Origin of the sequence: Streptomyces sp. NPDC091289 (assembly GCF_044757365.1) — a bacterium.
Taxonomy (GTDB): Bacteria; Actinomycetota; Actinomycetes; order Streptomycetales; family Streptomycetaceae; genus Streptomyces.
The window spans coordinates 286,312-341,389 of sequence record NZ_JBIVUT010000005.1 but is presented as its reverse complement, the minus strand read 5'-3'; the positions used below and the strand labels follow the sequence as shown (position 1 = coordinate 341,389).

Annotated in this window: 52 protein-coding genes and 1 pseudogene (1 of these 53 cut by a window edge); 33 read left to right on the top strand and 20 right to left on the bottom strand. The window is 69.8% G+C overall.

What is annotated here, in order from left to right; all coding sequences use genetic code 11:
* Positions 1 to 518 precede the first annotated feature (518 nt).
* Positions 519 to 1,997 (top strand): MFS transporter, encoded by a 1,479-nt coding sequence (locus ACIQPT_RS08945; RefSeq protein WP_401154161.1) that lies wholly within the window; start codon positions 519 to 521, stop codon positions 1,995 to 1,997.
* Positions 1,998 to 2,265: 268 nt separating this feature from the next.
* Here ACIQPT_RS08945 and argS read toward each other — a convergent pair whose 3' ends face one another.
* A complete protein-coding gene (gene argS / locus ACIQPT_RS08940; RefSeq protein WP_401154205.1) occupies positions 2,266 to 4,038 on the bottom strand; it encodes an arginine--tRNA ligase in 1,773 nt (590 codons plus the stop codon).
* A gap of 157 nt (positions 4,039 to 4,195) precedes the next feature.
* On the opposite strand from argS, the gene lysS reads away from it, so the two are divergent.
* The gene (gene lysS / locus ACIQPT_RS08935) at positions 4,196 to 5,965 is read left to right on the top strand and encodes a lysine--tRNA ligase (protein ID WP_401154158.1); all 1,770 of its coding nucleotides are present in this window, start codon (positions 4,196 to 4,198) and stop codon (positions 5,963 to 5,965) included.
* Positions 5,966 to 6,077: 112 nt separating this feature from the next.
* Here lysS and ACIQPT_RS08930 read toward each other — a convergent pair whose 3' ends face one another.
* The 4 genes from ACIQPT_RS08930 to ACIQPT_RS08915 form a co-directional block, all read right to left on the bottom strand.
* Positions 6,078 to 7,547 (bottom strand): DUF2637 domain-containing protein, encoded by a 1,470-nt coding sequence (locus tag ACIQPT_RS08930; RefSeq protein ID WP_401154156.1) that lies wholly within the window; start codon positions 7,545 to 7,547, stop codon positions 6,078 to 6,080.
* A gap of 158 nt (positions 7,548 to 7,705) precedes the next feature.
* On the bottom strand, positions 7,706 to 8,404 hold the full coding sequence (locus tag ACIQPT_RS08925; protein WP_401154153.1) for a hypothetical protein: 699 nt from the start codon (positions 8,402 to 8,404) through the stop codon (positions 7,706 to 7,708).
* A 243-nt stretch (positions 8,405 to 8,647) separates the two neighbouring features.
* On the bottom strand, positions 8,648 to 9,517 hold the full coding sequence (locus ACIQPT_RS08920) for a DUF3558 domain-containing protein (protein WP_401154150.1): 870 nt from the start codon (positions 9,515 to 9,517) through the stop codon (positions 8,648 to 8,650).
* 191 nt (positions 9,518 to 9,708) lie between these two features.
* Positions 9,709 to 10,596, bottom strand: coding sequence for a DUF3558 domain-containing protein (locus tag ACIQPT_RS08915; RefSeq protein ID WP_401154147.1), 888 nt, complete (start codon positions 10,594 to 10,596; stop codon positions 9,709 to 9,711).
* A gap of 172 nt (positions 10,597 to 10,768) precedes the next feature.
* Here ACIQPT_RS08915 and ACIQPT_RS08910 point away from each other — a divergent pair, with 172 nt between their 5' ends.
* Entirely contained in the window at positions 10,769 to 11,962 is a 1,194-nt protein-coding gene (locus ACIQPT_RS08910) for an RtcB family protein (protein WP_401154144.1), read from the top strand.
* 53 nt (positions 11,963 to 12,015) lie between these two features.
* Here the strand turns inward: ACIQPT_RS08910 and ACIQPT_RS08905 are convergent, their stop codons facing one another.
* The 4 genes from ACIQPT_RS08905 to ACIQPT_RS08890 form a co-directional block, all read right to left on the bottom strand.
* Positions 12,016 to 12,909 (bottom strand): hypothetical protein, encoded by an 894-nt coding sequence (locus tag ACIQPT_RS08905; RefSeq protein ID WP_401154141.1) that lies wholly within the window; start codon positions 12,907 to 12,909, stop codon positions 12,016 to 12,018.
* Between the two features lie 184 nt (positions 12,910 to 13,093).
* Positions 13,094 to 13,711 (bottom strand): dihydrofolate reductase family protein, encoded by a 618-nt coding sequence (locus ACIQPT_RS08900; RefSeq protein ID WP_401154139.1) that lies wholly within the window; start codon positions 13,709 to 13,711, stop codon positions 13,094 to 13,096.
* An 86-nt stretch (positions 13,712 to 13,797) separates the two neighbouring features.
* Positions 13,798 to 14,445: an HAD family hydrolase gene (locus ACIQPT_RS08895; RefSeq protein WP_401154136.1), complete on the bottom strand. Its 648-nt coding sequence runs from the start codon at positions 14,443 to 14,445 to the stop codon at positions 13,798 to 13,800.
* A 101-nt stretch (positions 14,446 to 14,546) separates the two neighbouring features.
* Positions 14,547 to 15,287 (bottom strand): GntR family transcriptional regulator, encoded by a 741-nt coding sequence (locus ACIQPT_RS08890; protein ID WP_401154134.1) that lies wholly within the window; start codon positions 15,285 to 15,287, stop codon positions 14,547 to 14,549.
* Between the two features lie 310 nt (positions 15,288 to 15,597).
* Here ACIQPT_RS08890 and ACIQPT_RS08885 point away from each other — a divergent pair, with 310 nt between their 5' ends.
* Genes ACIQPT_RS08885 through ACIQPT_RS08865 form a run of 5 tightly spaced genes read left to right on the top strand, consistent with a single transcriptional unit; the run spans position 15,598 to position 20,635 of the window.
* Positions 15,598 to 16,746, top strand: coding sequence for an extracellular solute-binding protein (locus ACIQPT_RS08885; RefSeq protein WP_401154131.1), 1,149 nt, complete (start codon positions 15,598 to 15,600; stop codon positions 16,744 to 16,746).
* Between the two features lie 2 nt (positions 16,747 to 16,748).
* Entirely contained in the window at positions 16,749 to 17,723 is a 975-nt protein-coding gene (locus tag ACIQPT_RS08880; RefSeq protein WP_401154128.1) for an ABC transporter permease, read from the top strand.
* Positions 17,711 to 18,559: an ABC transporter permease gene (locus tag ACIQPT_RS08875; RefSeq protein WP_401154126.1), complete on the top strand. Its 849-nt coding sequence runs from the start codon at positions 17,711 to 17,713 to the stop codon at positions 18,557 to 18,559. Before ACIQPT_RS08880 ends, ACIQPT_RS08875 begins: the two co-directional genes overlap by 13 nt.
* The gene (locus ACIQPT_RS08870; RefSeq protein ID WP_401154124.1) at positions 18,556 to 19,626 is read left to right on the top strand and encodes an ABC transporter ATP-binding protein; all 1,071 of its coding nucleotides are present in this window, start codon (positions 18,556 to 18,558) and stop codon (positions 19,624 to 19,626) included. Before ACIQPT_RS08875 ends, ACIQPT_RS08870 begins: the two co-directional genes overlap by 4 nt.
* Before the next feature lie 19 nt (positions 19,627 to 19,645).
* Positions 19,646 to 20,635, top strand: coding sequence for an endonuclease/exonuclease/phosphatase family protein (locus ACIQPT_RS08865; protein WP_401154121.1), 990 nt, complete (start codon positions 19,646 to 19,648; stop codon positions 20,633 to 20,635).
* 54 nt (positions 20,636 to 20,689) lie between these two features.
* Here the strand turns inward: ACIQPT_RS08865 and ACIQPT_RS08860 are convergent, their stop codons facing one another.
* On the bottom strand, positions 20,690 to 21,448 hold the full coding sequence (locus ACIQPT_RS08860; protein WP_401154118.1) for an SDR family NAD(P)-dependent oxidoreductase: 759 nt from the start codon (positions 21,446 to 21,448) through the stop codon (positions 20,690 to 20,692).
* 156 nt (positions 21,449 to 21,604) lie between these two features.
* On the opposite strand from ACIQPT_RS08860, the gene ACIQPT_RS08855 reads away from it, so the two are divergent.
* Complete coding sequence (locus ACIQPT_RS08855) at positions 21,605 to 22,195, top strand: hypothetical protein (protein ID WP_401154116.1); 591 nt, start codon at positions 21,605 to 21,607, stop codon at positions 22,193 to 22,195.
* 66 nt (positions 22,196 to 22,261) lie between these two features.
* Here ACIQPT_RS08855 and ACIQPT_RS08850 read toward each other — a convergent pair whose 3' ends face one another.
* Complete coding sequence (locus ACIQPT_RS08850) at positions 22,262 to 22,996, bottom strand: Mut7-C RNAse domain-containing protein (protein WP_401154113.1); 735 nt, start codon at positions 22,994 to 22,996, stop codon at positions 22,262 to 22,264.
* 67 nt (positions 22,997 to 23,063) lie between these two features.
* Positions 23,064 to 23,888, bottom strand: a complete 825-nt coding sequence (locus ACIQPT_RS08845) for a DUF6597 domain-containing transcriptional factor (protein WP_401154110.1) — start codon at positions 23,886 to 23,888, stop codon at positions 23,064 to 23,066.
* Positions 23,889 to 23,972: 84 nt separating this feature from the next.
* Between ACIQPT_RS08845 and ACIQPT_RS08840 the strand changes: the two genes are divergently transcribed.
* Positions 23,973 to 24,584: a TIGR03086 family metal-binding protein gene (locus ACIQPT_RS08840; protein ID WP_401154107.1), complete on the top strand. Its 612-nt coding sequence runs from the start codon at positions 23,973 to 23,975 to the stop codon at positions 24,582 to 24,584.
* On the opposite strand, the gene ACIQPT_RS08835 is transcribed toward ACIQPT_RS08840, so the two are convergent.
* Positions 24,481 to 24,903, bottom strand: a complete 423-nt coding sequence (locus ACIQPT_RS08835) for a hypothetical protein (RefSeq protein ID WP_401154104.1) — start codon at positions 24,901 to 24,903, stop codon at positions 24,481 to 24,483. The genes ACIQPT_RS08840 and ACIQPT_RS08835 overlap by 104 nt on opposite strands.
* A 180-nt stretch (positions 24,904 to 25,083) precedes the next feature.
* The gene (locus ACIQPT_RS08830) at positions 25,084 to 25,644 is read right to left on the bottom strand and encodes a TetR/AcrR family transcriptional regulator (protein WP_401154101.1); all 561 of its coding nucleotides are present in this window, start codon (positions 25,642 to 25,644) and stop codon (positions 25,084 to 25,086) included.
* A 154-nt stretch (positions 25,645 to 25,798) separates the two neighbouring features.
* Here ACIQPT_RS08830 and ACIQPT_RS08825 point away from each other — a divergent pair, with 154 nt between their 5' ends.
* Entirely contained in the window at positions 25,799 to 27,403 is a 1,605-nt protein-coding gene (locus ACIQPT_RS08825; protein ID WP_401154098.1) for a carboxylesterase/lipase family protein, read from the top strand.
* A gap of 213 nt (positions 27,404 to 27,616) precedes the next feature.
* Here the strand turns inward: ACIQPT_RS08825 and ACIQPT_RS08820 are convergent, their stop codons facing one another.
* On the bottom strand, positions 27,617 to 28,012 hold the full coding sequence (locus ACIQPT_RS08820; protein ID WP_376253153.1) for a VOC family protein: 396 nt from the start codon (positions 28,010 to 28,012) through the stop codon (positions 27,617 to 27,619).
* Positions 28,013 to 28,197: 185 nt separating this feature from the next.
* Here ACIQPT_RS08820 and ACIQPT_RS08815 point away from each other — a divergent pair, with 185 nt between their 5' ends.
* Positions 28,198 to 29,022 carry a transposase family protein gene (locus ACIQPT_RS08815; RefSeq protein WP_401154095.1) on the top strand — a complete coding sequence of 275 codons (825 nt, stop codon included), beginning with the start codon at positions 28,198 to 28,200 and terminating at the stop codon, positions 29,020 to 29,022.
* 393 nt (positions 29,023 to 29,415) lie between these two features.
* On the opposite strand, the gene ACIQPT_RS08810 is transcribed toward ACIQPT_RS08815, so the two are convergent.
* Complete coding sequence (locus ACIQPT_RS08810) at positions 29,416 to 30,069, bottom strand: hypothetical protein (protein ID WP_401154093.1); 654 nt, start codon at positions 30,067 to 30,069, stop codon at positions 29,416 to 29,418.
* A 1,516-nt stretch (positions 30,070 to 31,585) separates the two neighbouring features.
* Here ACIQPT_RS08810 and ACIQPT_RS08805 point away from each other — a divergent pair.
* From ACIQPT_RS08805 to ACIQPT_RS08755, 11 genes are all read left to right on the top strand, one after another.
* Positions 31,586 to 31,819, top strand: a complete 234-nt coding sequence (locus ACIQPT_RS08805) for a hypothetical protein (RefSeq protein WP_401154090.1) — start codon at positions 31,586 to 31,588, stop codon at positions 31,817 to 31,819.
* Between the two features lie 359 nt (positions 31,820 to 32,178).
* Positions 32,179 to 32,841, top strand: a complete 663-nt coding sequence (locus ACIQPT_RS08800; RefSeq protein ID WP_401154085.1) for an HAD-IA family hydrolase — start codon at positions 32,179 to 32,181, stop codon at positions 32,839 to 32,841.
* Positions 32,842 to 32,983: 142 nt separating this feature from the next.
* Complete coding sequence (locus ACIQPT_RS08795) at positions 32,984 to 34,132, top strand: helix-turn-helix domain-containing protein (protein WP_401154082.1); 1,149 nt, start codon at positions 32,984 to 32,986, stop codon at positions 34,130 to 34,132.
* Between the two features lie 193 nt (positions 34,133 to 34,325).
* Positions 34,326 to 34,772 carry a hypothetical protein gene (locus ACIQPT_RS08790; RefSeq protein WP_401154080.1) on the top strand — a complete coding sequence of 149 codons (447 nt, stop codon included), beginning with the start codon at positions 34,326 to 34,328 and terminating at the stop codon, positions 34,770 to 34,772.
* Positions 34,769 to 34,963, top strand: coding sequence for a hypothetical protein (locus ACIQPT_RS08785; protein WP_401154077.1), 195 nt, complete (start codon positions 34,769 to 34,771; stop codon positions 34,961 to 34,963). The genes ACIQPT_RS08790 and ACIQPT_RS08785 overlap by 4 nt, the downstream gene beginning before the upstream one ends.
* Before the next feature lie 78 nt (positions 34,964 to 35,041).
* Positions 35,042 to 35,929, top strand: a complete 888-nt coding sequence (locus tag ACIQPT_RS08780) for a glycosyltransferase (RefSeq protein WP_401154074.1) — start codon at positions 35,042 to 35,044, stop codon at positions 35,927 to 35,929.
* Complete coding sequence (locus ACIQPT_RS08775; RefSeq protein ID WP_401154071.1) at positions 35,926 to 36,807, top strand: phosphotransferase; 882 nt, start codon at positions 35,926 to 35,928, stop codon at positions 36,805 to 36,807. The genes ACIQPT_RS08780 and ACIQPT_RS08775 overlap by 4 nt, the downstream gene beginning before the upstream one ends.
* Positions 36,804 to 37,535: a glycosyltransferase gene (locus ACIQPT_RS08770; RefSeq protein WP_401154068.1), complete on the top strand. Its 732-nt coding sequence runs from the start codon at positions 36,804 to 36,806 to the stop codon at positions 37,533 to 37,535. Before ACIQPT_RS08775 ends, ACIQPT_RS08770 begins: the two co-directional genes overlap by 4 nt.
* A gap of 14 nt (positions 37,536 to 37,549) precedes the next feature.
* Positions 37,550 to 38,431: a PIG-L deacetylase family protein gene (locus ACIQPT_RS08765; protein WP_401154065.1), complete on the top strand. Its 882-nt coding sequence runs from the start codon at positions 37,550 to 37,552 to the stop codon at positions 38,429 to 38,431.
* Positions 38,425 to 39,039, top strand: coding sequence for a dTMP kinase (locus tag ACIQPT_RS08760; protein WP_401154062.1), 615 nt, complete (start codon positions 38,425 to 38,427; stop codon positions 39,037 to 39,039). Before ACIQPT_RS08765 ends, ACIQPT_RS08760 begins: the two co-directional genes overlap by 7 nt.
* Before the next feature lie 6 nt (positions 39,040 to 39,045).
* The gene (locus ACIQPT_RS08755; protein WP_401154060.1) at positions 39,046 to 40,095 is read left to right on the top strand and encodes a glycosyltransferase; all 1,050 of its coding nucleotides are present in this window, start codon (positions 39,046 to 39,048) and stop codon (positions 40,093 to 40,095) included.
* Between the two features lie 112 nt (positions 40,096 to 40,207).
* Here the strand turns inward: ACIQPT_RS08755 and ACIQPT_RS08750 are convergent, their stop codons facing one another.
* The 3 genes and pseudogenes from ACIQPT_RS08750 to ACIQPT_RS08740 all read right to left on the bottom strand — a co-directional run bounded on the left by ACIQPT_RS08750 (position 40,208) and on the right by ACIQPT_RS08740 (position 42,387).
* A complete protein-coding gene (locus tag ACIQPT_RS08750; protein WP_401154059.1) occupies positions 40,208 to 41,266 on the bottom strand; it encodes a phosphotransferase in 1,059 nt (352 codons plus the stop codon).
* A pseudogene (locus tag ACIQPT_RS08745) lies at positions 41,220 to 41,522 on the bottom strand (hypothetical protein); the annotation flags it as partial. The gene ACIQPT_RS08750 and the pseudogene ACIQPT_RS08745, both read right to left, overlap by 47 nt.
* A 280-nt stretch (positions 41,523 to 41,802) precedes the next feature.
* Positions 41,803 to 42,387 carry a hypothetical protein gene (locus ACIQPT_RS08740; RefSeq protein WP_073780093.1) on the bottom strand — a complete coding sequence of 195 codons (585 nt, stop codon included), beginning with the start codon at positions 42,385 to 42,387 and terminating at the stop codon, positions 41,803 to 41,805.
* A gap of 331 nt (positions 42,388 to 42,718) precedes the next feature.
* Between ACIQPT_RS08740 and hemL the strand changes: the two genes are divergently transcribed.
* From hemL to ccsB, 8 genes are all read left to right on the top strand, one after another.
* The gene (hemL, locus tag ACIQPT_RS08735; protein WP_401154204.1) at positions 42,719 to 43,990 is read left to right on the top strand and encodes a glutamate-1-semialdehyde 2,1-aminomutase; all 1,272 of its coding nucleotides are present in this window, start codon (positions 42,719 to 42,721) and stop codon (positions 43,988 to 43,990) included.
* Positions 43,987 to 44,709 carry a histidine phosphatase family protein gene (locus ACIQPT_RS08730; RefSeq protein ID WP_401154056.1) on the top strand — a complete coding sequence of 241 codons (723 nt, stop codon included), beginning with the start codon at positions 43,987 to 43,989 and terminating at the stop codon, positions 44,707 to 44,709. The genes hemL and ACIQPT_RS08730 overlap by 4 nt, the downstream gene beginning before the upstream one ends.
* A 507-nt stretch (positions 44,710 to 45,216) precedes the next feature.
* Positions 45,217 to 46,539 carry an enterochelin esterase domain-containing protein gene (locus tag ACIQPT_RS08725; RefSeq protein ID WP_401154053.1) on the top strand — a complete coding sequence of 441 codons (1,323 nt, stop codon included), beginning with the start codon at positions 45,217 to 45,219 and terminating at the stop codon, positions 46,537 to 46,539.
* Between the two features lie 369 nt (positions 46,540 to 46,908).
* Positions 46,909 to 48,165 carry a hypothetical protein gene (locus ACIQPT_RS08720; RefSeq protein WP_401154050.1) on the top strand — a complete coding sequence of 419 codons (1,257 nt, stop codon included), beginning with the start codon at positions 46,909 to 46,911 and terminating at the stop codon, positions 48,163 to 48,165.
* A 67-nt stretch (positions 48,166 to 48,232) separates the two neighbouring features.
* Complete coding sequence (locus ACIQPT_RS08715) at positions 48,233 to 48,835, top strand: TlpA family protein disulfide reductase (protein ID WP_401154048.1); 603 nt, start codon at positions 48,233 to 48,235, stop codon at positions 48,833 to 48,835.
* Positions 48,836 to 48,899: 64 nt separating this feature from the next.
* Positions 48,900 to 49,622: a cytochrome c biogenesis CcdA family protein gene (locus tag ACIQPT_RS08710; RefSeq protein WP_401154202.1), complete on the top strand. Its 723-nt coding sequence runs from the start codon at positions 48,900 to 48,902 to the stop codon at positions 49,620 to 49,622.
* Positions 49,623 to 49,627: 5 nt separating this feature from the next.
* The gene (locus ACIQPT_RS08705; protein ID WP_401154046.1) at positions 49,628 to 51,418 is read left to right on the top strand and encodes a cytochrome c biogenesis protein ResB; all 1,791 of its coding nucleotides are present in this window, start codon (positions 49,628 to 49,630) and stop codon (positions 51,416 to 51,418) included.
* Positions 51,415 to 52,497, top strand: a complete 1,083-nt coding sequence (ccsB, locus tag ACIQPT_RS08700; RefSeq protein WP_401154043.1) for a c-type cytochrome biogenesis protein CcsB — start codon at positions 51,415 to 51,417, stop codon at positions 52,495 to 52,497. Before ACIQPT_RS08705 ends, ccsB begins: the two co-directional genes overlap by 4 nt.
* An 80-nt stretch (positions 52,498 to 52,577) precedes the next feature.
* On the opposite strand, the gene ACIQPT_RS08695 is transcribed toward ccsB, so the two are convergent.
* The gene (locus tag ACIQPT_RS08695) at positions 52,578 to 53,057 is read right to left on the bottom strand and encodes a PLD nuclease N-terminal domain-containing protein (RefSeq protein WP_401154040.1); all 480 of its coding nucleotides are present in this window, start codon (positions 53,055 to 53,057) and stop codon (positions 52,578 to 52,580) included.
* A gap of 144 nt (positions 53,058 to 53,201) precedes the next feature.
* Between ACIQPT_RS08695 and ACIQPT_RS08690 the strand changes: the two genes are divergently transcribed.
* Both ACIQPT_RS08690 and mqnP read left to right on the top strand, forming a co-directional pair.
* Positions 53,202 to 54,659, top strand: a complete 1,458-nt coding sequence (locus tag ACIQPT_RS08690) for a menaquinone biosynthesis decarboxylase (protein ID WP_401154037.1) — start codon at positions 53,202 to 53,204, stop codon at positions 54,657 to 54,659.
* On the top strand, positions 54,656 to 55,078 hold the beginning of the coding sequence (gene mqnP / locus ACIQPT_RS08685; RefSeq protein ID WP_401154034.1) for a menaquinone biosynthesis prenyltransferase MqnP. Its footprint extends 510 nt past the window's final position; the window shows 423 of its 933 coding nt (coding positions 1–423); the start codon lies at positions 54,656 to 54,658; its stop codon lies off the right edge, out of view. The genes ACIQPT_RS08690 and mqnP overlap by 4 nt, the downstream gene beginning before the upstream one ends.

Here is a 55,078-nt window from a genome sequence, read left to right as displayed (position 1 = left end):
GCCCAGTGAACGTTTCCACCCACAACACCTCAGCCCGCAACACCCCGCCCATACAGGAGAAATACCCACCTCGCAGCCTTCTGCAACACGCTTTAAAGCGTGTTGCAGAACGCCTGAGTTCAGCCGCAGCCTTCTCGGCCGGGCACGGCGCGATCGTTGCTTGTCGAAGCGTGAGAGCCCGTACCGCGCTGGGTAAATCCGTTTGCGTCCCCGGCTGGCTGACCTACTCTGTCGGAGGTCATGTGCGGCGGGGCCCCGCCGCACCATTCGGCGCGTTCGGCGTCGATGCGTACCGCGTGCCCGGCCGGGAGGAGGTGGGAAACATGGACTGGAACTGCACAACGAGTGTTGCGGCCATAGTTGCCCCCGGCCGTGTGCCTCCGTTCGGCGCGCGGTAGGACTCTCCCCCTTGCGGCACCTCATGGTGGTGTCCGCTGCTCTCGCGATCCCTTGTGTCGCTTCCCGGGGTGTAGGACCGCGCGTCTGCTCCTACACCTCCGACACAGAATGTGATCGCCTTGACCAAGAAGTCCTCCCCCGGGGGCACCGTGTCCACGCCGGTCCCCCACACCACCGCGAACGCGGCCGAGTTGCCCGATCCGAAGCGGTGGTGGGCCCTCGCCGTCATCGCATGCGCCCAGCTCATGGTGATTCTCGACGGCACGATCGTGAACATCGCCCTGCCTTCCGTCCAGAACGGACTGGGCATGTCGGATGCGAACCGGCAGTGGGTGATCACCGCATACTCCCTGGCCTTCGGCGGCCTGCTCCTCCTCGGCGGCCGGATCGCCGATCTGGTCGGCCGCAAACGCACCTTCATGATCGGCCTGGTCGGATTTGCCGCCGCCTCCGCGCTCGGCGGTGCGGCCGACGGCCCCGGGACGCTGTTCGCGGCGCGGGCCCTGCAAGGGGCCTGCGCGGCCGTCCTGGCCCCCTCCGCACTGTCACTGCTGACGACGACGTTCACCGACCCCGCCGAGCGCGGCAGAGCGTTCGGCATCTACGGCGCGCTCGCCGGGGGCGGCAGCGCCATCGGGCTGCTGGTGGGCGGCCTGCTCACCGAGTACGCGACCTGGCGCTGGTGCCTGTACGTCAACGTCCCCATCGCGCTGGCCGCCCTCGGCGGCGCGCTGGCCCTCCTCAAGGACAGCCCCGGCCAGCGCGGGGTGCGCCTCGACGTCCTCGGCGCGCTGCTCGCCTCCGGCGGGCTCGTGGCGATTGTGTACGGCTCCAGCGACGCCGAATCCGCCGGCTGGGCCGACCCGTTGGTCCTGACCCTGTTCGCGGCCGGTGTGGTCCTGCTCGCCGCCTTCGTGTGGTGGCAGTCCCACGCCGAGCATCCGATGCTGCCGCTGCACATCGTCAGGGACAGAACCCGTGCGGCGGCGCTTGCGACGATGGGCCTGGCCACCGTCGCCATGTTCGGCGCCTTCCTGTTCCTGACCTACTACCTCCAGGCCATCCTCGACTACTCACCCGTACGGACCGGACTGGCGTTCCTGCCGATGTCCGTCACGATCGTCATCGGCGCGACGCAGATCGCCGCCCGGCTCCTGCCCCACACCGCCCCCCGCAACCTGATGGCCCCCGGCATGCTCCTCGCGGCTGTCGGCATGCTGCTCCTGACCCGCCTGAGCATGAACTCCGCCTACACCACCGGGGTGCTGCCCGCGCTGGTGCTGCTCGGCCTGGGCATGGGACTGACGTTCATGCCGGTCTACGCGACGGCGACCGCCGGGGTCGCCCCGAAGGACGCCGGAGTGACGTCCGCGACCGTCTCCACCTTCCAGCAGATCGGCGGCTCCCTGGGCACCGTTCTGTTGAACACGATCGCGTCGTCCGCCGCGACCCGCTACATCGACGCCCGCCCGTCCCGGAGCCGGGGCCTGGGGGAGGGCATGGTGCACGGCTTTACCGTCGCGGCCTGGTGGTCGGCGGGCGTCCTGCTCCTTGCAGCGCTGGTCGCGGCCATGGCCAAGACGCCTGAGAAACCCTAACGAAGTGATCTCCGAGGTTGTTGGACCACTCCGGATCGGATGGTGGTCCAGGGCATCCCGTTCGCGCTCCACTCCGGGATCGTCCGGGAGCACCTGCCGCAGGAACTCGGTGTCGGCTCCGGCATGACCTGCTGACGTTCTGCAACAACCTTTAGCGCCTGTCGTACGCGCGTCGGCCCCGGCACCTGTTGACGGTGCCGGGGCCGACGTACGTACAGCCGGGTACGGGATCAGACGTACAGCCGGGTGCGGGTACGGGTGCGGGGAATCAGAGCCGCTCGGGCGTCCGGATGCCCAGCAGTGCCATCCCCCGGTGCAGGGTCCGGGCGGTCAGCTCGACCAGGAAGAGCCGGTTCTCGACGACCTCCGGGGCGTTGTCCGGGCTGAGCACCTGGCACTGGTCGTAGAACGTGGTCAGGTGCGACGCCAGCTGGTAGAGATACGCGGCCAGCTTGTGCGGCTCGTAGCCCGCGGCGACCTCGGTGAGCACCTCGCCGAACTGGTCCAGGTGCAGACCGAGCGCCCGCTCGGCCGGGGCCAGCTCCAGCTCCGGGTGGGCGGCCGGGACCGCGTCCCCGGCCTTGCGCAGGATCGACCGGATCCGGGCGTACGCGTACTGGAGGTAGACCGACGTGTCGCCGTGCAGCGCCACCATCTGGTCCAGGTCGAACTTGTAGTCCCGTACGGCGGAGGTCGACAGGTCCGCGTACTTCACGGCGCCGATGCCGACGTACCGGCCGTTCTCGACGATCTCCTCCTCGGACAGGCCCACCTTCTCGGCCTTGTCCCGGACGACCGCGGTGGCCCGGTCGACGGCCTCGTCGAGGAGGTCCTCCAGCCGGACCGTCACGCCCTCACGGGTCTTGAACGGCTTGCCGTCCTTGCCGAGGACCGTTCCGAAGGCGAGCTGAACGGCCTTGACGTCGTCGTTCAGCCAGCCGGCCCGCCGGGCCGTCTCGAAGACCATCCTGAAGTGCAGCGACTGCCGGACGTCCACCACGTAGACCAGGGTGTCGGCCTTGAGGTCCCGTACCCGGTTCCGGATCGCGGAGAGGTCGGTGGCGGCGTAGCCGTAGCCGCCGTTCGTCTTCTTCACGATGAGCGGGACCTTGTTGCCGTCCGGGCCCTTCACATCGTCGAAGAACACGCACAGCGCACCCTCGGAGCGGACGGCGACACCCGTCTCCTCCAGGATCCGGCAGGTCTCCTCCAGCATGTCGTTGTAGCCGGACTCACCGACGATGTCCGGGTCGCTGATCTCCATGTCGAGCTTGTCGAACACCGAGTGGAAGTAGATCTTCGACTCGTCGACGAAGCCCTGCCACAGCTCCAGCGTCTCCGGGTCCCCAGCCTGGAGGGCCACCACCCGGTCCCGGGACCGCGCCTTGAACTCCTCGTCGGAGTCGAACAGGACCCGCGACTCCTTGTAGACCCGGTTCAGCGTCGACATCGCCGCCTCGCCGTCGCTCTCGCCGCCCTCGTGCTTCAGGGCGCCCGGGTGCTCGATCAGATACTGGATGAGCATGCCGAACTGGGTGCCCCAGTCGCCGATGTGGTGCCGCCGGACGACGTTCTCGCCGGTGAACTCCATGATCTTGACCATCGCGTCGCCGATGACCGCCGACCGCAGATGGCCGACGTGCATCTCCTTGGCCACGTTCGGCTGGGCGTAGTCGATGACGGTGGTCCCGGCGTCGTCCTTGAGCGGCACGCCGAGCCGGCCCTCGGTGTCGGCGGCCCGGGCGGCGAGCGTCTCGACGATCGCCTTGTCGCTCAGCGTGATGTTGAGGAAGCCGGGGCCGGAGACCTCGATGTCCTTGATCAGCTCACCCGCTGGGAGGGCGGCCGTGACCTGGCCCGCGAGCTCGCGCGGGTTGCCCTTGAGCTTCTTGGCGAGCGCCAGGATGCCGTTGGCCTGGAAGTCGGCCCGGTCGCTTCGGCGCAGCAGCGGGTCCGCGGTGCCGGCATCCGGCAGAGCTGCCGTCAGGGCGTCCGCCAGCTGCTGCTGGAGCGTGGAAGCGAGGGAAGGGACCGAGGCCATGGTCTGGCTGCCGTTTCCGTAGGGAGACAAGGGATCCCTGGATATATCCAAGGGTTCTCCCGAGTATCCCACGGGGCGTAAAGCCGTTTTCGCGCTGCGGGTGGTAGCTGGGAGAATGGTCCGCACCCCACCGGGAAACGACAGACGAGAGAAGGACGTGCCGACCGTGGCCGAGAGTCAGACCAGCACCGAGACCGACTGGGTCTCCCGCTTCGCGGACGATGTCATCGCCGAATCGGAGCGTCGTGCGCCTGGCAAACCGGTCGTCGTCGCCTCCGGTCTGTCCCCGTCGGGCCCGATCCACCTCGGCAACCTCCGCGAGGTCATGACCCCGCACCTGGTCGCCGACGAGGTCCGCCGGCGCGGACACACCGTGCGCCACCTGATCTCCTGGGACGACTACGACCGCTACCGCAAGGTCCCGAACGGGGTCCCGGGCGTGGACGCGTCCTGGGCCGAGCACATCGGCAAGCCGCTGACCTCGGTGCCCGCCCCGGCCGGTTCCTCCTACCCGAACTGGGCCGAGCATTTCAAGGCCGCCATGACGGCGGCCCTGGACGAGCTGGGCGTCGAGTACGACGGAATCAGCCAGACGGAGCAGTACACCGCCGGGACCTACCGCGAGCAGATCCTGCACGCGATGAAGCACCGCGCCGACATCGACGCCGTCCTGGACCGCTACCGCACCAAGAAGGACCCGGCCGGCGGCCCGCAGAACAAGGGCGGCAAGAAGCCGCAGCAGCAGAAGAAGGTCGACGAGGCCGAGCTGGAGGCCGCTGAGGGTTCCGGCGCCGCCGACGAGGACGACGGCAGCGGCAACACCGCCGGCTACTTCCCGTACAAGCCCTACTGCGGCAACTGCGAGAAGGACCTCACCGTCGTCACCTCCTACGACGACGACACGACCGAGCTGAACTACACCTGCTCGGCCTGCGGCTTCGCCGAGACGGTCCGCCTCAGCGAGTTCAACCGCGGCAAGCTGGTGTGGAAGGTCGACTGGCCGATGCGCTGGGCCTACGAGGGCGTGATCTTCGAGCCCAGCGGCGTCGACCACTCCTCGCCCGGCTCCTCCTTCGTCGTCGGCGGCCAGATCGTCCGCGAGGTCTTCGACGGTGTGCAGCCCATCGGGCCCATGTACGCCTTCGTCGGCATCTCCGGCATGGCCAAGATGTCCTCCAGCAAGGGCGGGGTGCCCACCCCGGCCGACGCGCTGAAGATCATGGAAGCGCCGCTGCTGCGCTGGCTCTACGCCCGCCGCAAGCCCAACCAGTCGTTCAAGATCGCCTTCGACCAGGAGATCCAGCGGCTGTACGACGAGTGGGACTCGCTCGGCCGCAAGGTCGCCGACGGCACGGTGCTGCCCGCCGACGCCGCCGCGTACTCCCGCGCCATCCGCACGGCGGCCGGGGAGCTCCCGAGCACCCCGCGCCCGCTGCCGTACCGGACGCTCGCCTCGGTCGCCGACATCACCGCCGGCGCCGAGGACCAGACGCTCCGCATCCTCACCGAGCTCGACCCGGAGAACCCGCTGACCTCGCTGGACGAGGCGCGCCCGCGCCTCGACCGCGCCGAGAACTGGATCACCACCCAGGTCCCGGCCGAGGCCCGCACCATCGTCCGGGACGAGGCCGACAAGGAGCTCCTGGGCTCGCTCGACGAACAGGGCCGCGAGTCGCTGCGCCTCCTCCTGGAGGGGCTGGACTCGCACTGGTCGCTGGACGGACTCACCACGCTCGTCTACGGCGTGCCGAAGACGCTGGCGGGCCTGGAGCCGGACGCCAAGCCGACGCCCGAGCTGAAGGCCGCCCAGCGGTCCTTCTTCGTCCTGCTGTACCGGCTGCTCGTCAGCCGCGACACGGGGCCCCGCCTGCCCACGCTGCTGCTCGCGGTGGGGGCGGACCGGGTGCGCAGGCTGCTGGGCGCGTAACGGCGTAACGGCGTCGCGGAACGTACGGCGGAGGGCCGCCACCCGGATCCCCGGGTGGCGGCCCTCCGTCATGCTGTGTCCTGCTGTGCCCTGCTCGTGGCCCGCTGTGGTCTCAGGCGCTCTGGTCGGCCGTCGCGCGCCGCATGTAGAGGTCCCTGAACCGCGGCATCAGGTCCTGGAGCAGCTCGGTCGAGCGCGGGTGGTGCACGTCGTGCCGGTCGGCCAGGTGGATGTCGAGGGTCTCGACGTTCGGGTACTGGCCCTCCTGGTCCGTGTACGCGCTGAACTCCTCGTACGCGCGGTCGGCGAAGTCGTTGTCCTCCTGGGACCACTCCTCCAGCTGCGGCGCGTCCTCGGGGCCGGGGGCGGGCACGGCGGGCGGCTCCTCGTCGGCGGCCTGCGGCACGGGCGGCTGCGCCTGCTGTACGGGCTGCGCCTGCTGTACGGGCCCCGGGCCCGGCTCCGGCTCCTCGTGGAGGTCGTCGCGGCGGGGGTGCGGGACCGCGCCGATCGTGCCGACGTTGCCGAGGGGCCGGGTGCGGCCGGGGCCCAGGGGGACGGCGGCCGGGGTGGGCTCCAGGCCCTCCACGTACTGCGGGTCGTACGCGCCGGCGTGCGGGGCGTCAGGAAGCTTCTGGGCGGCGAACCAGGGGCTGTCGTGGGTGGGCGGGACCTGCGGGGTGGTCTCCAGCGCCTGCTGCTGGGCGTGCTGGAGTTGCTGCTGTTGTTGCTGTTGGGGGTGCTGTTGCTGTTGTTGGGGGTGTTGCTGCGCCTGCTCCTGAAGCTGCGTCTGCTCCTCGCGCCCCTGCTCGTGCTCCTGGCTCTGCTCCCGGTGTTGCTCCTGCCGGGGCTCGTACGGCAGTTCGGCTTTCGGGGCGGGTGGCAGCAGGGCCGGTTCGATTCCGGCGGCGGCGAGCCCGGCCGGGGCGGTCTCGGCGAGCGGGACGCCGAACTTCGCCAGCCGCAGCGGCATCATCGACTCGACCGGGGCCTTGCGCCGCCAGTTGCGGCCGAAGCGGGCCTGGAGCCGGGCCTGGTAGATCAGCCGGTCCTGTTCGAGCTTGATGACCTGCTCGTAACTGCGCAGCTCCCACAGCTTCATCCGCCGCCACAGCTTGAACGTCGGGATGGGGGAGAGCAGCCAGCGGGTGAGGCGGACGCCCTCCATGTGCTTGTCGGCCGTGATGTCCGCGATCCGGCCCACCGCGTGCCGGGCGGCCTCGACGGAGACGACGAACAGCACCGGGATCACCGCGTGCATCGCGGTGCCCAGCGGGTCGGGCCAGGAGGCCGCGCCGTTGAACGCGATCGTCGCGGCGGTCAGCAGCCACGCCGTCTGGCGCAGCAGCGGGAACGGGATCCGCATCCAGGTCAGCAGGAGGTCCAGGGCCAGCAGGACACAGATACCCGCGTCGATGCCGATGGGGAAGACCAGCGAGAACTCGCCGAAACCCTTGTCCTCCGCGAGCTCGCGCACGGCGGCGTAGGAGCCCGCGAAACCGATCGCGGCGATGAGCACCGCACCGGCGACGACAACCCCGATGAGTATCCGGTGTGTGCGTGTCAGCTGCATCGCGGCCACGCGCGATCCCTCCCCGACCTCTGTACCCGAACCCGACTTCTGCGCCCGGTCTTGTTCCACGGCCGGGCATCAGACGTCCCGGCGATGGCACAGCCTGGCACATGTGTGCGAGTTTTGTTGCGCGGGGAGGGCTCAGGGAGGGCGCGGGTGCGCCGGTGTCACTCGCAGCCGCGCTGCCAGTTCCATCCGATGAAGGTGTTCTTGAGGTCGACCTCGAACGCGCAGGACGCGGTCCCGTCGGCCTTGAGGGCCACGGTGGAACGGTGCGTGTTGGCGTACACGTTGCCCGTCGGGTCGAAGATCCCCTGGTAGGAGAACGAGGCGTCGGCCACGTTGGTGGAGACCGCGCAGTTCGCGACGCAGTCGGCGGACGTGCCCGAGGACTCCAGCGACCAGCCCGCGTTCCACGGTTCGCGGTTCCCCTGCTGGGTCGCGTCGGTGGACGAGGCGGTGACCACCGTGCCGTCGGAGCTCCAGTCGGACGTCGTGTAGAGGCCCGTCATCCGGATGTTGCAGCAGTCGTACATCTCGGACCAGCTCCGGACCTGGCGGTCGCCCCGGGCGGCGGCCCGAGCCGTCTGCGCGTTCGCGGCGGGGCCGGCCTTCGCCACCAGCCGTACGGGGCCGAGCACCGGCTCGCAGTCGGGGCCGATGGAGACGTCCTGCCGCACGGCCATGCCCTCGGGCGGTACGGGCAGGGCGCCGGACAGCTTCACGTCCGCGCACGCACGGGCGTCGCCGGATGCCGCCGTCCGCGGCTCGGCCGGAGTGGCGGTGGTGGCGGCCGTGGCGGCGGTGGCGGTGAGCGCGAACAGGCCGGTCGTGAGTGCTGCGACGAACGCGATGCGATGGCGCAATTCCCTTGCCTTTCCTCGGGGTTCGCCGTGGAGCGTAACGACGTCCGTGGTGATCGGAACGGAACGGGGAGAGGGTTGGCAGGAAGGTGACAGGCACATGCCGTATGGGCTTGCCCCAACGTGCGAAACCCGGCCCTCGGGGAGGGCCGGGTCGCGGAAAGCGGTGCTGGGAGGGGGCGTTCGCGTCCTGCCGGCCGCGCGGGCCTCAGGTCACGTCGTGTGTGCGGACGCCCGGGTGGGCCGTCAGCTCGACTTCGGCTTGGAGGAGGCGTCGTCCTTGCCGCTGCCCTTGGCCGCGTCCTTCTTGCCGTCCTTCTCGCTGTCGTTCTTGTCGTCCTTGGCGTCGTCCCCGGCGCCGTCCTTCTTGGCGTCCTTGTCGTCCTTGTCGTCCTTCTTGGCGTCGACGGTGTCGCCGACCGCCGCGACCGCTTCCTTCGCCGCCTTCTGGGCGCCCTTGACGATGTCCGCGGACGAGGGCGTCTTCGCGCCCGCGTAGCCCGCGCCGTTGTACGTCAGGGTGACGACGACATTGCCCGTGCGCGCCACGACGGTGGCGTACGCGAAGTCCTCGTCCGTCTTGCTGAGGGCGTAGGTGACGAGGGTGGCCTCCTCGCCGATGCCGGCGGTGGGCTCCGCGGCGAGCTTCTCGGCGCCCTCGGTGGCCTTCGCCTTGGTGACCTGCTTCGCGAAGTCGTCGGTGGCGCGCTTGGCGCCGCTGCCCAGCGACTGGTCCGAGTCGAACCGGGTGAAGCCGACGTCCAGCCAGCGGTACTGCGAGCCCTTGACGCCCTGGTCGTCCAGGCCGTTCCAGGAGCAGTTGCTGCGGGCCGCCAGGTCGTTGGACCGGCCGGCCGTGCCGTTCTTCTTCTTGGCCGAGGGCACCAGGTCCCCGATCGTCTTCTTCGTGACCGAGCCGCACGGGTCGGGCAGATCGGTGAACTTCGCCGGCTCGACGGTGGGCGACGGCTTGGCGCTGGGAGTGCCGGACGAGGAGGAGCCCGCGTTCTTCTTGCCGTCGGAGCCGGAGTCCGACGAGCAGCCGACGGCTACGAGCATCACCGGAACGGCGGCGCAGGCGAGGATGCGGGACAGGCGCGGGGCAGATCGGTGCATGGTTCCTTCACTCGGATGGCACGGAGCTCTCGGTGCTGGAGGTCTCGGTTCGTGCGGTGTACGGGCGGGCTCGGTCGCGGGTCGGTACGTCTTCCGGACAGCCACGGTACGACGGGCGGCGGCCGGCCGGTTCCGCCGCCGAGGGCCCCCGGCGACCGGAATCCGGCCGGTGGGGGCCCGTCGGGCGGTGTCTATTCGCTGATCGTCTCGGCCAGCTTCCGGGCCAGTGCCTGGGCCTTCTCCTGGAGTTCCCTGCTGTCGGACACCTGGGTGACGAGGGCCGGCTGCTCGGCGTACCGGACGGTCACGACCACGTTCGATGTGCGGAATACCACGCTCACCGTGCGGTGCTGTGCGGTGGAACCTGCCCGATTGGGCTGATCCTGCAGAAATGCGGCATCTCCGAGGTTGTCGAGGATGCGCGAGGGCAGGGTGTCCTCCGGACTGCCGCTGCCGCTACTGCCGGTGCCGCCTGCGCCGGGGTCCTTGGAGGGCGAGGCGGTGGACGAGGGATCCGCCGAGGCCGAGGCGTCACCCGCCGCGTCCTCCGACTCCCCGTCGCCGGAGCCCTTGCTCTTGTCCGCGCCGCCCTTGCTCTTCTCGCCCGGGGTCCCGGCGTTCTTCTCCGCGTCCGGTCCGGTGGTCGCCGAGGACGACAGGCCGGCGGCCTTCTCCTTCTTCGCGTACACCGTGTCGGCGCGGTCGTCGTCGCTGACCGTGGGGTCGTACGAGACGACGCGCTCGAAGTCGATGGAGAGGCTGCGGGTGGCGTCCGGCGCGTCGGCCTTCCAGCTGCAGCCGACCTTGCGGTCCGTGTCGTACGTGACGGCCGCGGTGCCCCGGAAGACCTTCTCCTGCTGGTCCCCGGGCAGTTCCGCGGCGCCGGGCAGCAGGTCCTTCAGGGTGGAGCGCGGCACGGCGCGGCAGGGTGCGGGCAGGGTCAGGTACTTGCCCGGAGGTGCGGGGGTGACCGTCGGGCTGCCCGCCTTGCTGTCGACGCCGTTCACGTTGCTGTCGGCGCCGGCGCTGCAGCCGACGACGAGCGCTGCGAGAAGCGCGACGCCGGGTACGTACGCCATGTGTCGCACCGTCCCAGGCTCCCTTCGGTACGGAAAACGAGTTGCCGCTCCAAGGCGGCCGATGGACACAATGTGTATCGCACGCGCCGCTGTGAATGCCGGTCGGCCGACAGGTTTGCCGACCTTGGCACCGGTTTTGCGCTTTCAGTCTTTTCGGGGGAATCGAGGAGTTATGTCGTACGTAGAGGTACCGGGAGCGAAGGTTCCCATCCGGATGTGGGCGGACCCCGCGTCGGTCGAGGACGTCGCGATGCAGCAGCTGCGCAACGTCTCCACGCTGCCGTGGATCAAGGGTCTGGCCGTCATGCCGGACGTCCACTTCGGCAAGGGGGCGACGGTCGGTTCGGTGATCGCGATGCAGGGCGCGGTGTGCCCGGCCGCGGTCGGGGTGGACATCGGCTGCGGGATGTCCGCCGTCAAGACGTCCCTCACCGCGAACGATCTTCCCGGCGACCTGTCACGGCTGCGCTCCAAGATCGAGCAGGCGATTCCGGTCGGCCGGGGCATGCACGGCGACGTGGTGGACCCGGGGAAGCTGCACGGGTTCCCGACGGCGGGGTGGGACGACTTCTGGGGGCGGTTCGGGGGGATCGCCGACGCGGTCAAATTCCGTCAGGAACGCGCCACGAAGCAGATGGGAACGCTCGGATCGGGAAATCACATGATCGAGTTCTGTCTCGACAGTGATGGTGCGGTGTGGCTGATGCTGCACTCGGGCTCCCGCAACATCGGCAAGGAGCTCGCCGAGCACCACATCGGCATCGCCCAGAAGCTTCCGCACAACCAGGGCCTCGTCGACCGGGACCTGGCCGTCTTCATCTCGGACACCCCGCAGATGGCCGGTTACCGGAACGATCTGTACTGGGCGCAGGAGTACGCCAAGTACAACCGCGCGATCATGATGGCGCTCTTCAAGGACGTGGTCCGCAAGGAGTTCAAGAAGGCGAAGCCGGTCTTCGAGCAGGAGATCTCCTGCCACCACAACTACGTGGCGGAGGAGCGGTACGACGGAGCGGACCTGCTGGTCACCCGCAAGGGAGCCATCCGCGCCGGCTCCGGCGAGTACGGCATCATCCCCGGCTCGATGGGTACCAGTTCGTACATCGTGAAGGGTCTCGGCAACGAGAAGGCGTTCAACTCGGCCTCGCACGGAGCCGGTCGCCGGATGAGCCGGAACGCGGCCAAGCGCCGTTTCACGGTGCGGGACCTGGAGGAGCAGACGCGCGGTGTGGAGTGCCGCAAGGACTCCGGCGTCCTGGACGAGATCCCGGCCGCGTACAAGCCGATCGAGCAGGTCATGGAGCAGCAGCGGGACCTGGTCGAGGTCGTCGCGAAGCTCAAGCAGGTCATCTGCATCAAGGGCTGAGTGAGGGGCGTCACCGCCGATGGCGGCGCGCCCCTCACCGGCTTTCCGGGATGCTACGCGCCGGGCGGACCGTCTTCGGGGTGCCGCACCTTCCCGGTCTTCAACCGCCACAGGCGTACGGAGCAGGAGGCTTCGCTGCGGCCCAGTTCGGCGGCCGCCGCTCCGGCGTCGTCGTGAGCCAGCAGAACACCGTCCTCCCAGGCCTTCCAGCGTCGTCCCGGAGGGCGGACGGGCATGTCCGCCGGGCGCTCCCAGGAAGCCAGAGAGGCGGCCGCCGTCTGCTTGCGCGCCAGGGACAGGCAGCCCGGGTAGTACAGATGCCCGGCCAGCTGAACCGCCGCTTCCTTCGTGTAGACCACGTTGTAGATCCCGTCACGCGCATTGCGTCCGATCTGCCGGGCGGCCCCCGTCACCGCCTTGGCGTACCGGCAGAGATACGCGCCGACAGCGGCACTCGCCGTGGTCAGCGAGACGAAGGGAAGGCCTTGCCCCGTGTGTCCGACCGAGCCGTCGGCGTCGATGACGCCTCGGAGATAGTCGCGACGGGAGAACTCCACCCGGGGCGGGGTGATCTTCCTCGATTTCCGGCCGTAGGGAAGGCCGAGCCCGTTGAGCCTGGCCCTGGCTTCCTGATCGCAGAGGGTCCAGGTGGCCGAGTGATGCTCCTCGGAGAAATTCGTGGCCCGCACGCGCTCGGTGATGCTGGTGTTGTACGGGGTCAGGCGCTGGAACTCGCGCAGTACGGCGATGTCCCGGACGCTGATCTCCACCGTCAGGCGGCCCTTGCGTCCAGCGCCCTGCGCGAGGTGGCCGTCGGCCTGAAGGAAGCCGAACATGTAGGCGTAGTCGGGGTGTTGCAGATCCATGAAGGCGGGACCGGCGGGTGGGCCGGGCAGGAGATCGCCGATCTCGAAGAGCGGAGGCGCGTTAGTGTCGTGCTCAGCCACGGGAAGCCCTACTTCCTGATGGTGAGGCCCTCGGCCGGGACGGCAATCCTGACCGGGGGCCGCGCTGTGTTCTGGCGCGACCGAGCTTAGGCAGCGGGTTCGAGGGCCGGGCGGGTGATCCGGTCCGATCACCCGCACGAGTGATCGAGGGCGGTGGTGTGGAGCGCAGGTCCGCAGGACCCTGCTACTCCCCGCCCCCGTACGTCGCGTAGTCCGGCGTTCCCGTCGCCGCGAAGACGTGGACGGAGACGCCGGCCGGGGTCGTCCGGTGGCTCGTCAGCCGCAGGCCGGCCGGGGCGCCGCCGTCCGGGAACAGGCGGCGGCCCTCGCCCACCACGACCGGGGCGATGGCCAGGCGCAGTTCGTCGACCAGGCCTGCGGCCAGGAGCGACTGGGCCAGGCGGGCGCTGCCGTGGATCTGGAGGTCCCGGCCGGGCTGCCGCTTCAGCTCGGCCACCCGGGCGGGGACGTCGCCGGAGAGGAGCGTGGTCGGGTTCCAGGTGGCCCCGGACTCGGTCAGGGTGGTGGAGGCCACGTACTTCGGCAGGCCGTTCAGGATGGCGGCGAAGGGGTGGTCGGTCATCCGGGGCCAGTCCCGGGCGAAGTTCTCGTAGGTGCGGCGGCCGAAGAGGAAGGCGTCCGCCTCGGCCAGCCATTCACCGGCCACCCGCTCGAACGCCTCGTCCAGGTGCGGTACGAACCAGCCGCCCCGGGTGAACCCGTCGCTGGGGTCCTCGTCCGGCGCCCCCGGGCCCTGGGAGACGCCGTCGAGCGTCAGGAACTCCTGCACCACCAGCTTCATCGCGGCACTCCTCTGCGTGGGGGCTTTCCGGCCGGTTCGACGCGTTTTCCCGTCTTTCCTAGCACGCGCGGCCCCGCCCGTCCTCCTTACGCCGCCTCCGCCAGGTCCGCCTCCGTCAGCGAGGCGACCAGGACCGTGCGCGGGCCCGCCTCGATGCCGGGCACCGACGGGACGGCGAGCAGGCGGCACCCCGCGGCCAGGGCGGCGGCCGCGCCCGTGGGGGTGTCCTCGACGGCCAGGCAGTCCTGCGGGGCCACCCCGAGCGCGGCCGCTGCGGCCAGGTACGGGTCGGGGTGCGGCTTCCCGCGTGCCGTCTCGCCCGAGGCGACCGACGTGTCGAACCGGTGCCGGCCCAGCGTTTCGAGCACCAGGTCGGCCACATGCCGTTCGGACGCGGTCACCAGGGCCGTCGGTACGCCGAGTGCGCGCGCCCGGTCCAGGAGGCGGAGCGCGCCCGGCTGGACGGTCACGCCCGCCGCCACCCGTGCGGTGAACTCCCGGTCGAGCCGGGCGGCCGTCTCCGCATCGGACAGGGTGCTGAGGCCGCCGCGTACGAGAAGGCCGGCCGCGTCGGCCACCGCGGCGCCCGCGAACGGGGCGAGGGTTTCCGTACCGGCCGGGGAGCCCTGCGTCCGCAGGAACCCGGCGACGGTGTCCAGCCAGGCGTGCTCGGTGTCGACGAGGGTGCCGTCCATGTCGCACAGCAGGGCGGCGGGGCGGGGGAGCGGGGGCATACGGGGCTCGCTGTTCCTGGGGGTGGCCTACCGAGGGGGGTCCCCTGCGGTCAGGGGGGTGTGTCAGAGGTGAGTCGGGGTGAGGTGCTGTTGCCGGCGGGTCAGTCGGCTGCGGTGCGGACCAGCGGATTGGCCTGCACCGAGTTGCGTACGGTGAAGACGACCGAACCGGGCCGGTAGCGGTCGTCCGAGGTCTCGACGGGGCGGCCCTCGGCCGTCGTCGTGGTGCGGCGCACCCGCAGCAGCGGGGAGCCGCGCCGGACGCCCAGCTCGCGGGCGTCCGTGGTGCCGGCGGCGACCGCGTCCAGGTGGTGCTCGCCGTTACTCATGACGATGCCGGCCTCGTCGTACAGGCTCCAGGTGACCGACTCGCAGTCGTCCGGCAGCCGTTCGACGGCCGCCGCCGCCCACCCGGCGTACACCGTGCGTTCCAGGAGCGCCGGTTCGCCGTCCAGGGTGCGCACCCGCAGGATGTGCAGGACCGGGTCGCCGGGCGCGAGGTGGAGCAGGGCGGCCTGGGCCTCGGTCGCCTTCGCGTGGCGCTTGCGGAGCACCAGGCCGCCGGGGGTGCGGTCGCCGGCCCTGGCCCACTCGGCGAAGCTGCGCAGTTCGGTGAAGCTCTGGCTGGGCGTGGTGGACAGGACGGTCCGGCGGGCGCCCTGCCGGGAGCCGATCAGGCCCTCCGACTGGAGCGTGCCGAAGGCCTGGCGGAGGGTGCCCCGGGAAACGCCGTGGGCCAGGGCCAGTTCGGACTCGGACGGCAGCTCGGAGCCCACGGGGTGGGTGCCTTCGGCGATGGCGCGGCGCAGCTCATCGGCGATCTGCTGGTGCCGTCGGGTCACGTCTCTCCTTGGAGCTTTCGGGCTGCCGGGCTTGTTGCGGATGGCGCGTCGTACGCAGGGACGATCATGTCATCCGTACGCTGCGCGGTGCATCCCTGGGCTGCGCGCAATCGGCGGGGCCTCTCAAGTGCGAACCCTGCGTCTAACCGCTTTGGGGGCAGGTAAACCTACGTCTTTATAACGCTTCTGACCTGCACTTTTTACCTTCACAAAGCTTTACCGGCTGGTCACCTGGCTGCTAGCTTCGGCTGGCTTACTGACGATGGCTTGTCCATACAGGTGGCTCGCCGCAGACCCAGGAGTACGCATCGTGAAGGCACACCATCCCCGCCGCGTCCTGACCGCCGCGGCCCTCGCCGGCCTCACCGCTCTGGTGGCCACCGGCTGTGGCTCCGCACCCGACGACGAAGGTGCGAAGAACAGCAAGGCCGCGAAGGCGGAGTCGGCCGCGGCTCTCGGCGGTATGGAGAAGCTCGTCGCGGCGGCGGAGAAGGAGGGCAAGCTCAACGTCTACGCCCTCGCGCCGGACTGGGCCAACTACGGCGAGATGATCGCGGCCTTCGAGAAGAAGTACGCCATCAAGGTCAACAACGAGGATCCGGGCGGCAGCAGCCAGGGCGCGCTGAACGCCGCGGCCAAGCGCAAGAACCAGGCCCGGGCCGTCGACGCGCTGGACCTCGGCACCTCGTACATGCAGGACGCCAAGAAGCAGGGCCTGCTCGCGCCGTACAAGGTCGCGGGCTGGAAGGGCATTCCGGACGCGCAGAAGCAGCCGGACGCCTCCTTCATGAACAACTACGGCGGCTTCATCTCCATCGGCTGTGACGCCAAGGCCGTGAAGAACTGCCCCGAGACGTTCGAGGACCTGCTCAAGCCCGAGTACCGGAACAAGGTCGCGCTCAACGGCGACCCGACCGAGTCCAGCTCGGCGCTGGCCGCGGTCGTCGCGGCGTCGCTGTCCAACGGCGGTTCCCTGGACGACGCGCAGCCCGGTCTCGACTTCTTCCAGCAGCTGAAGAAGAAGGGCAACTTCGTTCCCGCGAAGTCGACGCTCGCCACCATCCAGCAGGGCGAGACGCCGATCTCGATCGACTGGGACTACCTCAACCTGGGCTACGGCCAGAAGCTCGAGGCGAAGGGCGTCGACTGGCAGGTCGCGGTGCCCTCCGACGGCCTGTACTCGCGCTACTACAACCAGGGCGTCAACAAGTACGCCCCGCACCCGGCCGCTGCCCGCCTGTGGCTGGAGTTCATCTACAGCCCCGAGGGCCAGAACATCTGGCTCAAGGGCTTCTCCCGCCCGGCGCTCCTGGACACGATGAAGAAGGACGGCACCGCCGACAACGCCGCCCTGGCCAAGATCCCCGAGGTCCACGGAACTCCCAAGGAGCCGACCGTGGAGCAGGAGGCCAAGGCCAAGGAGACGGTCGTCCAGGGCTGGGGCAAGGCGGTCAGCTGAGCATGCCCGACCAGACCGCACCTTCTCCCGCGGGCAGCGGAGCCGCCGTTCTGGCGGACTCCGCGCCCGCGGCGGGCCCGGCCGCCCCCGCCCGTCCCGCGCCTCCGGTACGGGACGGCGGCGCCCGGCGTCGCGGCGCGCGGCGCCACCGGTGGCCCGTCGTCGTTCCCTTCTTCGCGTTTCTCGCGGTGTGCTTCGGGCTGCCCGCCGGGACCATGGTGTACGGGGCGTTCACCGTCGTCGACTCGGCGACCGGCGAGGGCCGGTTCTCCACGGAGAACGTCAGCGGGTCGCTGTCCGGGGCGTACGCGACCGGGCTCACCGGCAGCGTCCAGCTCTCGCTCATGACCGCTCTGCTGGCGACCGTCATCGGCACCCTGATCGCGCAGGCCGTCGTCAGTTCCCCCCGGCCCGCGCTGCGGGGCATCGTCGTCTCGGCCAGCGGGGTGCTCGCCAACTTCTCCGGCGCGCCCCTCGCCTTCGCCTTCATCGCGACGCTCGGCACCACCGGCACCGTCACCCAGCTCTTCCACCTGGACCGGACCGGCTTCAGTCTCTACAGCTTCACCGGCCTGGTGCTGGCCTACCTCTACTTCATGGTCCCGCTGATGGTGGTGACCGTCCTGCCCGCGCTTGACGGCCTGCGCTCCCAGTGGCAGGAGGCCGCCGCGTCCTGCGGGGCGACCCGCGGGCAGTACTGGCGGCACGTCGGCATCCCGGTGCTGACGCCCTCGCTGCTCGGCGGGGCGGTGCTGATGTTCGGCACCGCGTTCGCCTCGCACGCCACCGCCGCCGTGATGGTCGGCTCCTCGCAGCCGCTGATCACCATCCAGATCGCCAACGCCCTCAACGGCAACGTCCTGGTGGGCCAGGAGAACCTCGCTCTCGCGATGAGCCTCAACATGGTCGTGATCGCGCTGCTCGTGATGGCCGTACAGATACCGCTGCAGCGCAGGAGTACCCGATGGCTCGGATGAAGTTCACCTCGCGGGGCGTCGTCCTGCCGCTCGCCGCGCTGTATTTCCTGGTCCCCATCGGCGCCTCGATCTGGTTCAGCATCAACGAGGTCGAGGGCATCAGCTTCGACGCGTACACCAAGGGGCTCGGCACCGAGGGGCTGACCACCAGCCTGATGCTGTCGGTCCGCCTCGGCCTGGCCACCATCGTGTGCGGGCTGCTCCTGATGGTGCCGACCCTGGTCGCGGTCTCGCTCTATCTGCCGAGGCTGCGCCGGATCGTCGAGGTCCTGTGCATGATGCCGCTGGTCGTCCCGCCGATCGCGCTGGTCGCGGGCGTCACCACGGTGCTGTCCTGGGAACAGGACCTGGCCGACACGCCCCTGTACATGACGTTCCAGATCCTGCGGGACGAGGACTTCCCGCTGATCCTCGTGCTCGTCTACACGGTCATGTCGCTGCCGTTCCTGTACCGCTCGCTGGACGCCGGACTGCGCGCCGTCGACCTGCGCACCCTCGTCGAGGCCGCCCGCAGCCTGGGCGCCTCGCGCCTGCAGACCCTGTGGCAGGTGATCGTGCCGAACCTGCGGACCGCCGTGGTGGGCGGCGCCGTGCTCAGCCTGGCCATGGTGCTCGGCGAGTACACCGTCGCCTCCGTGCTCTCCTACCGCCCGTTCTCCGTGTGGATGGTGGAGATCAAGGACTCCGAGGCTCAGCTCTCGGTCGCCGCCGCGATGCTCAGCCTGCTGATCACCTGGGGGCTGCTGCTCCTGCTCACCACCCTGGCCGGTGGCCGAAGCCGCCGTCGTACGCGCCTGGACTCCGGCCGCGAGAACCGAAAGAAGACCGTGTCATGACCGTCCCCGTGCAACTCAAGCAACTGCGCAGGCAGTTCGGCTCCACGGTCGCTCTCGACGGACTCGACCTGGACATCGCCCCCGGCGAGATGGTCGCCCTGCTGGGCCCGTCCGGCTGCGGCAAGACCACCGCGCTGCGCATCATCGCCGGGTTCGAGAGCGCCGACGGCGGCGAACTGCTCATGGACGGCCAGGACGTCACCTCCGTACCGGCCCACCGCCGCGACATCGGCATGGTCTTCCAGTCGTACAGCCTGTTCCCGAACATGACGGCCGCCGAGAACATCGCGTACGGCCTGCGGGTACGGGGCCGGGCGAACGCGGAGCGCAAGCAGCGGGCCCGGGAACTCCTGGAGCTGGTCGGCCTGCCCGGCCGCGAGGGCACCTACCCGCACCAGCTGTCCGGCGGCCAGCAGCAGCGCGTGGCGCTCGCCCGTGCGCTGGCGATCCGGCCCAAGGTGCTGCTCCTCGACGAGCCGCTGTCCGCTCTGGACGCCAAGGTGCGGCTCAATCTGCGCGAGGAGATCCGGCGCATCCAGCTGGATCTCGGCATCACCACCGTCTTCGTCACCCATGACCAGGAGGAGGCGCTGTCCATGGCGGACCGCGTCGCCGTGATGAAGGACGGCCGGCTCGAACAGTGCGCCGCGCCCGGCGAGTTGTACGACCGCCCGGCCACGCCGTTCGTCGCCGAGTTCGTCGGCACCATGAACCGGCTGCCGGGCACCGTCCGGGACGGCGGGGTCGTCGAGCTGCTCGGCCGGCGGCTGCCCATCCACGGCGCGACCCCCGCCGCCGGCGTCGAGGTCGACGTACTGCTGCGCCCCGAGGGGCTGGCGGTCGGAGCCGCCGACGGGGCGGGCACCCCCGCGACCGTACGGGTGGCGACCTTCCTCGGCCCCACCACGCGGCTGCACCTCACCACGGACTCCGGAGCCGTGTGCAAGGCCGACCTGCCCAGCTGGGAGGCGACCGCGCTGGCCCCGGGAGCCCGCTGCACGATCACCCCGCACGACAACCCCGTGCTCGTCGCCGAGCGAGCCGGCGCCCCGTCCCCGAAGGTGTAAGTGAAGGAGTGAGCAACCAGTGAGTGCCCAGCGCCGTATTCTGCTGGCCGGCACCGGAGCGGCCGTCGCCCTGGTGGCGACCGCCGCCGTCGCGATCGCCGGCCCGGTGACCGAGCCCGACGAGGGCGGGAAGCCCGGGAAGCCGGCCGCCGCGAGCGAGCTGCGCGTCATGACCATGAACATGTGGCACGGCGGCAGCAAGGTCGACGACGGTCTGGCCAAGCAGGTCGCCGTCATCGAGAAGCACCGGCCCGACGTGGTCGGGATGCAGGAGACCTCGGGCCACTCCGCCAAGGACCTCGCCGAGGAACTCGGCTGGGAGCACTGGCAGTCCGACGCCGACCTGGGCATCATCAGCCGCTTCCCGATCACCTCGGAGGCGGAGCACAGCCAGGCCGCGACCGGGGTCCGCATCCGGATCGACGAGACCACGGGCCAGGAGGTCGAGCTCTGGACGGCGCACCTCGGCTACGACCCGTACGGCCCGTACGACGCCTGCTTCGACGGGATGCCGGTCGAGAAGATCTTCGAGCGGGAGGCGCAGTCCGGCCGCACCCCGCAGGCCGAGGCCATCGCCAAGGACCTCGCGCCGAAGATCGCCGCCGCGGACGAGACGCCGGTGCTGCTCGTCGGCGACTTCAACACCCCCTCGCACCTGGACTGGACCGAGGCGACCAAGGACAGCCACTGCGGTTACGGCCAGGTCGACTGGCCCGTCACCAAGATCTTCGAGGGCGCCGGTCTGAAGGACTCCTTCCGGGAGGCCAACCCGGACCCGGCGGCGCTGCCCGGCACCACCTGGTCGCCGGTCTACCCGAAGCACGACGGCTCCACGGGGGCCGACGAGCCGCAGGACCGGATCGACTTCATCGACTACGCGGGCAGCAAGCTGACGGTGAAGGACTCGGTGTCCTTCGTCGACGGCGACCCGAAGCCGGTCCCGGACCAGGCGGGCAACGCCTGGCCCACGGACCACGCGGCGGTCCTGACGACGTTCACGGTGGGCTGACGGCGTTCGCGGTGGGGTGACGGCGCCGGGCACCCGGCAGGGGCCCGCGCCCGCTCACAGCGTGCGGTGGACCTTCGTGTTGGAGGCCTGGGCGCGGGGGCGGACCACCAGGAGGTCGATGTTGACGTGGCTGGGCCGGGTGACGGCCCAGCCGATCGTGTCGGCCACGTCCTCGGCGGTCAGCGGGGCGTCGACGCCCGCGTAGACCTTGGCGGCCTTCTCGGTGTCGCCGCGGAAGCGGGTGGTGGCGAACTCCTCGGTCCTGACCATGCCGGGGGCCACCTCGATGACGCGGACCGGGGTGCCGACGATCTCCAGGCGCAGCGTCTCGGCCAGGACGTGTTCGCCGTGCTTGGCCGCCACGTAACCGCCGCCGCCCTCGTACGCGGACAGCGCCGCGGTCGAGGAGAGGATCACGATCGTGCCGTCGCCGCTCGCGGTGAGGGCGGGCAGCAGGGCCTGGGTGACGTTGAGGGTGCCGATGACGTTGGTCTCGTACATCTGGCGCCAGTCGGCGGGGTCGCCGGTGGCGACCGGGTCGGCCCCGAGCGCCCCGCCCGCGTTGTTGACGAGGACGGCGAGGGAGCGGAACGCGGTGGCGAACTCGTCGACCGCCGCCCGGTCGGTGACGTCCAGCGCGTAGGCCGTCGCCTGGTGACCGGCCTCGGTGAGCTCGGCGGCGAGCGCCTCGATGCGGTCCTTGCGGCGGGCGGTCAGCACGACCCGGAAGCCGGCGGCGGCCAGCGTACGGGCGGTCGCGGCGCCGATGCCGCTGCTCGCGCCGGTGATGACGGCGATGGGGGTGGCGGCCATGGCGATCTCCTCGGACAGCTGATCGGGTACGGGGAAAGGATAGGCAGGCGTCGCGGCCGCCCACCGGGTGGGCGGCCGTGGGCTGTGCGGGTGGGGGAGAGCGCGTCAGGGCGGTACGTTCATCGGATAAATCGGTGGGATCGGTATGTTCCGGCCATGCTGATGCTGAGCAGAAGACTGTTGATGCCGCTGTCCGTCGCCGTCGCCGTGGCCGCGGCGACGACTGTGCCGGCCGCGACCGCCGTGCCGGTGGCGGTGCCGGTGGCGAGGTCGGCGGCGGTGACGGATACCGACCCCGTCTCCTTCGCGGCAGCCCCCGCCGCCCCGGCCGCGCCGGCCGCGCCCGGGAAGGAGGCGGCCGTCCCGGAGGCGGACGTCTCCCATCACGGGCACGTCGCCCTCTGGAACGACCTGCTGGAGATCCGGCTCCGGACCGCGAACCGGGGGCCCACCGACGTACCCGCCTCGACGGTGCGGGTGCGGTTCTCCGAGCCCCTGGCCGTACGGCAGCAGCTGCCGCAGGGCTGCCTGTGGGGCGGCAGGGCGGCGGTGCTGTGCGAAACGGGCTCGCTGGCCACCGGCGGGCAGTCCCGGCGGACCGCGTTGGACCTGCGGCTGGCCGGCCGCCCGGCCGAGGTGGTCGTCCGGGTCGACACGGTGTGGAACGGCGGGGTGCGCGACGCGGACTCCAAGAACGACGCGCACACGGTACTGGCGCCCTCGACCGGGGACCCGTACGCGTTCTGACGCGCATGCCTTCTGACGCGTACGCCTTCTGAACTGCGGGGGCTTTTACCGTTACGCCGTACGCCGTTACGCCGCCGCGCCCCCGAACTCGCGGACCGCCTCGGACACGATCGTCTCCAGGTGGCCGTGGTGGGCGCCGCGCCAGTACACCCGGGAGCACTCCGTGCACTGGGCGAACACGTCGTACGCCTGCTGCGTGCCGTGCTCCAGCAGTTCGCTCACGGAGTCCTTCGCGGCCCCGGTCAGGGTGCCGTTGCACGCGGTGCAGCGGGTCCACGGGGTCAGGGCCGGGGCGAACCGGCCGAGGACGTCGCGGAGTTGCTCCTTGGGGCGGTCGCTGTAGACGTACGCCCCCGCCCAGATCTCGCGGCGGCGCAGCAGCCCGCGGTCCCGGGAGAGCAGGACGCGCCGCTCCCGTGCCGAGAGGGTGGCCAGGGCGGGGTCGCCGATGTCCTCGCTCTCGTACGCCGCGTCGACGCCCAGGAGCCGCAACCGGCGCGCCAGCGTGCCGAGATGGACGTCGAGGAGGAAGCGCAGAGGCGCACCGGGCACCCGCTGCGGGCGCTCCACGGCACGCACCTCGACGCGCTCGCCGGGCCCGGGCGCATGCGAGCGGGCCACCGGGTCGCCGTTCACCAGCAGCGTTCCGGCCTCGGTGAGCGGGACGCCGAGGGACTCGATGACATGGCCGAGGGTCGAGGAGCCGTCAGTGACGAGGGGCGTGGGCCCGCCGCGGCGGTCATGCGGGACGAAGAGCCGCAGCTCAGGGGCTACTTCGAGGGTGATCTCGGGTCCGTTCACCCGGTCAGGATGCCACCGGGGCGGGACGGGGAGCCAGGGATTAGGCAGCGCGTGCACCCGTGCGCCGTCAGGGCTGCGGGGCGAACGCCGTCGGGGGCACGCCCACCGTGGCGGTGAAGTCCCGCACCAGATGGGCCTGGTCGCTGTAGCCGAGGTCCGCCGCGAGCCGCGCCCAGTCGACGGCCGGGTCGGATCCGGCGCGCTCCAGCGCCTCGTGGATGCGGTAGCGGAGGATGACCCACTTGGGGCCGACGCCGACGTACGCGGAGAAGAGCCGTTGCAGGGAGCGGGCGGAGAGCCCCGTGTCCTGGGCGAGCCGGTCGACCCGGAGCACCGTGCGGTCCGTGCGCACCAGCTCGACGGCGGCCATCGCCAGCGTCGCCCGGGGGTCGGGGCGGGGCTCCAGGGCCAGCAGGAAGGCGTCCAGCGCGGCGACCCGCGCGTCCTCGTCGTCCGGGCCCAGGACCGCGTCGACGGGCGGCGGCAGCCGCAGCAGCTCGGCGGCGTCGACCCGGTGTCCCGTCAGGTCGCCGACGTCGTGCTCCGGCGCGAATGGGCGGAAGCCGCCGGGCCGGAACTGCACCCCGCAGACCCGCCCGCGCCCGGCCAGCTTCCGGCTGAAGAGCCCCGGATCGACGCCCGCGACCTCGGCGTACCCGGACCGTTCCGTGGGGGTCTCCCCGGCCCCGTACCGCTGGAGGACCAGGTTCACCGACGGGTGCGGGACGACATGGGCGGCGTACGGCTCGGTGAGGTCCCAGTCGATGAGCCAGTAGTGCTCCAGATACGGGCGCAGCGCGGCGGCGGGCTCGCGGCGGCGGAAGCGGACGTGCGCGAAGAGGTCCGGGGCGTCGACGATGCCCCGGGTGTCGCGGCGGGGTCCGGCGGCCATGCCCCGATCCTAGGCGGCGCTTCCTCCGCCTGCCTGTCGCGTTTCTTCAAGACGCGGGCGGACCGGTGGGGGAGCGTGGGAGGCATGACGCAGAAGATCAGTGACCTGCTGGAAACCGCCGCGGCCCGGGCCCTGCCCGTGGTCCGGGGCATCGACGACGGGCAGCTGGGCGACCGTACGCCGTGCGCCGAGTACGACGTACGGGCGCTGCTGAACCACCTGTTCCTGGTGGTGGTGAACTTCCAGGCGCTCGCGGCGCGCGAGGAGGTGGATTTCGGCCGGGAGCCGGAGTTCGTGACGGGCGACTGGCGGGCCGGGTTCGGCGAGGAGACCGCCCGGCTGGTGAAGGCGTGGGACGCACCGGGCGCCGAGGAGGGCACGACCGGGCGGATGGGGCTGCCGGCCCGGACGGTCGGGCTCATGGTGCTCGGCGACCTGACCGTGCATGCCTGGGACCTGGCGCGGGCGACCGGCGCGGACTTCGCGCCGGAGCGGAGCGTGCTCGACGAGGTGGGCCCGGGGCTCGCGGCGATGGCCCCGCAGGCCCGCGCGATGAAGGTGTTCGGCGAGCCGTTCCCGGTGGGGGAGGGCGCTAACGCCTTCGAGCGGCTGCTGGCCGTGACGGGGCGCGATCCGGGGTGGCGTCCGGCCGGGACGAGCGGGACGACCGGGACGAGCGGGACGAACGGGGGCTGAACCCGGCAGGCGGTCCGCTGAGCCCGGTGGGCGGTCCGGAAGTCGGTCCGGCGGGGCACGGGGTGGTGGCCGGGACGTCGTAGAGGGGGCCGAGCGCGGCGTACGCGTCGTCGATGACCTCCTCGGCCAGGAGCAGCATGTCCTGCTCCGCCAGCCGGGCCGCCCGGTGGGTGTACGGGGACGGTGGCGCCGGGTGCCTGCGGCGCCACCAGCAGTCGCAGGCCGCGTAGATGCCGCCGCCGAAGACGAGTACGGGGATGGACAGGGCCAGCAGAACGTCGCCCACGGCGGACTCCTCGATGGTCGGTGTCCTGTGCATCGGCGCGTGGGGTGGTGGCGCTGAAGACCGCCTTCGGCCAAATGTGCCGTAATGCATGGCTCGATCTGACCGAATACGTGCACGTGGGAGCGCCTGTCTGAACGCTTCGACCGGCTGTGCGGCCGGATCTCGGGCGCTCCGACGCCTTCGGGGGATGGGGAGGGCTTCGGGCCCCGGGCCTCACTCCTCCTCGGGCAGGGCGGCGGCCAGCGCTCGCAGGCCGACCAGTACCTCGTCGGTGGTGGGAGCGGACTCCGGGTCGGTGAGATGCTGCATCATCAGACCGCTGACAAGGGCGAGTTGCACCGATCCGACGGTGCGGATCGTCTCTTCGGAGAGCTCCGCCTCTGCAGTGCCGGTGACCTCGCGTGCCATCCCGCTGCGGCCCTGCCGCAGTCCGGCGGCCACCTGCTCCCGCAGTTCCGGGTCGCGTTGAGCCCGCAGGACGGTTTCCAGGTTGGCGATCCAGAAAGTCTTGTTGGCCGAGAAGGCCTCGATCAGACGACTCCACAGGGCGTCGAGGCCGGTGTCGCCGGATGACGGCCCGAAGGCCTGGTCCCCCGAGTCGAGCGCCTCGAAGAGCGCCTGGTTGAGCAGCGCCTCCTTCGAGCCGAAGTGATAGCCGATCGCGGCCATGCTGACGCCCGCCGCCGAAGCCAGGTCGCGGACGGTCGTGCGCTCGTAGCCCTTGGCGAAGAGGCACTGCCTGGCGGCCTCCAGCAGCTTCTCCCGGTTTCCCATGACGCGGACTTTAGCAACGCTCTGCACGTCCGTGCCAGGCAAACGCATCAGGCGATCGTCTTGGGCGATCGAATGATGCAAACGTATTGCGCAGATGCCCAAATCCTGAATACCGTTCCGAGCATCAAAGCCCGCACCGATCCCGGGAGCTCGAATGAGCATCAGAAAGTCCCGCGTCGCCGCCCTTGCCGCGGCCACCGTCTCCGCGGCGCTCGCCGTGACGCTGGTCGCGGCCGGCCCCGCCCCGGCGCGATCCGGTGACCGAGGAGGAGCCGTCCCCACACGGGTGGCGACTGCGGAAGGCCAGGTCCAGGGCTTGGCCGCCGGCTCGGTGCGCACGTTTCAGGGCATCCCCTACGCGGCTCCGCCGACCGGGGAGCGCAGGTGGGAGGAGCCGCAGCCGGTGCGTCCGTGGTCGTCGCCGCTGGACACCCGGGCACCGAAGAGCGCCTGTGCGCAGCCGACGGACCAGCCCATCGCGATCGAGGGCGGCGGCGACGAGGACTGCCTCCACCTGAACGTCACGACTCCGGCCGGGCGGGCGGCGGGACGGCTGCCGGTCATCGTCTGGATCCACGGCGGCAGCTTCACCTATGGCGACGGAGCCACCTACCGTGCGGCCGAGCTGGCCGCCGCGCAGCAGGGCGCCATGGTCGTGACGATCAACTACCGGCTCGGCGCGTTCGGCTTCCTCATCGCGCCCGGCCTGCGCGCACCGGCCAACCTCGGTCTCCTGGACCAGCAGGCCGCGCTGAAGTGGATCAAGCGCAACGCCACCGCCTTCGGCGGAGACCCCCGCAACGTCACGATCATGGGGCAGTCGGGTGGCGGCTACAGCGTCTGTGCCCAACTGGTCTCGCCCGGAGCGCGCGGGCTCTTCAGCAAGGCGATCGTGCAGAGTGCGGGCTGCGTCGGACCGGACGGCTCGTTCACCCGCGCCCAGGCGGAGGCCAACGGCCGCGCCTTCGCCGAAGCCGCGCACTGCGAGGATCCGCGCACCGTCGACTCCTGCCTGCGGCGCAGGCCCACGCCCGAGCTCATCGAGGCGTCGGCCTCCGGTCACGACGGCTACCGGCCCGTGGTGGACGGCATGGTGCTGCCCGAGGCCCCGTCACGGGCGATCGCCGCCGGCCGGTTCGCCCGGGTGCCGGTGCTGCACGGCTCCACCCATGACGAGATGAGCGGACTGGCCGGGCTCGACGAGGTCATGACGGGTACGCCGCTGACACCGGAGGCGTACGCAGAGAAGGTCACCGAGCAGTTCGGGAAGGACTCTCCCGCAGTCCTGGCGGAGTATCCCGTCGCCGACTACGCGGCCCCCGGGGCGGCGCTGTCGGCGGTGCTGACCGACTCGGAGTGGTCGACCGCGGCGCTCGACACCCAGCGCGCACTGGCCCGCCACACCCGCGTCCACGCCTACGACTTCGCCGAGGCCCGTGCCCCGTACTTCAAGAACGTGCCACGACCGGCGAGCTTCCCGCTCGGCACCGGCCACATGGTCGACCTGGCCTACCTGTTCGACAACGACCTCTTCGAGCCGCTCGATGCCGCGCAGGCCGGACTTTCGGAAACGGTGACCGCCTACTGGAGCCGGTTCGCCGCCACCGGCCGGATGGACGGTGGCGGTCTGCCCACGTGGAAGCCGTTCACGGACCGCAGCCCGTACGTGCAGCGACTCGCGTCCGGCCACATCGGGCGCACCGACTTCGCGGCCGACCACCACTACGCCTTCTGGAAGGCGCTCGCCCTCTCGCGTTGAGAGGCTCGGCTTCGGAGGAGCATGTCCTGCTCTGTCGGCCGGGAACCAACAGGGCTCCCGCATTGCTGAGTTGAGGCGTCGAACACCTCCTTCAACGGTGCGGGCGCCCTGTCCGTTGCGTACTCCGATCCCACACCGCCCTTCACCCGATCAGTGAGGTCTTCTCGGCAACGTAGCGGTTGCGGTGTGTGACGGGGTACGGGTGCCCGCGGCCTAGGTCTGCGGTGCCAGGGTGCGTAGGACGTCGAACTCGTTGCCCTCGGGGTCTGCCATGACTACCCAGTTTCGGTCTGGGCCCTGGCCCACGTCCGTCTTGGTGGCGCCGAGGCCGAGCAATCTGGTCACCTCTACCTCGGTGCTGCCGTCGATCGGGCTGACGTCGAGGTGAAGCCGGTTTTTCACAGTCTTGTCCTCGGGCACCTGGATGAACACCAAGGTGGGCGGCATCTGGCGGGCTCGAACATCCTCGATGGTCGGTATCCAGGAGCCGATCTCGACCTTGCCCTCGCTCCGGTCGATCACCTTGAAGTCCAGAACCTCGCACCAGAAGGCCGCTAGCCTCTCCGGATCGTGGCAGTCAACGACCAACTCGGTGAACCTACTTGTCATGACTCTCCCAGATAGTGCGGACGGGACTCAGAGTATTGGCCCGTGTCGCCCGTCCGACAGATCCGCGATCTTCCCCTGGCCGGTCAGGCCATCAGACGGGCTTGATCCGGCATCAGATACGCGAGAAGCCCCTGGTAGGAACAGGTCCGCGAAGATCACGTTCCGGAACCCAGGGGCTTCACGCGTTGACCAGTATCACCTACACCGCAACACTCGATGTCGGCAGGGAGACCGCCGAGACTCTCGCCCAACTCTTGCGCGAGCACCGCGAACGGCTCGGCACCCGCAGGGGAACCCGCGCTCTGGGCGTCTTCAAGCAGGGTGTCCTGGTGCTGCGATGGTTCGTCGACGGGACCTGGCTGGCTCAACTCGCCCAGGACAATGGGGTCTCGGTGCCCACCGCGTACCGCTACTTGCACGAAGGGCTGACCGTGCTCGCCGACCACGCCCCGGATCTGTCCACCGCGCTGGAACGGGCGCCGGCCGCCGGCTACACCCATCTCAACCTGGACGGCACTGTCATCCGTACTGACCGCGTCGCCGCCCCCGGCCCCAAAGGCGCCGACCTCTGGTGGTCCGGGAAGCGCAAGCACCACGGCGGCAACGTCCAGGTCATCTCCGCCCCCGACGGCTGGCCGATCTGGGTCTCCCCGGTCCGCCCCGGCCGCGAGCATGACACCACCTGCGCCCGCACCCACGGCCTGGTCGACGCCCTCAACCGGCTCGCATCCACCCTGGATATTCCCACCCTGACCGACCTCGGCTACGAGAGCGCCGGCGACGGCTTCCGTCACCCGGTCAAGAAGCCCAAGGGCAGCGAACTCGACGACGAGCAGCAGGCGTTCAACTCGGTCATCCGAGGCGTCCATGCGGTCGCCGAGCGGGCCAACGCCCTACTCAAGGTCACCTTAAAGGCCCTGCGCCGGGTCAGCCTCGACCCCAGCGGCATCACCCGGATCGCCCGAGCCGCCCTCGTCCTGCTCCAGCTGGAACACGGCCGCACCGCCTGACCGAAGATCACGAACCGTCACGAACCTTTACCGAGAAAGATTCAGTGACCTCGCTGAAAACGCTCACCGATCCGCGACGAGGTTACCCGCACTCTCAAGGAGAAGAGGGCCCTTGCTCCTGCCCTCCTTCCTCCGTAACGACTCGACTCTCGCGCCTCCACCTATTTAAGGCAGCACGCTTGCGGCGGTGTTCCCAATAGGCAACCCACCACATGTAGAGGTCGCGCGACTCTTTTGGAAGTACGGCGCGGACGAGGCGCAGCACAACAAAAGGAAGAATCAAGAAGAATGTAGCCCACCATGGCATTTCAGCAAGAGCGCTCTGAGGAATTTCAAACACGACGATAACTCTCTACGCGAAGGAAACCTGTGGACCGGTTCTCAAAGTTGTCGCTAGGCGTAGATTTTGAGAACCGAATCGCCGAGAGTCACGTCATACGTTCTCTTGCTCCTTCCAAGCGTCGCTCCAGAAATGCCGACCCTAGGATCCGTCAGCGAGGCCGCGACATCTTCCGGATAGGGGAGTCCTGTCCACTGGGCCTCCCATTCACCTCCCGCTCCCCAAAGCCTGCGCTGGGGATCCGAGTCATCGTCACGCCCCCTGCCGTCATCACGTCCCAAGGGGTCCCAGTACCAGTTCCCTGTAGCCCACCGCCCCTTGGGGTCGGTCATCGACATACGGGCAACCATGCCGGCCAACAGGGTCTGCGCCGCTTCGCTCATCGGCGGGACGTCGGCAAGCTGGCGCTCCTCTGCCAAGTCCAATGGGTCCTCAAGCGTGCGAAAGTCGAAGTGCGAACCTTCTCGCACCCCCTGCAGCTTTCCGTCCAGCCGACTCGTGACTACCAACCGTGCCCCTGTGGGGACATGCTCCAGGGCGTACGTCCGGTAGTCGTATACATCCCGCAATCGCATTCCGGGAAGCCTCGGGGTGCTGTCACCATGCGGCACCAGATACCTAGTGACGTTATCCGGGGCATCGCTGATGAATACCATCTGATTCCACCGGGGCGACACGGTGATTGTGTACCAGGTGAGGGTGCTCAACAGCCACCTCGCAGGAGGTGCGCCATCTTCGCCGCGATTGAATAGGCCGAGGGCAAGCAAAGCGTTCATCTTCCGCTGCCCCGACGCGCATGAATCCAATCCATGGGTGCGATCGTTTGATATCCCCGTAAGCGCAGCTTCGTAAATCTCACCTGAATATGCCTTGCGGGTGTGTGCAGCTCGCTTCTTTGCAGAATTTGGCATGCCAGAACCTCGCTCACCGCACCGGTCGGCGTTTGAGTTGGACGCCAAAGAATTCTGTCTGCTGAACTGCTATCGCAGAGTGAGTGCACATACACCCGTGAGACGACGGTTGTGGCCGGTGTCCATACGTCGGAGCTCCTGAGCCTCTGCGCTCAGGTTAGACAAGTCAACACTGTGACCGTAGCGTCCACCGCGACGTTTCGCAGCCAACTCGTCGTTTTCCCTAGGAAGTTTTCGTGGAGGACTGCTCCGTCGCACGGCTTGGCGTGTTCTCTCGAACTGGTGCAACCGCCGCAGCGGCGACACCTTCCGCGAGCGTCTGTGGCGCTGCTTGCCGTCTGTGGGTATGGGGTGACGTCATCTGCCCCGGCAGTGACGACCTGACCACAATCGTCCGCAACCTCGAGTGCCCGGCTCACGCTCAGGAGTCGATCCTGCAACAGCCCGAGTAGTCGTTAGCGGCACCTTGAGGGGCGCGGCACCGGGTGAGTGGGGGATTACCGATCAGCCGGGTGCACCTGAACAACGGAGTGCCCCGACCGGTCGAAACCGGTCGGGGCACTCCGCCGCAGCTCAGACTTTTCTCTCACTCCGCAGCAGGTATGCCGTGTGGGGTAGAAGCCCTGGCCAGGGCCGGGCGGTGCTGCGCAGTCCTGGACAGTCTGGTCACACAGGCTTGTTGGTGCCTCGCCACACGGTGCCGGACTGCGCCGGAACGTCCGCTCACGCACCGGTAGCCCGTTGAGCAGCAGTCCCTCTGCACAAGGACGACGCACCGTCGCCGCCCAACCTGGCCGGCAAAGGGTTACGGCTTCACACGCTGGGCTGACGAGCTACATACCGCTCATGAAACTGCCTAGGGCCAGAGCTATACCCCCAAACGCAACCGCGAGCAGTCGCCGCTTCCACGTGACGGGGTGAGTGATAACTCGCTGCGCCAGAGTCCAGTGCCGATACAGCAAGTAGCCCACTGCGTCGAGGGAGATGGCGATGCCCCCCGCCAGCCAGATGTACGGCGTGACCGCATGAACGAGGTCTTCCAGCCTTGGGAAGAGCCCCCCACCAGAAACCGACTGAGTCCACCACACCAGCGTTGGGCTGAACGCCCAAGCCAGCATGATCATTGCCCAGACCTGCGAGGGTACCGACGGCCGCGAGGGCGTCGAAGCAGAAGTGAGACCAATCACCTGGGTCCCGCCGATCACGGCAGGCGCGTTGAAGACGTTGTGGTGAACCTCCGAGGCGTCAGGGTTCGGGCTCATGTTCCACCGCGCATGTCGATGATCTGAGTACCGCCCATCTGGGCTGGTCCATGGAACTGATTGTCGTGCACAGTCATTTGGGTCTGGGGCTGCGCGACTCCCAGGGCGTCTCGGAGCTGCCGCACAAGGCGTTCGTCAGACGCCGCAAGTCGGTGGACGTACTCGTGCACGGCGTTACGCAAGGCCGCAGGGTCTACCCCGCGAAGACGATCAAGATCTTCGATTCGTACACCTTCATTGCCTCGCGAACGGCTCAAGATCGCGCTCAGCCGCGGACGTGCTGACGTGTAGGCATCGGTGACTAGAAGTCCGGTAAGTGCTGCGGCAACACTCTCGGCCACAAAGCCATAATCCGTCATGCATCCCCCTACCTCTCCGTATGCCATCAGGCTACGGAGAGCGATGGGCGCTGTCAGGAAGACTGACGAACATCACCGCCTCTTTCCGCGTACTCACGTGCGACCGCGCCATTGGTCCTGGCTCGGTGCACTGGACGCTGAGCATCGAATGAGAGCAAGGACTGGAGCGTTAACACACTCTGCTGACTACACGGGGGCGGTGACAGTGGCGGGCTCTGCGCGCGGCCGCAACGCCGCGCGGTAGCGTCCCCTGGAGACCAACTGCGGAAGGGGAGAATCGCCGGATGTCGCACAGCAGAGACGTCGCCAGCGGGCGTGAAGAGCGTGGTCTGATCCTCGACTTCGCCGGAGTGCTCACCGCCAGCCCCGTCGACGTCCACCGGGCCTGGTGCATCTCCGAAGGGCTGGCCCCCGGAGCGTGGCGCAGCACCCTCAACGATCACCCCGAAGGGCGCCGCCTTTACGCGGCGTTGGAGATCGGCGAGATAGGGCAGACTGAGTGGAACCAGGGCACGGCCGCTCTTCTCGGGGAGCACGTGGATCCGGTGAACCTGATGGGGCGGGCCTGGGCGGAGGTGCCCGTCTCTCGTCGGATGGTTGCGCTCGCCCGCTCCGCGCGTGCGGCCGGCCATCGGCTCGCGTTGCTGTCCAACAGCTTCGGCCTCGATCCGTTCAACCCCTACGAACACGTCGGCATCTGGGACCTGTTCGACGTACACGTCGTGTCCGAGCTGGTGGGGCTGGCCAAGCCCGACCCGTCCATCTATCAGCTCGCCCTCGATCTCATCGGCGTCCCGGCCGAGCGGTGTGTTTTCGTGGATGATCACGCGATCAACCTCCCGCCGGCCGCCGAGCTGGGCATCACCACCGTCCACGCGACGGACGAGGACGCCGCGGTGACCGAGCTGGAGGCACTTCTCGGCGTGACGGCGGCGTCCGTCACGTAAGCGCAACTGCAGTCCAGGCAAAGCCTGTCGGCGCCACTGCTCACCCAGTACTGTCCGTGTGGATCCCATTACGCGGAGGTTCTAGATCATGCAGTGGTCTGAGTACACCACCGCGGAGCGCATGAAGGCGCTCCGCGGCGCCATGACCCAGGAGCAGTTGGCCGAGGCCGCCGCTGTGTCCGTCGGTGTGGTCCGCAAGCTCGAACGCGGAGGGACGGCGTCCCTCCCCTCTCTACTTTCGATCGCCGACGCGCTCGGCACGGACATCGCTGTGCTTCTCGGACAGCAGGCTCCCCGGCGGTCCATGGACCGCGACGAACGCGCCGCTCTGCGCCTAGTTTCCGCAGCCACCCATGACGCTGCCATCGGTATCCCCGCCGATGTCGAGCCCGGTACCACCGAAGAGCTCCGTGCAGTCGTCCGTCGCGCGGACGCCGCCTACTGGGGAGGCAGGTACACCGAGCTCGGCACCCTCCTGGGCCGGCTCCTCCCCGAGGCGCGAGCCAGGTTCGACGCGGCAAGCAGCGCCGAGCGGGAAGCCGCAGCAGGCATTCTGATCGACACCTTCCAGACTGCTGGCATGGCGGCCAACGTGCTCGGTTCACGCGATCTCGCGTACGCGGCGCTGACGTACGGCCGCCAGATCGCCGTGCAGACCGGGGACGATCTACGGGACGCCCACCTCGCCGCGACGACCGCGTGGGTCAACCTTCGAGACGGCCGTACGAAGCAGGGCTTCCTTCTCGCCGCAGCCCAGGCCGACCGGATCGAACCCAGGATGAGCGAGCACGATCCGGACCGGTTGAGCGTGTACGGGCAGCTCGTCACAAACGCCGCTGTCGCCGCGTCCCGAGGTGGCGCCGGAGCGGACAGCGCCCGCGAATATCTGTCTCAAGCCCATGCCGTTGCTGCCCGCATAGGTGAGGAACGGGCTCGTGGCTCCCATGCCCAGCCGTACGGGCCCATGTACGCCGCCACGCAGGCCATGAGCATCGCCGTGGCGCTCGGCGACACTGCCGGAGCGCTGCGGCTGATGGATACCGTTCGCCTGAACGAGGCCGTCCCCCTGGCAACCCGGGCCCGCTACGGCTTGGACGTCGCCCTCACCCAGGTCGAATGTCGGCGGTGGGACGCCGCCGCCGTCACGCTCCAAAACGTCTGCACGATGGCTCCGGGATGGGTGCGCCACCAGATGCTCCCCGGGGTCATCATCAGTCGGCTCGCCGGAGTGTCCGTTCACCGGCTCAGGGGTCTCGCTGACTCCGCAGGCGTTCCACTCGCTGTGCGCTGACTCTCGTCAGCACTGCAACGGTCCGTAGCAGTGCGGCTGCTGCCATCTGCACTACTGATACGGATCGTTGCACCTATCCGAGCCGGCTTCCCTCCCCTGTCACGAGGCGTGGCAGGGGAGTTGAGTACGAGCCGTCGTCGGAGCCACGGGCCGTGTCTGGGCCCGTGCCCGACAGCCCAGCAGCCTTGTGGGCATGCCGATCAATCCATCCGGCGCTCTGGGACACGTTCCCGTTGCCGTCTACGTCTGCGCCCTCACCTCCACCGCCGTCCGTGAGGGAGAGGAGCGGGGTCGCTACTACGCCGACGCACGCCACTGGCACGTCGCCGGCGCCTGGTCCGACTCCGACCCGGGCCTGCCACTCGCGGAACGCCCCGGCTGGCAGGCCGTCACGGCCGCCCTGTCCACAGGCATGATCAGGGGGATCGTCGTCGGTGCGCTGACTCATGTCGCGGTCGATGCGGCCCAGTTCGCCAGCCTCGGTGTTCTCATCCGCGAGCGGGGTGGGTTCCTCACCGACGTGGCGGGGGCCTTGCCGGTCCGCTGCACGCCCGGCCAGCGAGAGCGGCGACGTGACATCGCAGATGCGGCCTCCGTATGGCCACCGCAGACCGATGCGGCCGGGGAAGGCACCTCGTGACCGCGGCAGGGGCGTGGGTCGGCGACCTCGTCAGGGACGGAAGCGGCAGGCGCGCGATCGTCACCGATGTCCGAGCCCGCGGCACCGTGTGGGTGTTACGACCACCTGTCGGCGGCGGCCCCCACTGGGAGACCGGCGACCCCGACACCCTCGAAATCATCGCCCGCCGCGGAGTCCACGACAGCCCGTAGGCCCTACCGCTGGTCTCCTCCGACAGCCTTCGACTCGTTCGTCATGCCCGTGCACCACGCCCGGAAGGCGGATCACCCATGTATGCGTTCGGCCTGTGCATCGACCAGCAGTACCTCGCCCCCGGTCTCGCCGTCCTCTGCGGGTTGGCCGACAGTCTCACGCCCACGGCCCGCCGCAGCGCCGCCGTGCGCGTGCTGACGCTCGACCTCACCCGGACACAGGCCCTGCTCTTCTCCGACCTTGCCAAGCGGAAGGGCTTCGGCTCCTTCGACATCCGCCGCTGCGTTCCGCTGCGGACCTCGCGGATGGCCGACGCCTCCTACATCAGCATCACCACCTATCTGCGCTTCGAGTTCACCCGGGCCTTCGTCCGTCGGCCCTACTTGATCTACGTGGATGCGGATGTCCTCGTACGGGGAGACCTCACCGACCCGCTGGGTTCGCTCCTGCCGGACGAGACCGGTGCCGTACGTGACGAGTTCAATCCGGCCATCGGCCAGTGCCCAGCCCTGCCCGGAGTCGCCGAACGCTGGCCCCACCTGCGCGGACGCCCCTACTTCAACGCGGGCGTGCTCTGGCTTCACACCGACCACATGCCCCGCGTCCGCCGGGGTGCCGAGCACGCCCTGACACACGCCCGGCACCACATACTCCACAACGACCAGGACGCCCTGAACCTGTGGCTTCTGCGATCCGGCCAAGTGCGGCCGGTGGCCGGCGGGTTCAACCGGTTCGAGGTCGGCCGGTTCCTTGAGCGCGGGAACTGGGTGCGCCGGGTCGTCGCGCGGCCACCGAAGTCCGACCCTGCCGCTGCCCTCGTGCACTTCGTCGGTCCCGAGAAGCCGTGGCAGGCCGATTGCCCCGTCACGGAGGACGTCGTCGAGTACCGCCGACACCTGGCGGGCGTCATGAGGCAGGTACGTCGGCTGGGCGCCGTCGCCGCGGAACCGGTGGGTGTGCGGTGACCGTGGCAGTCCCGACCGCCGTCTCGCGCGCCGCCCTCACTCTGGCCGGTGCCCCGGTTCGTACCGCGTGCCGTCTGTCCGCCCGCTCGCGCACGGCCGTGTACCGGGTGGGCCTGATGGACGGGCGAAGCGTCGTGATCAAGCTGTACGCAGCCACCGCACGCCGGAATGCGTACACGGAGAGGGCTGCGATGCGAGCGGTGACCGGCCATGTTCTCGTACCGGTCGTCATCGGATACGGCAACGTCCCCGGTCACGAGGCGACGGCCCTCATCACTTCCGACCTCGGCCCACTCACCCTCGGCAGCGCTGTGCGCGTCGGCCAGATCTCCGACGCGCGGGGCCTGAAAGACCTGGCGGGCCTACTCGGCCGCCTGCACCGAGCGCCCGTCCAACCGCAGGCACCGCGAAGGCCGTTCTACGAACAGGCCACCTCGCTCGGCCGTCGCTGCCCGCCCAGCAGGCTGGAGCGCATCGGCCCCGCCCTGGCCACCATCACCGCCGACGCCCCCACGACGCTCGTGTGGTGCCACGGCGACCTGCACGCGGACAACGTCGTGCTCGACCGCCTCCGAGCCGCCCGTCACCTGGTCGACTTCACCGATGCCGCAGTCGGCCTCCGCGAGGCCGACGTCGCCCAGACGCTTGTCATGACCGACGCCCTTTCTCCGCTCCGGGCCCGCACGGTCACCGACGCCTACCCCCTCGCCCTCGACCACCAACTGCTGGCCGCCTGGGCCGTCTTCCACACCATGCGCTGCTGGGCGTACTCCTCCCCGGGCGACGACCGCGCCCTGTGGGAACGCCGCCTGGACGACCTGAGCCGACGTACCCCTCACCTCTTCCGCACCCGCCGCCCGGAAAGGACGCGCCGATGACCACCCCAGCCCTGTCGGTAGTGATCCCGGCCTATAACGAGGCCGCCTACCTGCCCCGCTACCTGCCCTCCGTCCTCGCTTCGCTCTCCCGCTGGGAGGAGACCACCGGCCGCACAGGAGAAGTGATCCTCGTCGACAACGCCAGCACCGACACCACCTCCGACATGGCCGCGTCCTTCGGCGTCCGCGTCATGACCGAGACCGTCCGCGGTATCGGCCGGGCCCGCAACGCCGGAGCGGCCGCCGCACTGGGCGGCCAGTTGTTCTTCACCGACGCCGACGTGGCGCTGCCTTTGGAGGCGGTCACCGCAGCCGCTGCAGCCATGGACGCCGGGGCCGTCGGCGGTGCCATTCCTCCGCTGTACACCCCTGAACGCCTCGGGGCCCGCCTGCTGTGCGCCTACTGGGACCACTACCGCGCCCGGCTCGGGGGAGCACAGGGCGTCAACCAGTTCTGTACCGCCGATGCCTTCGAGCGCGTCGGCGGGTACCGGGACGACCTGTTCATGAGCGAGGACGTGGAGTTCTTCGCCCGCCTCACCGCCCACGGCCACGTCACCGGCCAGCCCGTGACGATCCTCGACGATCTGCGCGTACGCCCGTCGACGCGCCGCTACGACCAGTGGTCCAGCCTGCGGATGCTCTGGTGGCAGAACCCCGTGACCACGCGTCTGCGCCTCCGGTCTCCCCGCATGTGGCGCCACTGGTACAGGAGCACCGTGCGATGACGAAGGAAGCCCCGATGCACTCGCCTCTACCCGTTCCGGACGGACACGGCATCTACTCCTTTCCCTACGACCTCCACCGCGCCCACCAGCAGTGGACTCGACAGCTCGCCGACCGCCACCACGCCCAGGACCATCGCGTCCTGGAGGTGATCGCGCCCCACACGCACGTCCCGTACTTCATCGAGGCCCGCTCGCCCGCCGACCGTCCGGTCCTCGTCATCGAACCGCACCACGACGACTTCGCGCTGTCTGCGTCCGGCACCTTCCTCGCCCGTCCCCGGCCACTCACCGTCGCGACGGTCTTCACTCGATCCAGCAGCGTTCACCCCACACTGGAGGGCACGTACGCCGACACAGAGGCGGTGTCCGCGCTGCGCGATCGCGAGGGTGCCGCCGCACTCGCGCCGTTCGCCGCTCACCGCCACCTGCTCGGGAACAAGGACGCCGACCCTCCGTACCAGCCTTACGCCCCCGAGAGGCTCAACCGCATCACGGAAGAGCTCCGCCGAATCGTCGCGGCACATCCCGGCGCCGAACTCCTCGCACCGGCCGCCGTCACCCGCCACCCGGACCACCTCCTCGTCCACGAAGCGGCTGTCCGGCTCGGGTGCCGCTGGTTCTGGGAGGACCTCGCCTTCTGGTCCACGTACGCGCTCGCCGGATGCGACCAACACCTCTTCCGTACGCGTACGGGGCCGGCGATGCGGCCCGAGCTGGTCGACATCACCGGAGTCGTCCTGGACAAGGTCACCGTCCTGCGGATGCACGGCTCCCAGATGCACCCGGCTCGAAAGATGTACCGGCCCATCCGGCACGCTTTCACCACGGCCGCGGACCTCGTCGCCCCGGCCGGCCTGTACGCCGAACGCTTCTACCGAACGGAGCCGACGTGCTGATCGTCGCCTTGGAAGGCCCCTCCTACGCCGGCAAGTCCACGGCGATACGCCACCTGCGCGGAACCGCTCTCGGAGATCGGGCGTTCGTCTCCGACTGCTACGTCCGGCACATCGACCACCGTGACGACGTTCCCCCGTCCCGCACAGGCTCCGCAGCCGCCCAGCTCGCGGCCTTCGAGAAGTTCATGGGCATCGAGGCCAGCAGGGTTACCAAGGCGACCGCGGCTGGCATGCCCTTGGTGCTCCTCGACCGTTCGGTTGACACGCTCCTCGCCCACGCACACGCCGTGGACGCTCTGTTCGGGTACGGCGTCCACCACCAGCTCCGCCACCGGCTTCAGGCACTCCCGTTCCTTCGCCCCGACCACACGCTCTACCTCGACGTTCCGGCTGATGTTCTCCACCTGCGACGTAAGGCCGCCGGTCACGCCACGGCCGAGTCTGACTACTTCCTCCACGAGCCCGGTTTCCTGAACCACGCCCGCGACTACTTCGTGCGTATGGTGCGACGCCCTGTGGCACGAGAACTCACCGTCCTACCTGCACACACCAGCCCCGAAGACGTCGCCCAGGCCGTAGAGTCCCTCGTCACCTACTGGGCCAGGTGATCGCTCATGCCCACCGCCCTCTTCGCCTGGCGCCGTACTCCGCCTCCGTTCCTTATCGGCGGTGCCGAGGTCACGCAGCAGCTCCTTGCCGAGGAACTTGCCGCATCCGGCTGGCACGTCTCCTACCTCGGCTCGTACGAGGCCCCTTGGAACCGCACCTCTCAGCTCCTGGAGATGCGCTCCCACCTGGATCTGCACCGCGTCCCGTACGAGGGATCGGACGGCACCCTGCGCTATCGGTGGAATGGGGTCGAGTGCGCCGCGTTGCCGCAGAACAGTGTGGAGCACGCGCTGGGCAGCCTCCTTCGAGGTCTCCGACCCGACATCGTCTTCACCTCGCAGGAGGGATCAGCACAGCTCGCCGCCCAGGCACGGCCGACCACGCTCGTCGCGGGCCTGCTGCACTCCGTCTCCGAGACGGGCCTGGGCGTCCTCGCCGGCCAACCCCACTACGGCCTCGCTGTGTCCGAGTTCGTCCGAGCGCGGGCAGCTCACGCCGCCGGAGCCCGCCTCGCCGTGATGTACCCGCCGTTCGCTCCACCCGGGCCGAGCACGGACGCGGCCCGCTCCGCGTCTGTACTGATGATCAATCCCATCCCGGCCAAGGGCTCGGAGCTACTCCATCAACTGATCCAGCTGATGCCGGAACAACACTTCACCCTGGTCGAAGGCTGGTGGGACACGGTCGCGGATTTCGCCTCTTACTCGAATGTGTCGTACGTGCCCCGCACGTACGACATGGGACCCCTGTACCGGAGTCACCGACTGCTGCTGGTCCCATCCGTCGTGGAGGACGCCTTTCCTCGCGTGATCGTCGAGGCCGCGCTGCACGGCGTCCCCAGCATCGGGACCGAGAGGGGCGGCATCCCCGAAGCGATCGGCGACGCGGGGGGCGTCCTGTCGGGCGCCGCCGGTCCTCAGGCATGGGCAGGGGCAATCCGGAACGCCGACTGCGATGCGCTGAGGCCGAAGGCTTTGCGTCGGGCGGCTCGGTTCACACGACTGTGCCTTCCTGAACTCCAGGAACTCGGCATCCCTAGCCAGAGGTCGTCCTGAAACCTCAGCCTTGACAAGGGAGCGGAGAGCGTCGGCTGTCGCCGGACGCGAGCGTGCTCTCTTGGCGCATGTCCACGCGATCGGCCCTCCGGCTCTGGGTGCGTTGTTGTGCTTACGGCTGGGATCCTCCACCAGAGGCGAACGCCCGCTCCACCACATCCAGCCGCTCCGTCCACCAGTGAAGGAGCGCCTCGTCGGCAAGGAACAGGTCGTCGCAGGAGTGGTCGTCCCGGTCGTAGTGGAACTCGAGCTGCCAGATGTCCGTCATCCGCTTCCACCACAGGCGACGAGCCGCGTCGACCAGCACGTCCGGCTCCAGCGGGTTCACCGACCGGTAACCGGCCACAAACGCCGACACCCGCTCCAGGTCGAAGACACCCTCCACGCCGAACTGCACCTGCGCCGTGCGCACGACCTCCTCCGCGTACGGGCGAACGCCCAGCCGGTCCCAGTCCAGGACCGCCGCCAGCTCACCGCCCGCCCAGAGAAGGTTCCGGAACTGGAAGTCCCCGTGCGTCCAGCTGTGCGGTCCCGCTGGGATGTCACTCTCGGGGCGCAAGTCGGCGTACGTATCGAGAAGCAGCCGACGCTGTTCGAGGGCCACGGCCGCAGCCCTGTCAAAGGCGTCACGGCTCTCCCAAGCCGACACGACTTCGGCAAGACGATCGACCTTCCGCACAGCTTCTGTGGCCGTCGTCACTTCGACGGTGATCGCGGCTGGTGCAGCGGGCAGGTTCGCCACGCCGGCGGCGTGACCAAGCGCCGCATGAAGCCGTGCAAGGTGCGCGCCGAGGTCGGTCACCTGCGCCAACGGCAGGTCGACACCGCGTACGTGCTCGCCATCCGACCAGGGGAACAGGCAATAGCCGCTGCCGCCGACTTCGGCGACCACATTGCCCGTAACGGTGGGCAGCGGAGCACATGCTGGAACAGCGTGCTCGGCGAGCACCGGAAGAACCGCGAGGTTACGTCGGAGGCGATCGAGCGGCACGTCCGTGACCCGCTTGAGGGCGAACCTCCCGGTCGGGGTGTCCAGTCGCCAGTTCACGTTCATCAGGCCGTCGGCCAGGTGCCGCCGATCCAGGACCTCACCGATGCCGAACAGTCCGGTCAACTCGGCAAGATCACTGGCAGGAAGGTGCGTCTTCCGCGCCACGTTCGCCTCGGTCACCCGGGCGAGAATACGGGACTCGGCCGCCCAGCTGCACAAGGATCACTGGGCCCCGTCTGCGGGCCGATGCTGTCTGAGCGCGAGGGCGGGGGGTGTGACGTTGGCCGAGGCGGTGGATGCGCCAAGTCAGGGTGCGGGTGAGGTTGCGGGCGTCGTCGAGAGAGCGCTGACCGAGGGCTTGGTCGAGGAGGGTGGCCGGGCTATGGCCAGCGGCTTCCGCGTCGGCGAGGGCGTCCCAGGCGGGGGCTTGGAGGATGCTGACGGATCTTGGGCAGGGAAAGGTCTCCGGCGAGGGTGGAACCGGAGAACCACACGGGTTCGCCGACCTTGGGACGCCGTCCAGCGAGACTTGGACCCGCAAGGCGATCGACGACGCCTTCACCGAATCCGAGGCGGGAGAGGGCAGCGGTACGCCGAAGGCTCAGGGCACATCAGAGCCCCGCCAAGACCCATGTGTCCTGGCCGCCTGAAGGCCCCTACCGGTACATGTCGAGGGTGGAGCCCGAAAGCCCGCCCGAATCCCAGGAAATCCCGGCTCAGGGCCACACGAGGCAGTAGGCCTGGTGGCCCGCGTCGTGCAGGCGGTGGGAGAAGTCCTGCCACTCGTGGAGCAGCTGGTAGACGTTGAAGGCGTCGCGCGGGCCGCCGCGGTCGGGGACCGTGGACCAGATGAAGGCCGCCGCGCCGACCGACTCCTCGCCGACGCCGCGCAGCGGGTCGACGACGGTCATCGGGAGTTTGACCACGGCGTAGTCGGGGTGGAGGACGACCAGTTCCAGCGGGGGGACCTTGTGCAGGGGTATGCCCTGGATTCCGGTCAGGACCATGGCGGCCACGGTCTCCGGCTTGATCTTGGTGAACATGCCGCCCATGCCCAGCTCGTCACCGCCGAGCTCCTCCGGGCGCATCGAGATGGGCACGCGGGCGGCGGTGGCGCCGTCCGGGGCGCCGAAGTACTTGTACGTCACCCCCATCCCGCCCCCGCTCCTGGTCCCGGGGGGCGGCGTGCTCTCCGCGCCCCTGCTCTGGGCGCGCTCGGCCCTGCGCCGGTGCCGCCCTCGCCGGGCAGGCTCGGGCCCCAGGTCGTCGGTCCCTTCGCCCACTCCGCCACCGCGATGCATATCTCATCCACCCGACTACTTCTTAGGAGACACAGCCCCCGCCGCGCAACCCGATCATCGTGTCAGTGACCTCCCCCGCGGGCGTGCGGTGAAACACCTGTCCGCAAGACCGTCCGTGCCTCTGACACCATGGCATGTGTGAGCTTTCCCTATGTCGCCCCAGTTTCGCAGACGTGAGGGTGCCGACGCTCTTTCGTGATACGAGGGGAGCGCGCTCCCTGCTCACCGGTGGCCGGGATTACCTTGGATTTTCCGGCCCGGCCTCCCGATACCCGAATCGCAGATCAGGACCAAAGTGGCGTATTCATACGAAGCCCCAGTTTCGCAGTCGCTGTTCGACCGGGCGTCCGTCGTGACGCCCGGCGGCGTGAACTCACCCGTGCGTGCCTTCCGGGCCGTGGGCGGTACGCCCCGGTTCATGGTGTCCGGCACCGGTCCGTACCTCACCGACGCCGACGGCCGTGAGTATGTCGACCTCGTGTGCTCGTGGGGGCCGATGATTCTCGGCCACTCCCGCCCCGAGGTCATCGCCGCCGTCCAGGAGGCGGTCTCCCGGGGCACCTCCTTCGGTACGCCGGGTGAGGGCGAGGTCGCGCTCGCCGAGGAGATCGTGGCGCGGATCGAGCCCGTCGAGCAGGTGCGCCTGGTCTCCTCCGGCACCGAGGCGACCATGTCGGCGATCCGGCTGGCCCGCGGCTTCACGGGCCGGGCCAAGGTCGTGAAGTTCGCCGGCTGCTACCACGGGCACGTGGACGCGCTGCTCGCCGCCGCCGGGTCGGGCGTGGCCACCTTCGGGCTGCCCGACACCCCGGGCGTCACGGGCGCCACGGCCGGCGACACCGTCGTGCTGCCGTACAACGACCTGGACGCGGTGCGCGCCGCGTTCGCCGCGCACCCGGGCGAGATCGCCTGTGTGATCACCGAGGCCTCGCCCGGCAACATGGGCGTCGTCCCGCCGGCGGACGGCTTCAACGCCGGGCTCAAGGAGCTGTGCGCGGCGAACGGCGCCCTGTACATCTCCGACGAGGTCATGACGGGCTTCCGTACGTCGAAGGCCGGCTGGTACGGCGTCGACGGCGTCCGGCCCGACCTGATGACCTTCGGCAAGGTGATGGGCGGCGGCTTCCCCGCCGCGGCCTTCGGCGGTCGCGGCGACGTGATGGCGCACCTGGCCCCGGCCGGCCCGGTCTACCAGGCGGGCACCCTCTCCGGGAACCCGGTCGCCACCGCCGCCGGGCTCGCCCAGCTGCGGCTCCTGGACGACGCGGCGTACGCGAAGCTCGACGCTGTCTCCGCCGAGCTGCGCTCCCTGGTGGGCGAGGCGCTCACCAAGGAGGGCGTCGCGCACACCGTGTCCGCCGCGAGCAACATGTTCTCCGTCTTCTTCACCGACCAGCCCGTCCGTGACTACGACGACGCCAAGAAGCAGGACGTCTTCCGCTTCACCGCGTTCTTCCACGCGATGCTGGAGCAGGGCGTCTACCTGCCGCCCTCGGCGTTCGAGTCCTGGTTCGTCTCCACGGCCCACGACGAGCGGGCAGTCGAGCGCATCGCCGCCGCCCTGCCCGCCGCCGCCCGCGCCGCATCGGAGGCCACCGCATGAGCGAGAAGAACCCCAGCCCCGAAAGCGTCGACCGCGACGAGCAGTTGACCGTGGTGCACGTCGTCCGGCACGGCGAGGTGCACAACCCGGACGGCGTCCTCTACGGGCGTCGCCCCGGCTTCCACCTCTCCGACCTGGGCCGGCAGATGGCCGACCGGGTCGCCGAGCACCTGGAGAAGCGCGACGTCACCCATGTCGTCGCCTCCCCGCTGGAGCGCGCCCAGGAGACGGCCGCGCCCATCGCCAAGGCGCACGGCCTGGACCTGGCCACCGACACCCGGCTGATCGAGGCCGCCAACGTCTTCGAGGGCAAGACCTTCGGCGTCGGCGACGGCGCGCTGCGCAAGCCGGACAACTGGAAGCACCTCACCAACCCGTTCAAGCCGTCCTGGGGCGAGCCGTACGTCGACCAGGTCGTCCGGATGATGGGCGCGCTGGACGCCGCCCGGGACGCGGCCCGCGGTCATGAGGCGGTCTGCGTCAGCCACCAGCTGCCGATCTGGATCCTGCGCTCCTATGTGGAGCGCCGCCGTCTGTGGCACGACCCGCGCAAGCGGCAGTGCACGCTGGCCTCGCTGACCAGCTTCACCTACCGGGGCGACCGGATCGTCTCGGTCGGCTACTCGGAGCCGGCCCGGGACCTGGTGCCCGTGCACCTGCTGGCCGGGGCCAAGCCGGTGAAGGGGAAGCCGGGGCAGTCCAAGGCGTTCGGCGCGTAGCCGTAGCCGTAGCCGTATCCGTAGGCGCAGATGCCTCAGTGATACGTGGGACATGACGGGACCGGTCGCCGCCGCAACGGCGGCCGGTCCCGTCCCCTTGTGTACGGAGTGCGTACGGAAGCGCGTACGGGGCCTAGGTGCCGGACCGTCAGATTCCGTGCGGGGCGCGGAAATCCGCACGCGCGAACTGGTTAGCTTAGGCTAAGCTAAGTTGACCTCAGGTGGGTGGGACGACGTCCCGTCGGGCCCGGTCGTGCGGGCGGCGGCGGTGGCCGTCGTGACCACCGCGGCAGCGGTGAACGCTGCACCCCTGCGACCGCCGTGACCGCTTCGTACGCCTCGCCTCCCCCGCCCCCGCTGTGACCCGTGGTGGCAGTGGTTTCCGTGGGGCTCGTCGTGGTCGCGAACGCCTACGACGAAACGGTGTAACGATGACGCGCACTGCCCCCAGAGCCCTGTCCGACCGGAGACCGGCGGAGCGGTCCGTCCCGGTGAGGCGGCCGGCCGATGAGTGACCCGGCCTGTGCGGCGGACGCCGCTCCCCGGCCGGTCACCGGCCCCCGTATAGCCCGGCTCGCCCGGCAGCTCGAGGCCGCCCGGGACGCCGCCGCCCGGGACGCCCTGACCGAGGCGTTCTGGGACGAGGTCGCCCGCGCCGGCACCCCGCTCGTCGAACCGCTCGACGACGCCCCCGGCCATCGTGCCGTCACCTTCCTCCGGCGCGGCCACCGCGCGACCCGCCAGGTCCTCCTGATGGCGACCGGCATCGGCGACCGCGACCGGCCCGCCGACTCGCTCCTCCACCACCTCCCGGGCACCGACATCTGGTACCTCGGTTACCGGCTGCGCGCCGACCACCGCGGTTCCTACCGGCTGGTGGCCGACATCTCCCCACTCCCCGCGCCCGCCGACCCCGTACGGCTCCAGCGGCGGCTGGTGGCGCTGATGGAGCACGGCGCGGCCGACCCGCTCAACCCCCGCCGCCTGCCGGTCCGCCGGCGTGCCGTGGAGAGTTCGGTGTTCGCCCTGCCGGAGGCCCTGCCCCAGCCCTGGGCCGGCCGGCGGCCCGGTGTCCGGCGCGGCACCGTCGAGCGGCACACCGTCACCGGCCGGGCCCCGGGCGAGGAGCGCGAGGTCTGGACGTACCTTCCGCCGGAGCAGCGAGCGGAGGGCCCGGACCCGGGCGCGGGCGCCGGTGACCCGCTGCCGGTGCTCGTGCTCTGCGACGGGGACATGTGGTTCGGGCGGCTCGGCTTCCAGGACACGCTGGACGCGCTGATCGCCGACGGGGCCCTGCCGCCGCTGGTCGTCCTCTCCCCGGACGCCGCCGACGCCGCGGCCCGGCGGCGCGACCTGGGCGGGCGGGAGGCCTACGCGGCCTTCCTCGCCGACGCGCTGCTGCCCTGGGCGCGCACCCGGTGGCCGCTCACCGCCGACCCGGACCGCACCGCCGTCTCCGGCCAGGGGCTCGGCGGGACGGCGGCGCTGTACGCCGGTCTCACCCGGCCCGAACGCTTCGGCCGGGTCCTCGTCCAGTCGCCGTCGCCGGGGTGGCGGCCCGGCGACGCGCCCCGTACGGACGGGGGCGGCGGCGGGGACCGGACCTCCGGGCCCGTCGTCCACCTCGACCTCGGCCTGCACGACGGGGCCGCGTCGGCCGAACACGCCGAGGCCCTCGTCGCGGTGCTGCGCGCCCGGGGGCACCGGGTCAGCCGCACCGTCCACAACGGCGGCCGTGACCTCGCCTGCTGGCAGGGGCTCCTGGCCGACGCCCTGGTGGAGACCTTCGGGCCCCGGCAGCCGGCGGACGGCCTCCGCGCCCGCGCATGAGTTCGACGATCCAGGGAAGCCGACCCGTCGGCCGGCGATGCGTCGGCCGACGCCCCGTCCATCGGCGACCCGTCCGTCGGCGACCCGTTCATCGGTGACCTGTCCATCGGTGACCTGTCCGCCGGTGATCCTTCCGCCGGCGGCAGAACTGCGGGGGGCCGCTCCTGCGTCCCCCCATCAGGGTCGCCCGCAAGGGTGTACGGGTGCCGTACGGACGTCGCACCATGATCGGCCGGGTGGTCGGCGCGGTCGGCAAGGTAAAGCGTAAAGAAAGTCCCTAAATGCACGGAACCGACGTGTTACGCGTCTCATCTAACCCTTCAGCAGTTTGTATGTGCTTGAGATAAAACGACCGCAGATGGGGACGGTATGCGCGACATCAATCGAAGGGGCCTGCTCGGGGCAGGGCTCGGCGCCGCAGCCGCGATCGGACTCGCCGGCTGTGGCGGCTCGGGCTCCTCCGGCGACGGAGGGTCCGGCCAGGGCGGCAAGGGCGACGCCGGCACCGGCGGCAACGGCAGCGGGAACGGTTCGGCGAAGAACAAGGTCCGGCTGATCGGCGACGGCTCGACCGCCGACACCGGCAAGCAGCCCCACCAGCCCCAGGCACCCGTTCCGCTCGAACCCGGCCAGAAGCCGCCGCAGTTCGTGATCTTTTCCTGGGACGGTGCGGGCGAGGTCGGCAACGGGCTCTTCCCGCGCTTTCTCGAACTCGCCAAGGAACACGACGCGGCGATGACGTTCTTCCTCTCCGGCATCTATCTGCTGCCCGAGTCGAAGAAATCCCTCTACCGTCCGCCGAACAACCCCCGCGGCGCCTCCGACATCGGCTATCTCACCGACGACCACGTCAAGGACACGCTGAAGTACGTGCGCCAGGCGTGGCTGGACGGCCACGAGATCGGCACCCACTTCAACGGGCATTTCTGCGGCGGCTCCGGATCCGTGGAGCGCTGGACGCCCGCCCAATGGCAGAGCGAGATCAATCAGGCTGTGTCCTTCGTCACGGAATGGCGGACGAACACCGGCTGGGAGAACGAGGATCCGCTTCCGTTCGACTATCGCAAGGAACTGATCGGCGGCCGCACGCCCTGCCTGCTCGGCCAGGACAATCTCCTGCCGACCGCGAGCAAACTGGGCTGGCGCTACGACGCCAGCTCGCCCGGCGGCCGCCAGACCTGGCCCGTGAAGCGCGGCGGCGTCTGGGATCTGCCGCTGCAGGCGATGCCGTTCCCCGGGCACTCCTTCGAGGTGCTCTCGATGGACTACAACATCCTCGCCAATCAGTCGCAGAATTCGACCAAGGGCATGCCCTCGCGTTATCCGGGCTGGCGCACCCAGGCCACCGGGGCGTATCTCGCCGGTTTCCAGCGCGCGTACGAGTCGAATCGTGCGCCGTTCTACATCGGCAACCACTTCGAGGAGTGGAACGGCGGCATCTATATGGACGCCGTGGAAGAAGTGATCAAGAAGGTGGCGGACAAGGACGACGTGCGTCTCGTCTCGTTCCGGCAGTACGTCGACTGGCTCGACGTACAAGACCCCGCCGTGCTCGCCAAGCTCCGGACGCTGGACGTCGGTCAGGCGCCCGCCGGAGGCTGGAACTCCTTCTTTAAACAGGCTTGACAAGGGGCTTTACGGGCACCGAGGGGGGCGCGGGGAAGCCCGGAAACTGCCATGCGAAACTTTTCACATGAGCTTTGGCCGCGCGTCCCGACGCCGCTTCACCCTGCTCGCCGCCACCGCTGTGGCCGGTGCCCTGACGCTGTCCGCATGCGGCGGCGGCAACAAGGCCGGCGGCGGAGGCAACACCAACTTCGTCACCGGCAGCGGGGGTATCTCCACCGTCGCGAAGGGCGACCGGGTGGCCGCGCCGAACCTCGACGGCAACACCCTGGAGGGCAAGCCGCTCGACCTCGCCGACTACAAGGGCAAGGTCGTCGTGCTCAACGTCTGGGGCTCCTGGTGCGGCCCCTGCCGCCTGGAGGCGAAGTACTTCGCGAAGGTCTCCGAGGAGACGAAGGACCAGGGCGTCCGGTTCGTCGGGATAAACACCCGGGACCCCGAGCGGGACAAGGCGATCAACTTCGAGAAGGACTACGGGGTCGAGTACCCGAGCTTCTACGACCCGATCGGCAAGCTCATCCTCCGCTTCCCCAAGGGCACCCTGAACCCGCAGGCCATCCCGTCCACCGTGGTCATCGACCGGGACGGGAAGATCGCGGCCCGTACGCTCCAGGCGCTGAACGGCGACGAGCTGCGCAAGATGATCGACCCGATCATCGCGGAGAAGTGATCCGGTGATCCCGCTCGCCGCCCACCACGAGACCGTCACGCTGGCCGCGTACAACGAGACCGTCATGAGCGGGACCCTCCTGGTGTCCCTGCCCATCGCCCTGCTGGCCGGCCTCATCTCGTTCTTCTCCCCGTGCGTGCTGCCCCTCGTACCCGGCTATCTGAGTTACGTCACCGGAGTCAGCGGCACCGACCTCGCCGACGCGCGCCGGGGCCGCGTCGTCACGGGCGCCGCCCTCTTCGTGCTCGGCTTCACCGTCGTCTTCGTCTCCGGCGGGGCCCTCTTCGGCTTCTTCGGCCGCGAGCTCCAGGTGCACGCCGAGCTGTTCAACAGAATCCTCGGCGTCCTGATGATCCTCATGGGGGTCTTCTTCATGGGGCTCCTGCCGGGGGTGACGCAGCGCGAGTTCCGCTTCCACAAGCGGCCGGTGACCGGACTGGCCGGCGCACCGCTGCTGGGCGCGCTCTTCGGAATCGGCTGGACCCCCTGCATCGGGCCCACGTTCGCCGCCGTGAGCACCCTCGCCTTCACCGAGGGCACCGCCGGACGCGGCGCGATACTGACCGTCGCGTACTGTCTCGGTCTCGGTGTCCCGTTCGTCCTGGCCGCGGTCGCGTTCCGTAAGGCGCTCGGCGCGTTCGGCTGGGTCAAGCGCCACTACGCATGGGTGATGCGGATCGGCGGCGGCATGATGATCGTGACCGGAATCCTGCTGCTGACGGGTGCGTGGGCCACGCTCATGCAGCACATGCAGAGCTGGTCCAGCGGCTTCGTTGTAGGGATCTGAGTCCAATGAGCAAGGCGAACAGCACCGAGACGCGGCAGCGCGAGGACGAGCGCGCGCAGGGCTCCGCCCACGGCGCGGCCGGCGACCGGCTCTCCACCGCCCCCCGCGAGGAGCGCCCCGACACCGGGGTGAACGTCCCCGCGATGAGCGCGATCGGCTGGGCCCGCTGGTTCTGGCGGCAGCTCACCTCGATGCGGGTGGCCCTGATCCTGCTCTTCCTGCTCTCCCTCGGCGCGATCCCGGGGTCGCTGATCCCGCAGAACAGCGTCGACGACATGAAGGTGCAGGACTTCAAGGAGCTGCACACCACCCTCTCCCCGATCTACGAGAAGCTCCAGCTCTTCGACGTCTACAGCTCGGTGTGGTTCTCCGCGGTCTACATCCTGCTGTTCGTCTCGCTCATCGGCTGCATCGTGCCGCGCACCGGCCAGTTCGTCGGCCAGCTGCGCAGCCGCCCGCCGGGCGCGCCGAAGCGGCTGACCCGGCTGCCCGCGTACACCACCTGGCGCACGGAGGCCGAGCCCGAGGAGGTCCGTGAGGCGGCCCTCGCGGTGCTGCGCAAACGGCGCTTCCGGACGCACGCGGCGGGCGACGCGGTCGCCGCCGAGAAGGGCTACCTCCGCGAGGCCGGGAACCTGGTCTTCCATGTCGCCCTGATCGTGATGCTGCTGGCCTTCGCCACCGGACAGCTCTTCAAGTTCGAGGGCGGCAAGCTGGTCGTCGAGGGCGACGGCTTCTCCAACACGCTCACCCAGTACGACAACTACCGGCCCGGCACGCTCTACGACTCCGACTCGCTGGCCCCGTTCAGCTTCGTGCTGGACGACTTCGTCGGTACGTACGAGAAGAGCGGCCCGCAGCGCGGCACCCCGCGCACCTTCGAGGCCCGGGTGACGTACGCCAAGGGGGCCGACGGTGCGGAGCGCAAGGGCGTCATCAAGGTCAACGAGCCGCTCGTCGTGGACGGCACCAAGGTCTATCTGATCGCCCACGGCTACGCACCCGTCGTCACCGTCCGGGACGGCAAGGGCAAGGTCGTCTCGCGGTCCGCCGCCCCGCTGCTGCCGATCGACGACAACATCACCTCGTCCGGCGCCATCAAGGTGATGGACGGCTACAAGAACAAGAAGGGCGTCAAGACCCAGCTGGGCTTCGACGCGTTCTTCGTGCCGACCTACGCGGGCGAGGGCAACGGCCAGATGTTCTCGCAGTTCCCCGGGCTGGAGTTCCCGGTGCTGGCGCTCAGCGCCTACCAGGGCTCCCTCGGCGTCGACTCCGGGCTCGCACAGAACGTCTACCAGCTCGACAAGTCCAAGATGAAGGAGTTCAAGAACGAGGACGGCGAGCTGCTCAAGAAGATGCTGAAGCCCGGCGAGAAGCTGGAGCTTCCCGACGGCGCCGGATCCGTCACCTTCGAGGGCGTCGAGGAGTGGGCCAGCTTCCAGATCTCGCAGCAGCCGGGCACCGGCTGGGCGCTCGGCGGATCCATCGCCGCCATCGCCGGCCTCGCCGGATCGCTGTTCATCCAGCGCCGCCGCGTGTGGGTGCGGGCGGTCCGGGGCGCCGACGGCGTCACGGTCGTGGAGATGGCGGGCCTGGGCCGCAGCGAGTCCGCGAAGCTCCCCGAGGAGCTGGGCGACCTCTCGGCCGCCCTCGTCACCACGGTGCCCGTCGCCGCCGACGCTCCGGAGGAACCGGACGCGCCGGACGGGCCCGGCGCCACCGATGCCACGAACGAGGCCGGGAGCCGGCCCGTACACCCTGCCGAAGCACCTGCCGAAGGGGCTGAGAAGTGAATCTCGCCGCCGCAACCAACGAGAGCCTGGCGAACGCCAGCAATGTGCTGATCTATTCGTCGATGGCCGTATACACCCTGGCCTTCTTCGCCCACATCGCGGAGTGGGTCCTCGGCAGCCGCAGCAAGGTCGGCCGCACCGCCGCCGCGCTGTCCGGCGCCGGATCCGGCGCCTCCGCCGCCTCCCCGGTGGTGAAGGCGCAGTCCGGCGGCACCGCCGTGCTGGAGCGGCCCGAGGTCATCACCCGCGCCGCCGCCGGGACGCGTGATGTGCCCGACGGCCCGGGGGCGGCCGGCGGCACGTTCAAGGGCGACCTGTGGGGCCGGATCGCGGTCTCGCTGACCGTGGTCGCGTTCCTCGTCGAGGCGGGCGGCGTCGCCACCCGCGCCCTGTCGGTGCAGCGGGCCCCCTGGGCCAACATGTACGAGTTCTCCATCACCTTCTCCACGGTGGCGGTCGGCTCCTACCTGGTGCTGCTCGCGCTGAAGAAGAACGTCCGCTGGATCGGCCTCCCGCTGGTCACCACGGTCCTTCTGGACCTCGGCATCGCGGTCACGACGCTCTACACCGACAGCGACCAGCTGGTGCCCGCGCTGCACTCGTACTGGCTGTGGATCCACGTCTCGACCGCGATCATCTGCGGCGCCGTCTTCTACCTCGGCGCGGTCGGCACGGTCCTCTACCTCTTCCGTGACAGCTACGAGAACAAGCTCGCCTCCGGCGGCACCCCCGGCAAGTTCGCCTCCTCCGTCATGGAGCGGCTGCCCTCGGCGTCGTCGCTGGACAAGTTCGCGTACCGGATCAACGCGGCCGTCTTCCCGCTGTGGACGTTCACGATCATCGCCGGCGCGATCTGGGCAGGCGACGCCTGGGGCCGGTACTGGGGCTGGGACCCCAAGGAGGTCTGGTCCTTCATCACCTGGGTCGCCTACGCCGCCTATCTGCACGCCCGCGCCACCGCCGGCTGGAAGGGCCGCAAGGCCGCCTACCTGGCGCTCGTCGCCTTCGCCTGCTGGCTGTTCAACTACTACGGCGTGAACATCTTCGTCACCGGCCTGCACTCCTACGCGGGGGTCTGAGCCGCACCCACGGATACGCGTACGGCCCCCGTACGGATCGCGATGATCCGTACGGGGGCCGTACGCGTATCCCGGCGCGTTCAGGAGGCGGGCGGGGCCGTGTCGTCGGGGCCGGTGCTGCGCTCGCGGCGCTTGAGCTCCTCCTCGCGGCGACGCAGGTCCGCCTCCCAGTCCTTCAGGGCCGAAGGGTCCTTCTCGTCCTTCTGCCCCGCCGGCCGGTCGTCCTGGGCGCCGGCCTCCTCGGCCGTGTCCGCGCCGTCCTTGACGGCGTCCTTCTCGTCGCCCTTGAGCGACTTCAGGAAGTCCGGGTTGTCGTCCGGGGCCACCCACTGCGTACGCCTGCCCCGCTGCCACGAGGAGGGGGCGCCGCCCGCGGCCGCGCCCTGCCGTGTCTTGCCCGCCACGAGCCACACGATCGGGCCGACGATCCAGAACAGCAGGATGATGAAGACCCAGGCGATCTTCGGCAGGTGCTTGGTGTCCTCGTCCGACGTGTTCAGGCAGTCGATGAACGCGTAGATCGTCAGAGCCAACGGGACGATGAACATCAGGGCTCTCATGGTGCGTCCCCCAGGTGGGCGGCGGCGGGGCCAGGTGTTCCCCGGTGTCGTCGCCAGGGTACCGGCTCGGCATGCGGGATCCGGGGCCCCGGCGGCGGGGAGCCCCGGCGGGGCCGCGCGGGCGGGGATGACAAACTGGACCGCATGGCTTACGACGATCTTCGCTCCCTGCTCCGGGCTCTCGAGCGCGATGGTGATCTCAAGCGCGTCAAGGTCGAGGTCGACCCCCACCTGGAGGTCGGTGAGATCGTCGACCGGGTGAACAAGGCCGGCGGCCCCGCCCTGCTGTTCGAGAACGTCAAGGGGGCCTCGATGCCCCTCGCCATGAACGTCTTCGGAACCGACCGGCGCCTCCTGAAGGCCCTGGGACTGAAGTCGTACAGCGACATCAGCGACAAGATCGGCGGGCTCCTCAAGCCGGAGCTGCCGCAGGGCTTCGTCGGGGTGCGGGAGGCCTTCGGGAAGCTCGGCTCGATGGTGCACGTGCCGCCGAAGAAGGTGAAGTCCGGCGACGCGCCCGTCCAGGAAGTGGTGCTGACCGGCGACGACGTCGACCTGGACAAGCTGCCCGCGCTGTTCACCTGGCCGGAGGACGGCGGATCGTTCTTCAACCTCGGCCTCACGCACACCAAGCACCCCGAGAACGGCGTCCGGAACCTGGGCCTCTACCGGCTCCAGCGCCACGACAAGCGCACCATCGGGATGCACTGGCAGATCCACAAGGACAGCGCCAACCACTACCAGGTCGCCGCCCGGCGCGGTGAGCGGCTGCCCGTCGCCATCGCCTTCGGCGCCCCGCCCGCCGTGACGTACGCCTCCACCGCGCCGCTGCCCGGGGACATCGACGAGTACCTCTTCGCCGGGTTCATCCAGGGCAAGCGCATCGAGATGGTCGACTGCAAGACCGTGCCGCTCCAGGTCCCGGCCCAGGCGGAGGTCGTCATCGAGGGCTGGCTGGAGCCGGGCGAGATGCTCCCCGAGGGCCCGTTCGGCGACCACACCGGCTTCTACACCCCGCAGGAACCGTTCCCCGCACTGACCATCGACTGCGTCACGATGCGCAAGCGGCCGCTGCTGCAGTCCATCGTGGTGGGCCGCCCGCCGACCGAGGACGGGCCGCTGGGCCGCGCCACCGAACGGTTCTTCCTGCCGCTGCTGAAGATCATCGTGCCGGACATCGTGGACTACCACCTGCCGGAGTCGGGCGGATTCCACAACTGCGCGATCGTCTCGATCGACAAGAAGTACCCGAAGCACGCCCAGAAGGTGATGAGCGCGATCTGGGGCGCGCACATGATGTCGCTGACCAAGCTGATCGTGGTGGTGGACTCCGACTGCGACGTCCACGATCTGCACGAGGTCGCCTGGCGGGCGCTCGGCAACACCGACTACGCCCGCGACCTCACGGTCACCGAGGGCCCGGTCGACCACCTGGACCACGCCTCGTACCAGCAGTTCTGGGGCGGCAAGGCGGGCATCGACGCCACGAAGAAGCTGTCCACGGAGGGCTACACCCGGGACGGGGGCTGGCCGGAGATGGTCGAGTCCGACCCGGAGACGGCGGCGAAGGTCGACCGCCGCTGGAAGGAGTACGGACTGTGAGCAGTGCGGCAGAGGCGGCGGCGTCCGTACCCGGTTCCACGCCGTCGGACAGCTCGGACAGCAAGGTGAAGTCGTTTCTGCGGCTGGTGATGATCGAGCACTCGGTCTTCGCGCTGCCCTTCGCCTACATCGCCGCGCTGACCGCGATGTTCCAGCTCGACGGCACGATCCACTGGGGCGTCCTGCTGCTCGTCACGCTCGCGATGGTGGGGCTGCGGACGTTCGCCATGGCCGCCAACCGGATCATCGACCGGGAGATCGACGCCCGGAATCCGCGCACCGCGGGCCGTGAGCTGGTGACCGGTGCGGTGTCGGTGAAGTCCGCGTGGACCGGCGCGCTCGTCGCGCTGGTGGTCTTCCTGGGCGCGGCGGCCCTGCTCAACCCGCTGTGCCTGGCGCTCGCGCCGCTGGCCGTGGTG

What these genes read in the sequence shown, in the direction of transcription:
- ACIQPT_RS08780 (WP_401154074.1), top strand. Translation starts at nt 35,042, where the DNA reads ATGTATGCGTTCGGCCTGTGCATCGACCAGCAGTACCTCGCCCCCGGT.
- ACIQPT_RS08820 (WP_376253153.1), bottom strand. Translation starts at nt 28,012, where the DNA reads ATGACAAGTAGGTTCACCGAGTTGGTCGTTGACTGCCACGATCCGGAG.
- ACIQPT_RS08900 (WP_401154139.1), bottom strand. Translation starts at nt 13,711, where the DNA reads ATGAAGCTGGTGGTGCAGGAGTTCCTGACGCTCGACGGCGTCTCCCAG.
- ACIQPT_RS08725 (WP_401154053.1), top strand. Translation starts at nt 45,217, where the DNA reads ATGAGTGACCCGGCCTGTGCGGCGGACGCCGCTCCCCGGCCGGTCACC.
- ACIQPT_RS08835 (WP_401154104.1), bottom strand. Translation starts at nt 24,903, where the DNA reads ATGCACAGGACACCGACCATCGAGGAGTCCGCCGTGGGCGACGTTCTG.
- ACIQPT_RS08910 (WP_401154144.1), top strand. Translation starts at nt 10,769, where the DNA reads ATGTCGTACGTAGAGGTACCGGGAGCGAAGGTTCCCATCCGGATGTGG.
- ACIQPT_RS08690 (WP_401154037.1), top strand. Translation starts at nt 53,202, where the DNA reads ATGGCTTACGACGATCTTCGCTCCCTGCTCCGGGCTCTCGAGCGCGAT.
- ACIQPT_RS08840 (WP_401154107.1), top strand. Translation starts at nt 23,973, where the DNA reads ATGACGCAGAAGATCAGTGACCTGCTGGAAACCGCCGCGGCCCGGGCC.
- ACIQPT_RS08825 (WP_401154098.1), top strand. Translation starts at nt 25,799, where the DNA reads ATGAGCATCAGAAAGTCCCGCGTCGCCGCCCTTGCCGCGGCCACCGTC.
- ACIQPT_RS08870 (WP_401154124.1), top strand. Translation starts at nt 18,556, where the DNA reads ATGACCGTCCCCGTGCAACTCAAGCAACTGCGCAGGCAGTTCGGCTCC.
- ACIQPT_RS08795 (WP_401154082.1), top strand. Translation starts at nt 32,984, where the DNA reads ATGACCCAGGAGCAGTTGGCCGAGGCCGCCGCTGTGTCCGTCGGTGTG.
- ACIQPT_RS08715 (WP_401154048.1), top strand. Translation starts at nt 48,233, where the DNA reads ATGAGCTTTGGCCGCGCGTCCCGACGCCGCTTCACCCTGCTCGCCGCC.
- ACIQPT_RS08710 (WP_401154202.1), top strand. Translation starts at nt 48,900, where the DNA reads ATGAGCGGGACCCTCCTGGTGTCCCTGCCCATCGCCCTGCTGGCCGGC.
- ACIQPT_RS08705 (WP_401154046.1), top strand. Translation starts at nt 49,628, where the DNA reads ATGAGCAAGGCGAACAGCACCGAGACGCGGCAGCGCGAGGACGAGCGC.
- ACIQPT_RS08765 (WP_401154065.1), top strand. Translation starts at nt 37,550, where the DNA reads ATGCACTCGCCTCTACCCGTTCCGGACGGACACGGCATCTACTCCTTT.
- ACIQPT_RS08830 (WP_401154101.1), bottom strand. Translation starts at nt 25,644, where the DNA reads ATGGGAAACCGGGAGAAGCTGCTGGAGGCCGCCAGGCAGTGCCTCTTC.
- ACIQPT_RS08790 (WP_401154080.1), top strand. Translation starts at nt 34,326, where the DNA reads ATGCCGATCAATCCATCCGGCGCTCTGGGACACGTTCCCGTTGCCGTC.
- ACIQPT_RS08770 (WP_401154068.1), top strand. Translation starts at nt 36,804, where the DNA reads ATGACCACCCCAGCCCTGTCGGTAGTGATCCCGGCCTATAACGAGGCC.
- ACIQPT_RS08915 (WP_401154147.1), bottom strand. Translation starts at nt 10,596, where the DNA reads ATGGCGTACGTACCCGGCGTCGCGCTTCTCGCAGCGCTCGTCGTCGGC.
- ACIQPT_RS08800 (WP_401154085.1), top strand. Translation starts at nt 32,179, where the DNA reads ATGTCGCACAGCAGAGACGTCGCCAGCGGGCGTGAAGAGCGTGGTCTG.
- ACIQPT_RS08895 (WP_401154136.1), bottom strand. Translation starts at nt 14,445, where the DNA reads ATGCCCCCGCTCCCCCGCCCCGCCGCCCTGCTGTGCGACATGGACGGC.
- ACIQPT_RS08845 (WP_401154110.1), bottom strand. Translation starts at nt 23,888, where the DNA reads ATGGCCGCCGGACCCCGCCGCGACACCCGGGGCATCGTCGACGCCCCG.
- ACIQPT_RS08860 (WP_401154118.1), bottom strand. Translation starts at nt 21,448, where the DNA reads ATGGCCGCCACCCCCATCGCCGTCATCACCGGCGCGAGCAGCGGCATC.
- ACIQPT_RS08730 (WP_401154056.1), top strand. Translation starts at nt 43,987, where the DNA reads ATGAGCGAGAAGAACCCCAGCCCCGAAAGCGTCGACCGCGACGAGCAG.
- ACIQPT_RS08920 (WP_401154150.1), bottom strand. Translation starts at nt 9,517, where the DNA reads ATGCACCGATCTGCCCCGCGCCTGTCCCGCATCCTCGCCTGCGCCGCC.
- ACIQPT_RS08855 (WP_401154116.1), top strand. Translation starts at nt 21,605, where the DNA reads ATGCTGATGCTGAGCAGAAGACTGTTGATGCCGCTGTCCGTCGCCGTC.
- ACIQPT_RS08695 (WP_401154040.1), bottom strand. Translation starts at nt 53,057, where the DNA reads ATGAGAGCCCTGATGTTCATCGTCCCGTTGGCTCTGACGATCTACGCG.
- ACIQPT_RS08755 (WP_401154060.1), top strand. Translation starts at nt 39,046, where the DNA reads ATGCCCACCGCCCTCTTCGCCTGGCGCCGTACTCCGCCTCCGTTCCTT.
- argS (WP_401154205.1), bottom strand. Translation starts at nt 4,038, where the DNA reads ATGGCCTCGGTCCCTTCCCTCGCTTCCACGCTCCAGCAGCAGCTGGCG.
- ACIQPT_RS08880 (WP_401154128.1), top strand. Translation starts at nt 16,749, where the DNA reads ATGCCCGACCAGACCGCACCTTCTCCCGCGGGCAGCGGAGCCGCCGTT.
- ACIQPT_RS08875 (WP_401154126.1), top strand. Translation starts at nt 17,711, where the DNA reads ATGGCTCGGATGAAGTTCACCTCGCGGGGCGTCGTCCTGCCGCTCGCC.
- ACIQPT_RS08805 (WP_401154090.1), top strand. Translation starts at nt 31,586, where the DNA reads ATGGAACTGATTGTCGTGCACAGTCATTTGGGTCTGGGGCTGCGCGAC.
- ACIQPT_RS08720 (WP_401154050.1), top strand. Translation starts at nt 46,909, where the DNA reads ATGCGCGACATCAATCGAAGGGGCCTGCTCGGGGCAGGGCTCGGCGCC.
- ACIQPT_RS08740 (WP_073780093.1), bottom strand. Translation starts at nt 42,387, where the DNA reads ATGCATCGCGGTGGCGGAGTGGGCGAAGGGACCGACGACCTGGGGCCC.